A 57522-nucleotide genomic window follows, 5' to 3' on the forward strand; every position below is an offset into this window, starting at 1 on the left:
GCCAGAACGCCGGCACGCGCGTCCGCTCGAACGCCAGCATCTGCGCCAGTACCGTCGGATCCTCGACCATCAGCGATCGTCCGTCGGTCAGCACCATCACCAGCCCGCGCACCGCGGTCAGCGTTCCCAGCGTCACGATGAAGGCGTTGATGCCGATCAGGTTGACGATCGCGCCGTTGACCAGCCCGATGCCCGCGCCCGTCGCCAGCGCCGCCACCAGCGCCAACGGAAAACCGATTACCGGCGACAGCCCGATCAGCACCGCCGCCGCCAGCGCCGCGACCGACGCCACCGACAGGTCGAACGCGCCGGTGATCAGGACGATCGTCATCGCCACGCCCATGATCCCGACCAGCGACGCCTGGTACGCGATGTTCGTCAGGTTGCCGGTCGAAAAATAGGGCGGCAAGCCGTTCGCCGCCGCCGCCAGCGCCAGCACCGCCATCAGCAGCGCCAGCGCATAATAGACCCCCGCCTCGCGCAGCCCGAAGCTCCGCCGCCAGCCGATGGCATCGCTCATGTCGCCAATCCTTATGATGCCGATCCTTGTGGTGCCGATCCGCCCGCGAGCAAGATCAGCGTGTCCTCGTCGAGCCCCGCCGCGTCGCGGCTGGCGATGATGCGTTTGTCGCGCAGCACCAGCACGCGATCCGCCAAGACCAGCAGCTCGGCAAAGTCGGAACTGGCGACGACGATCGCCATCCCCTCGTCCGCCAGCCCGCGGATCAACCGCAGGATCTCGCTCCTGGCGCCGATGTCGATGCCCGCGGTCGGCTCGTCGAGCAGCAAGACGCGCGTGTGTGGCCTCAGCCAGCGCGCGATCGTCACCTTCTGCGCATTGCCGCCCGACAGTTCCGCGACCGCCGTCTCCGGGCCTTGCGCCTTGATGGCGAGCGTCTCGATCGCCCGCGCCGCGGCGGCACGCTCCGCCTCGTCGTCGACCAGCCAGCCGCCACCGACCGGCAGCGCGACGTTGCGGCGGATGTCGAATGCCGGCACCAGGCCCTGGCCCACGCGATCCTCCGCAACCAACGCGATACCGGCCGCGATCCTTTCCTCGACGCTGCGCCCGACCGGCTCGCCATCGACGCCGACGAGGCCCGTCGCGTGGCGATCGGCGGCGAAGATGGCGTGGAGCAACTCGCTTCGGCCCGATCCCAGCAAGCCCGCCAGCCCGACGATCTCGCCGCGCGCGACGCTCAGGTTCACCGGTTCGGCCAGCGCCGGCGTCGCCAGTCCTTCGACCGTCAGCCGCGGCTCGCCCATGCCCGCGCGCTCCCGCCGCGCCAGCGCCACGAACTGCCGCCCCGCCATCGCCCCGGCGATATCGGCCTCGGTCAGTGCGTCGGTCTCGGCATCGAGCACGATCCCGCCGTCGCGCAGCACCGCTACCCAGTCGCTCAGGCGCACGATCTCGTCGAGGAAGTGCGAGATGAACAGCACCGCCCGCCCCTCGTCGGCCAGCTGGCGGATGACGCGGTATACCGCCGCGCGCTCATGCCCCGCCAGCGACGCAGTCGGCTCGTCCATGATGACCAGCTTCGCATCGACCGCCAGCGCCGCCGCGATCGCGACCGCCTGGCGATCGCCGATGCCGAGGTCGCCCACCCGTGCATCGGGGTCGATCCGCGCGTCGAGCCGCGCCAGCAGCGCCGCTACGGCCTCGCGATCCCCCGCCTGGGTCCGCGCGATGCCGCCGCGATCGATCAGGATGTTCTCGGCGACGCTCAGCGTCGGCACCAGCGGGATATGCTGGTGGATCGTCGCGATCCCCGCCCGCCGCGCATCGACCGGCCGGCGAAACGCGGTCGCCTGCCCCAGCCATTCCAGCGACCCGCCGGTCGGCCGCGCCGCGCCCGACAGGATGCGGATCAGCGTCGATTTGCCCGCGCCGTTCGCGCCCACCAGCGCCGTCACCCGTCCCGCGGGCACGTCCAGATCGACCCCGCGCAGCGCGACGGTGCCGTTGGGATAGCGCATCGCGACCCCCCGCGCCGACAGCAGCGGCATCACCACTGCCCCACGCACTGCGCCGCGCTGCCCGCGGTGATCGCCGGCAGCGGATAGGTCAGGAATCGCTTGCCCGTCGGCCGGTGCAACGCCGCGAACGCCAGCGCACCCAGCGCCTCCGGCTTGAAGCAGACCGTGCCATCGACCGCCCCGGCCTTGATCTGCGCGATCGCCAGCTTCGATCCGCCCAGCCCGATCAGCCGCGCCGTCGATCCCGCCGCCTGTACCGCCCGCGCGCAGCCGATCACCATGTCGTCGGCCTCGCTGAAGAACAGGTCGACGTCGGGATGCGCGACCAGGATGTTCTGGCATGCCGCCTCGCCGCCTTCCGACGTCCAGTTGCCCGGCTGCGCCGCAACGATACGATAGGATGCGCCCGCCGCGTCGAGCCCGCGGTGAAACCCCCGCGCCCGTTGCTCGACCTCGGGAAAGCCGGCGGCGCCCTCGATCAACGCCACCCGCGCCACGCCCCCCTTGGGCAATAGCCGCGCCGCCAGCCTGCCCGCCGCACGCCCTGCCGCCACCTCGTCTTGCGTGGCGAGGCCGACCAGCCCCGGATAGACGTCACGTGCCGCTCGGGTCCGCGGATCGCCGACCTGCGCCGCCACCGCCGCGATCGGAATCCCCGCCTCGTTCGCGCGCGCCACCCACGCCTGCGCGACGACGGCGTCGAGCGGCATCACCGCAATCCCCTTCACGCCGCCGACGATCAGGTCCTGGACGTCGTTGGCCTGCTTCTGCACGCTGCCCCGCGCGTCGAGCACGATCGCCCGCGCCCCCGCCTTCGCCGCCGCATCGGCAAACCCCTTCGCCACCGCCGCGGCAAAAGGATAGCTCAGCCCGGCGCTTGCCAGGCCATAGCGCGGCGCATCCGCTGCCACCGTCACGGGCGCGGCCGCCTCACCCGCGCGCACCCGCAGCGCCAGCCCGCCGACCGACGCCGCGCCGACGACCAGCACCAGCCCCGCCCCGACCCTTCGCATCAGCAGGCGAGTGGCGCGCCGCATCGTTCAGCCGTCGCGCCGCGCGACCAGGTAGAGATGCTCGCACGCCAGCACCGTCTCGTCGCGCTGGTTGCGGATATCGACCGCCTCGACCACCACGCCATGGCTCGCGCGCTTGGGATGGTCGCGTTTCTCGGCGATCCGCGTGATCGTGCGGATCGTGTCGCCGATATGCACCGGCCGCACGAAGCGCAGCCGGTCATAGCCCGTCGACATCGCATGCGGGTTGATCGTCGACGCGGTCAGCCCGATCCCGACCGAAAACACCAGCGTCCCATGCGCGATCCGCTGGCCGATATCCTGCGTCGCGCACCAGTCCGCGTCCATGTGATGCGGGAAGAAATCGCCGGTGTGCCCGGCATGGACCACGAAGTCGGTTTCGGTGATCGTCCGCCCGAAACTCTCGCGGCTGCTGCCGATCGCGTAGTCCTCGAAATATTGCTCGACGATCATCGTGCGTCCTCATCCAGTTCGGCGTCGATCCGCCCGTTGCCTTCGCCCAGCGCCGGGCCGGGACGCGGCGAGCGCAGCCGACGGCCGTCGATGCGGATCGGCGACACGGTGGTCCGCATCACCCGCTCGCCGCTGCCGATCGTCTGGATCGCCTCGGCCGCGACGAAGCCGGGCCGCTCGACCAGCGCCGGCCAGTCGAGCACCTCGCCAGCCCACAGCCCCGCCGCCTCCAGCAGCGCCAGCCATTCCGACGTGGTGCCGGTGACGAGGTGCCGGGCGATCTCCGCCTTGATCGCGTCGCGCTCCCCCAGCCAGGCGTTCGCCGGCCATTCAGCCAGCCGCTCGTTGCCGATCACCTCGCCCAGCCGATCGACCGGCATCATCGCCAGCGCGATATGCCCGTCGGCGGTATCGTAGATGCCATAGGGTGCCGCCAGATAGACGTTGGCGTTGCGCACCGCCCCCCGTTCCGGCGCACCGCCGCCGTTGAGGAACACCGTGAACGGCTCCAGCTGAAGGTCGATCGCGGCATCGAGCAGGCTGACGTCGACGCGCCCGCCACACCCCGTCACCCCGCGTCGGACCAGCAACGCCAGCACGCCCTGCGTCAGCTGCGTGCCCGCCGCCATGTCGACGATCGGCAGCGCCGCCGGCGTCGGCGCCTGGTCGCGATCGCCCGACAGCCGCGCGATCCCGGTCAACGCCTGGAGCAGCAGGTCCTGCCCCGGCCGGTCGCGCCATGGCCCCTCAGTGCCATAGCCCGACACCCCGGCGTAGACGATCCGCGGATTCAGCGCCGCCACCGCCTCGTAACCCAGTCCCAGCCGCTCCATGATTCCAGGGCGGAAATTGTGGATCAGCACGTCGGCGCGCGCGATCAACGCCTCGATTCGGGGGCGCACGCCCGCATCCTTCAGGTCGGCGGCATAGCTTTCCTTGTTGCGGTTGATCGTGTGAAACAGCGCCGAGGCATCGCCGAACCGCTGCCCTGCCAGCGCCAGGTCGCGCCCGCTGTCGCCGCCGTTCGGCCGCTCCACCTTGATCACGCGCGCACCGAGATCGGCCAATCTGAGCGCGCACGAGGGGCCGGCGAGGAACTGGCTGAAATCAAGGACGGTCAGCCCGTCGAGCGGCAAGGGCTCATGCCCCGCCGCCGGCGCGTCGATGCGCAAGCCTTCATCCATTCGACGCATCCACCCCGGTCGCTTTCTTTATTTGTGCATGCACGCTATGTTCACTAGCAAATCATGTCAATGAGGGGATGATGACGGCGCTCAAGGGAATGACGTGGAATCATCCGCGCGGGCTCGATCCGTTGCTGGCGGCGTCGGCGGCGTGGGCGGCCGAGACCGGCACGACGATCGCATGGGACGCGCGCTCGCTGCAGGATTTCGAGACCTATCCGCTCGAAGACCTCGCCGCCGCTTATGACCTGATCGTCATCGACCATCCGCACGTCGGCGGCATCGTCGATGCGGGCTGCCTCGTCCCCTTTACCGAAAGCGCGACGCTGGCGGAGATCGCGGCGGGCAGCGTCGGCGCCTCGTTTCCCAGCTATCGTTACGCCGGCCGGCAATGGGCGCTGCCGATCGACGCCGCCGCGCAGGTTCAGGCCTGGGTGCCGGGCCGGATCGACGGCCCGGTCGCCGACTGGCACGCGATCCTGTCGCTGGCCCGAGAAGGCCGGCTCGCCTGCCCGCTCCGCCCGCCGCATGCGCTGATGACGCTGTTCACGCTGTGCGGCCAGCTCGAGCGCTCGCCCGACAGCGATGGCGACATACTGTTCGATGGAGAAATCGGGCCACGCGCCTGGTCGATGCTCGCCAAGCTCGCCGACGCCGTCGGTCCCGATGCCCGCCACCACGATCCGATCGCGATCCTCGACGCGATGAGCGAACGCGACTCCGCCATCGCGGTCGCGCCCTATATCTACGGCTACGTCAGCTACGCGCGCGACGGCTTCCGCCCGGCCCGTATCGCTTTCACCGATCTCGCGCCGGTCGGGGTTGCGGGCTCAGCCGGCTCGGCACTCGGCGGCACCGGCATCGCCGTCTCCGCGCGCAGCGATGACATCGAGGCCGCTCGGGCCTTCGCCTGCTGGGTCGCCTCCGGTCCCGTCCAAGCGACGCTCTACGCCGCAAACGGGGGCCAGCCCGGCCATGACGCCGCCTGGCGCGATGCGACCGTCAACGCCGCGACCGGCGACTTCTTCGCCGCCACCCGCCAAACGCTCGACGCCGCGTGGCTGCGGCCGAGACACGCCGGCTACATGCGTTTCCAGCATGAGGCGTCGGCGCTGATCGATGCAGCGCTCGGCGGGATCGACGACGGCGCATCGGTTATTGCGCGCCTCAACGACCTGCACCGACGCCACCGCCGCTGACTTTCGTATTTTTTCGTATATCAATCAGAACGACGTAATTGCAAAGTGGCGCATAGCTGTTAGGCTGGCGCGCAACCCGACGATCCGGCCCGACCGGACGCACAGTCGAACAGAGGATGTCTATGCACCAGTCCCATGGGGCGGATCTCTCCCGCCGCGACGTCATCCACTGCGCGGCCTGCGCCGGCGCCGCGACCAGCTTCGCCGCCGCCCCGGCGCTCGCCGCCGCGTTGCCTGCCGCGAAGGCCGGCAAGGCCCCGGTCGCGATGCAGGAATTCCCCTATGGCGCGGTCACGCTGACCGGCGGCCGGTTGAAGCGGCATTTCGACCATATCCACGCGCATTACCTCGCGCTCGACAATGATCGCGTGCTCAAGGTCTTCCGCGAAAACGCCGGCCTGCCGGCGCCCGGCCCCGACATGGGTGGCTGGTACGACCGCGACGGCTTCGTCCCCGGGCTGACGCTCGGCCAGTATATCTCCGGCCTTGCTCGCCTCGCCGCCGCCACCAACGACAAGGCGGCGCATGCCAAGGTCGCCGCGCTCGTCGACGGCTTCGGCAAGGCGTTCGTGAAGGCGTCCAACCCCTATGCCGGTCCCAAGGCGCAACAGCAGTGGGCCGCCTATGTCATGGACAAATACGTCGTCGGCCTGATCGACGCCTATCGCCTGAGCGGCGTCGAGCAGGCGAAGACGCTGCTGCCGATCGTCATCGAGAAATGCCGCCCGTACATCTCGCCGATCTCGCGCGACCGCGTCGGCAAGGTCGATCCGCCCTATGACGAAACCTACGTCATGCCGGAAAACCTGTTCCACGTCGCCGAGATCACCGGCGACGACCGCTATCGCCAGATGGCCGTTCATTACCTGCTCGACAAGGAATGGTTCGATCCGCTTGCCGCCGGCCAGGACGTGCTTCCCGGCAAGCACGCCTACAGCCACACCATCGCGCTGTCGTCGGGCGGGCAGGCCTATCTCCACCTCGGCGATGCCAAATATCGCAAGGCACTGGAAAACGCCTGGACCTTCATGGAGCCGCAGCGCTTCGCCAGCGGCGGCTGGGGGCCGGAGGAGCAGTTCGTGCCGCTCCACCAGGGCCGCCTCGCCGCCAGCCTCGCCAGTTCGAAGGCGCATTTCGAAACGCCGTGCGGCGCCTTCGCCGACCTGAAGCTGGCGCGCTATCTCATCAGCTTTACCGGCGACGCGCGCTATGGCGACGGGCTGGAGCGCACGCTCTACAACACCATCCTCGCCACCCGCTTTCCCGACAGCGACGGCGGCTATCCCTATTATTCGGATTACGGCGCGGCGGGCGAGAAGCGCTATTATCACCAGAAATGGCCGTGCTGCTCGGGCACGCTGGTGCAGACCGTCGCCGACTACGTCCTCAACGCCTATTTCCACGACGACCGCTCGCTGCTGGTGAACCTCTACACTCCGTCCGAGGTGCGCTGGCAGCGGCCGGGCGGTCAGGTGCTGATGTCGCAGGAAACCGACTATCCCGCCGCCGATGCGGTACGGTTGACGGTGCGCGAGGCGGGCGACGGCCGCTTCGCGATGAAGCTACGCATTCCCGCCTGGACGAAGGGCGCCTCGCTGAAGGTCAACGGCCAGCCGCAGGCGGTGACGCCCGGCACGATCGCGACGGTCGATCGGAGGTGGAAGGCGGGCGACACCATCGACCTCGTCGTCCCGCAGCCGCTGCGCACGCTGCCGATCGACGATCGCAATCCGAACACCCAGGCGGTGATGCGTGGCGCGATCATGTACGTCGGTATCAATCCGTGGGACGGCATCGAGAAGCAGGCGATCGCGCTGCCCCGCGCGCTCGAGCCGATGCCCGGCGCCGACGAGGCGTACCGGACCACCGTCGGCGGCCGCAACCTGGTCTTCATCCCCTATCACACCGTCGATACCGAACGCTCGACGACCTATTTCAAGACCGCGTGATGACCGAACAGCGCATCACCGCCACCTACGAGATCGAAACCGCCTTCCCGCTCGACCAGGCGGCGGCGACGATGGCCGGTGAGCAGTCGACCGGCACCTTTGTCCGCGTTCCCGGCGAAACCGACGAACTGCGCGAAGCGCATGCCGCGCGGGTGGAAGCGATCGAGGAATTCGGCGACGTCGCAGCGCCCTCGCTGCCCGGTTCCGGCCTGCCCAAGGACGGTGGCGACGGCCGCCGCCGCCGCGCCCGCGTCGTGCTGTCGTGGCCGCTGTCGAACATGGGGCCGTCGCTCCCCAACCTCCTCGCGACGATCGCGGGCAACCTGTCGGAACTGAAGGCCTTCTCCGGCCTCAAGCTTACCGACATCGTCCTGCCGCCGGCCTTCCTCGATCGCTACCAGGGGCCGCAATTCGGCGTCGAGGGTACGCGGCGGCTGACCGGCGTCTACGATCGCCCGATCGTCGGCACGATCATCAAGCCTAGCGTCGGCCTGTCGCCCGACGCCACCGCCGAACAGGTCCGCGTGCTCGTCGAGGCGGGGGTCGACTTTATCAAGGACGACGAGCTTCAGGCCGATGGCCCGCACTGCCCGTTCGACGCGCGGATCGCCGCCGTCATGCGCGTCATCAACGACCATGCCGACCGCACCGGCCGCAAGGTCATGTACGCCGCCAACCTGACCGGCGACGTCGACGAGATGCTGGCCCGCCACGATCATGTCGTCGCCAACGGCGGCACCTGCATCATGGCGAGCATGAATTCGATCGGCCTGCCCGCGATGAAGCAGCTGCGCGCGCATTCGCGGCTGCCGATCCACGGCCACCGCAACGGCTGGGGGATGCTCGGCCGCTCGCCCGCGCTCGGCATGAGCTTCATCGCCTATCAGAAGCTGTGGCGCCTCGCCGGCATCGACCACACCCATGTCAACGGCATCGACAACAAATTTTGCGAACCCAACGACAGCGTCATCGCCTCCGCGCGCGAATGCCTGACGCCGATGTTCGACCCGCCCCACCAGGGCTGCGAGATCATCCCCGTCTTCTCGTCGGGCCAGTCGGTCCGCCAAGCCGCGCCGACCTATGCCGCGCTCGGCTCGGTCGACTGCATGTTCGCCGCGGGTGGCGGGATCATGGCGCATCCGGGCGGCCCCGCGGCGGGCGTACGCGCGCTGCGCCAGGCATGGGACGCCGCGATCGCCGGCGCCGCCGTCGAGGAAGCCGCAAAGGACTCGCCCGAACTGAAGGCGGCGCTGGGCGCGTTCGGCGGGTGACGCCGCTCTACGCCTATTACGGCGACGATTTCACCGGCAGCACCGACGTCCTCGAGCAATTGGCGGAGGGCGGCGTCCCCGCCGTCCTGTTCCTGCGTGCGCCCGACGAGCGCTTGCGCGCCCGCTTCCCCGATGCGCGCGCGATCGGCCTCGCCGGCGACGCGCGCAGCCGCACGCCCGCGTGGATGGATGCTGAGCTTCCCGCGCTCCTGACAGCGCTGAACCCGGCCGGCATCGTCCACTACAAGACCTGCTCGACGTTCGATTCCAGCCCGGTGGTGGGCTCGATCGGCCGAGCGCTCGACATCGGTCTCGCGCAGCTCGGCGGCCCCGCCGCCATCGTCGTCGGCGCGCCGCACCTGCGCCGCTACGTCGCCTTCGCCACGCTGTTCGCCGCCGGCGGCTCCGCCGTCCATCGCATCGACCGCCATCCGACGATGGCGCACCACCCGGTCACGCCGATGCACGAGGCGGACCTGATCCGCCACCTCGCCGCCCAGACCGACGCGACGATCGGCCACGTCTCGCTCGAGGCACTCCACGCCGGTCGCGCCGACGAAGCCTTCGATGCCGCATCCGCCAACGACGCGGTCCTGTTCGACGGGATGACGACGGAGGACCTGGCCATCACCGGCCAGATTCTGGTGGGGCGCGCCATCCGGTTCGCCGTCGGCAGCTCCGGCGTCACCCGCGCGCTCGTCCTGGCCTGGCGCGCTGCCGGCCTGATCGGCGCGACGCCGACAAAGGTCCGCGCCGAGCCCGTCGACCGCCTCCTCGTCGTCAGCGGCAGCTGCTCGCCCGTCACCGCGCGTCAGCTCGCCCGCGCCAGAGCCGGCGGCTATACCGCCATTGCCGCCAACGTCCCCGCCATCCTGCGCGGCGAGCAGGCGGAGACCGACTCCCTGATCGCCCGGGCGACGGCGGCCCTCGCCGACACCGGTCGCGCCGTGATCCAGTCCGCCGAAGGCCCGCTGTCCGACGCCCCGGCGGCGGGCGAAGCACTCGGCATCGCGCTCGGCCGCGTCGCCGCCGCCACGGTCGCGCGTACCGGAATCCGCCGCCTGCTGTTCGCCGGCGGCGATACCTCCAGCCACGGCGTCGCCCAGCTTGGGATCGATGCGCTGACCTGGGCTGCACCGATCGAAGCCGGCGCCCCGCTCGTCCGCGCCCATGCTGCCGACGCCGCGGTCGACGGGCTCGAACTCGTCCTCAAGGGCGGGCAGATGGGGTCCGAGGATTTCGTCGAGGTCGTCCGCCGCGGCGGCTGACGCTCACGCCTCGATCGGTTTGTGATCGAACCCGCGCGTGCAATCGATCAGCGCGAACAGCACCGCCGCCACCAGCACCATCGCCGCCACCCCGCGCAGCGGCAGGTCGTAATCGCCCGTGCGCGCGATGGCATAGCCGATAACGACGGTGCAGATGAAGCCGCCGAGGTTGCCGGCGGTGTTCATCAGTCCGCTCGCCGTGCCCCCGAACCGCCCGCCGATCGACATGCACATCGCCCACGCCGCGGGCAGCATCAGGTCCATGATCCCGAACGCCGCGCCGGCCAGCACCACGATTAGGACCCGGTCGTCGACGAAGCTCATCGCCACCAGCAACGTCGCGGTGATCGTCAGGCACGTCGCCGCGATCGCGCTATACGCCACGCGGAGACCCACCCGCGCCGCCAGCCGGTCGCACAGCACGCCACCCGCCAGATTGCCGACGATGCCCAGCAGGAACGGGATCGAGCCGTACAGCCCCATCTCCGCGACGCTGAATCCCGCGCCCTTCACCATCCAGGTCGGGAACCAGTTGAAGAAGAACCAGCTGCCGAACGCATAGAAGAAATAGGCGACCGCGATCAGCCACAGCTGCGGCAACGCCATCAGCCGCCGCCATGGGGTGCCGAGATGGCCATGCCCCTCGTCGCCGCCGATCGTCGCGACTTCTTCGGCGGTGATCCCCGGCTGGTCCGCCGGCCGGTCGTGATACCAGCGCCGCCACGCGATCGCCCAGCAAAAGCCGATCAGCCCCAGCACCACGAACACCGCGCGCCAGCCGAACGTCGCCTCCAGCGGCACCAGCAGCAGCGGAGCCATCGCCCCGCCGAACCGGCTCGCCGCCCAGATCGTCCCCTGCCCCCGCGCTCGCTCGCGCGCCGGCAGCCAGCGATAGAGCACGCCCGTCATGTTGGGATACGCCCCCGCCGCGCCCAGCCCGAACAGGAACCGCGCCGTCGCCAGCTGCCAGAAATTGCGGCACAGCGCGGTGATCGCGGTGAAGAACGACCACCAGACGGTGATCCGCGTCAGCTCCTTGCGATAGCCATGCGCGTCGCCCAGCGCGCCCGACGGGATCTCGAACACCGCATAGGCGATGACATAGGCACCGAGCACCCAGCCCCATTGATCGGGCGTGATATCCAGCTCGCGCTGGATCGCCGGCCCCGTGACCGCGATCGCCATCCGGTCGAGGAAGGTCAGGACCGACAGCGTCGCGAGCAGCGCCAGGACGCTATGGCGCTTCTTCACTTGGCCAGGCCCTGCAACGCCTTGAGCGCCTGCTCCATGCCGAGCTCGGGGCTCGACAGCACCGGCACCTTTACCGCGCCCTCGGGCAGCGCCGTGACGACGCGCGCCATCGACGCCTGCGCCAGCACGATGACGTCGACATCGCGCATCGCATCGGTCAGCGCAGCGCCGACGATCCGGTCGTGCGTGGCGCCGTCGCCCGCCATCACCGCATCGAACGCGCCCTCGCACAGATGCTCGACCAACTCGATTGCGCGCCCCTGTTCGGCGGCGACCCGGCGGACCAGCTCGGCGGTCGGCGCCAGTGTCGTGTTGAGCGTTGCGACGACGCCGATCCGCGTGCCCGTCGCCACCGCCTTCCCCGCCATGCCGCGATCGACGCGCAGCACCGGCTGGTCGTAGAGCAGCGCCGCCATGTCGACCGCCGGCCCGATCGACGAACAGGTCACCAGCGTCGCGTCGCACCCCGCGTCGAAGGTCGATCCGACCAGCTGGATCACGCGGCGCATCGTCGCCTTCTCCAGGTGCCCGGCGGCGATCGTGTTCTTGATCGTGCTTTCGTCGACGAAGTGGAGGATGCGCACATCGGGCATCACCCGCGCGGCGATCTCGTTGAAGATCGGCGCCAGCATCGGCGAATTATGGACGAGGCCCAATGTGGCCATGATCGGCTCTCCCAGGAAAATCAGGCGATAGTGAAGCGATAGGTGCCGCCACCCACCGTGAAGCGGACGACGTCGCCGGCGCGCTCCACGTCGCTGACGTCGGGATGGGCGTCGATCGCCGTCCCGCCCTCGCGCCAGTCGCGTAGCGGTAGGACGACCTCGGCGATGGTGTTCGCCGGCACCGTCAGCGCCAGCAGCGACAGTCCGTCGGCATCGCCGTCGATCGCGGTGGCGATCCGGCCGACGACCGAATCATAGTCGGCCTCGACCCGCCCGATCTGCGGCAGCCAATGCGGCGCGATCCGCATCCGCTCGAAGCCGGGACTTGCCGGCGCGATCCCCGCCAGCCGGCGATAGAAGAACCCCACCACCGCGCCAAAGGCATAGTGGTTGTAGCTGTTCATCGACAGGTCGCCGGTGTCGCCATTCCACCGCTCCCACACCGTGGTTGCGCCGACGCTCGGCATATAGCCCCACGACGGATAGCGCGTCTGGAGCAGCAGGTCGGCGACGACGTCCCAGCGCCCCGCGTCCGCCAGCACGTCGAGCAGATAGGGCGTGCCCAGGAACCCCGTCGACAGCGTGTCGCCCCGCGCGCGGATGTCGTCGGCCAGCAGCTTCGCCGCCGCCGCGCGTCGATCTTCCGGCACCAGGCCCATCCACAGCGACAGCACCTGGCTGGTCTGGCTGCCGTTGCCGCAGCGCCCGTCCGCGTCGACCAGCTCGGCCGCATAGGCGTTGTCGATCGCATGGCGCAGCCCGGCATAGCGTGCCGCCGCCTCGTCGCGCCCGGTGACGTGCGCCATTTCCGCCATCAGCGCCGCGCTCCACGCCCAATAGGCGGTCGCGCACAATACCCGCGGCGTCGTCTCGTCGTCGGGCTTCACCGCATCGACCGACAGCCAGTCGCCCAGGTCCAGCCCGCGCTCGTGGCGCCAGACATGGTCGGGATTGCGCGCGGCGACATGGTCCATCCACGCCTCCATCGCCGCCCAGTTCTCATCGATCACCGCGGTGTCGCCATAGCGTTGCCACAGCTGCCACGGCAGGATGATCCCCGCCTCACTCCACCCCGCGGTTGTCACGTCGGGGAAGGACAGCGGCTGGGGCACGACGATCGGATAGGCGCCGTCGTCGCGTTGCGCGCTCCGCGCCTCGATCAGGAAGCGGCGGATGAACGGCGCGACGTCCATGTTGAACGCGGCGGCGTCGAGGAACACCTGGATGTCGCCCATCCACCCCATCCGCTCGTCGCGCTGCGGGCAGTCGGTTGGCACCGAGAAGAAGTTCGACCGCTGGCTCCACATCGCATTGTCGAAGATTCGCTGGAGCAGCGGCGCATCGGCGAAGCGAATCGACCCGGTGGTGCCGCAGGCCGAATGGACGACAACGCCCTCGACATCCTCGACACCCGGCGTTCCCGGATAGCCCTCGACCTCGACATAGCGGAAGCCGTGATAGGTGAAGCGCGGCTCGAACGTCTCCGCCGCGCCCGTCCCCGCCAGCGTGACGCGATCGGTCGCGCGTGCCAGTCGCAGGTTCGCCATGTCGGCCCGGCCGTCGCCATCGAGCAGTTCGGCGAAGCGCGCGGTGATCGTCGTGCCCGCAGCCCCGTGCGCCCGGATCACCGCCCAGCCCGCGAAATTCTGCCCGAAGTCGAAGACATGGACGCCGGGCGAAGGCTCGGTCACCGCCACCGCCCGCATCCGTCCCATCCGCTCGATCGCTGGCGACGGTTGCGCGATCAGCCGGCACGTCGGCGCCTCGCCCAGCCTGGCGACGTCCCAGCCCGATGCGTCGAAGCCGGGCGCTTCCCATCCCGGCTGCTCCAGCCGCGCATCCAGCATCTCGCCGTCGTAGATTTCCGACTGAAGGATCGCCGACCGCGCGATCCGCCAGTCGCCGTCCGTCGCTACCCACTCGTGCGAGCCGTCGGCATAGTCGAGCCGCAGCTGCGCCCGGAACCGCCGCGGCGCCGGGCCGAAGCCATAACGCTCGATCCGCCAGCCGGACGCGCTCGCATACCAGCCGTCGCCGACCATCGCGCCGAGCACATTCTCGCCCTCGGCGATCAGCGCAGTGACGTCATGGCTTTGGTAGAAGACATGGTCGCGCGCGACGCTCATCTCGGGCGCGAGGATCGTGGCCGACACCGGTACGCCGTTGATCGTCGCATCATAGGCGCCGAGGGCGGTCGCATAGAGTCGCGCCGCCGAAACCGGCGCGCGCGGCGTGAAGCACGTTCGCAGCAGCATCGCCGGTTCGGCCGGGCGCGGATCGTTGGCGACGTTGGCGCCGCTTGGCTGTGCCGCGGCCCACGCCGACGTGTCCGCTCCAGGCTCGGTCCAGCCATCGGCCGGCGCCGGGCAGACCCGCCAGGCCGGCCCGCTGACGATCCGCTCGACGCTGCCATCACGCCGGTGCAGCCGGATCAGCGCGGCGAAGGCGCCGCCGTCGACCGGGAAGAACCCCGTCGTCTCCGCCTCGACCAGCGCGCAGACGCTGTTCGTCCCCGCCGTCACCGTGCCGTCGAACGCGGTCAGCGTGCCCCAGAAGGGCAGCGCGGTCTCGAACCCGAACGGCCGGTCGAGCGTCGCCGGCACGCCGTTGACCCAGACGCCGCGCAGGTGATCCTTGCCCGACAGCAGGATCTCGGCCCGCTCGACATCGTCCGGCGCCATGAAGTCGAGCCGGAAGCCATGCGGGCGGCCGTCGAGCGGTTCGGCCGACCACATCCACTGCAGCCCCGCGGCACGGTCCGCCGCGGCTTCCGCGTCCTCCGCCTCGGTCCACGCGCCAAGCCAGCCGTCGCCGCCCAGCCCCGCCTCGAACCATGTCGGCTCGGCACGACCCACTTCGCCCCGCTCGTCGGTGACGTCGACCGTCCACCACAGCCGCTGCATCGGCGCGACCGGCGGCCCGGCATAGACGACGTCGAGCGTCCTTCCGCCCTCGACCACGCCGCTGTCCCACACCAGCTCGCCACGATCGAGCGCCGCCGGGTCGAACGCCGCGCGCACCCGATACGCTGTCTGCCGCGTACCCCGCCGGTCGCTCTCGATCCGCCACGACAGCCGCGGCTGCGCCACCTCGATGCCGATCGGCCGGGTCAGCTGCTCGGCGCGCAGATCGACGATGCGAATGCTCATCGCGCCACCGCATCGACGACGAGCGCCCAGTCGTTGCCCGGTGCCGTCGCCCCCGGCGGATCGAAGCGATGCGTGCCCCGGTTCGCGAACGTCCCTGCCGCCACGCTCCGCCCGTCGCGCGGCGAATACCAGTGCGCCATCACCCGTCCCCCCGGCAGCACGCCCAACCGCATCGTGAACGGCCGCCCGCTATAGCTGTACGCGAAGGCATAGCGATCGCCCCGGCTCGCCAGCACGCGGTCGTAGCGCGCGCCCGGGTCGACGATCAGCGTCGGGTCGGGCCGACGCTCGAGCATCGGCCGCGCTTCGAAAAAGGCGCGCAGGTAGCGCATCTGCTCCGCGCCCGGCGCCGTCAGCGCCACGTCCCAGCGCCGGTCTGCCTCGAAGCTTGGCTTCCACCGCCCCGGCACCATCATCTGCATGACGTTGTTCTCGCCATAGGTGTGGCCGAACGCCCCCGCCATCACCGCCCACCAGCCATAGCGGCGCGCATCGTCGGCGCCCCAGCGCGGCGCCCCCGCCTCGTGCAGGCCATGGGGGATATTCTCGTACGACGGCTCGCCGTCGATCACCGGCTTTACCGGGGTGCGCGCCCAATCCTCGGCGACATAGCGCCAGTTATCCTCGGCCCGCGCGCTCGGCCCTTCCTGCGCATAGGAGCGATGCCCCGACTGGAGCATGTTGAAATCGAGCCACGGCGCCTCGTGATACTGCCACGCGCTGTCGGTGCGACCAATCGGGTGGAACGTCATCAGATGGCCTGGATCGTAGCGCTTGATCGTGCTTCCCAGCGCCTCCCACACCGCGGTCTTGTTCTCCGAGGGCGTGTCGCCGCCGTTGAGCCAGACGAGGTTCGGTCGGCTGCGATACCGCTCGCCAAGGAACCGGCCATAGGCGCGCGCACTCTCCACCGTCAGCTGGCCGCCCGACGCCAGCGATCCCCAGGCCGGTACCAAGGCCAGGTACATGCCGTTCGCCTCGGCCCGCGCCGCCACCCAGTCGAGGTGATCCCAATAGTCGTACTGGCCGGCCCTGGCCGGATCGCTGCCCGGCGTGACATGCGGCTTGCCCGGATCGCCGCCGTCGAGCGCGGGGACGCCGTCGACCGTCGTCATCTCGGGCGTGTGCAGCACCATCACCTGGACGACGTTGAAACCCTGCCGCCGCCGCTCGGCCAGATAGCGATCGGTTTCGTCGCGGCTCAGCCGGCTGAGCAGCAGCCAGCCGGTATCGCCGAGCCAGAAGAACGGCTTGCCGCCCGCGGTCAGATAGTGGCCGTTCGCCGACACGCGCAGCGGCGGTGTCGCGGTCGCGGCGATCGTGGGCGAAGCAAATGAAACCAATCCGGCAACGATCGTCACCCGGCGTAGCGCCTTGCCCGCCAAACCGCTGAAAATGCCCGTCACGATCCGCTCCCGCCGCCCGTCCTGCCGACATTGCGGCCGGGCAGGACGAGCTAGCGACGCCGCGCCTTGATTGTCAATTTCTTTTGGGGAATGCGCGAAACGCAGATTATCGAAAATACCGCTTTCGTTTATCGCCGCTTCGCTGGTATGAAGAGCCAAGGGGAGGACAGCGACGCCATTCGGCCGCCAATGCATCACGCCGCGCAGCGTTGCCCGTCATCCCAAGAAACAAAGTGAGGGATGGGAGAGGGAGCATGATGAAGGGTTCGACATCGCGATCCGCCGCGACGGCGCTGCTGCGCGGGCTGTTGCTGACCGGGGGTAGCGCCGGAGCGCTGCTGATCGGCGGCGCGGCGCAGGCGCAGCAGACGACACCGCCGCCCGCCGAGCCCGTCGTCGCCACCACCCCTGCCGAGACCGCTGCAAGCGAGGATAACGCCCCCGGCGACATCGTCGTCACCGGCAGCCGCATCCGCAGCAGCGCCGTCACCTCGCCCTCCCCGCTTCAGGCGATCACGTCGCAGGACATCGCCAGCACCGGCCGCGTCGAGATCCAGGACGTGCTCCAGCTCAACCCGGCGTTCGGCCTGCCGGGCCAGTCGCGCAACATCTCCAACTTCGGCACCGCCAGCGCCGGTCTCGCCACCGTCAACCTGCGCAACCTCGGCGCCAACCGCACGCTCGTCCTGATCGACGGCCGCCGCGTCGTGGCGGGCGTGCCGGGCACCGCGCAGGTCGACCTGACGATGATCCCGTCGCCGTTCATCGAGCGGGTCGACGTGTTGACCGGCGGCGCCTCCGCCGTCTACGGGTCCGACGCGATCGCCGGCGTCGTCAACTTCATCTACAAGAAGAATTTCGAAGGTCTGGAGGCCAATGTCCAGGCCGGCGTGTCGGAACAGGGCGACGACAGCCAGTACACGCTCAACCTGACGCTCGGCCACAATTTCGGCGACGGCCGCGGCAATATCATGCTCTATGGCGGCTATACCAATCAGGGGCTCGTCCGCTCGGTCGACCGTGCGCGCAGCGTCACCGACCAGACCAGCATCGGCGCGCTCCAGCGCAGCAACAACCGCACCGACGCGAACCTGACCGCCGCGCAGAACCTGTTCCTGGCGCAGCCCAATCGCTCGACGGTCGTGCCGGCCGGCACCTTCGCCGCCGGCACCGGCACCTATATCATCGATCCGACCACCGGCGCCGTCCGCCCCTTCGTCGGCGCGACCGACGGCTTCGACCGCACGCCGTACCAGGCGATCGCCGTTCCGCTCGAACGCTATATGTTCGCCGGCCGCGGCAACTATGAGGTCGGCAGCAACATCAACGTCTTCATGGAGGGCACCTACGCCAGCGTGAGGTCGCAGACGTTCATGGAGCCGCTGCCGCTGGTCCCGACCGGCAACCTCGGCCTCTTCCGCCAGGGCAACGGCCGCTACAATATCGAAGGCCTGGCGGTGAACCCGAACAACCCGGCGCAGACGACGCGCGTCGTCAATCCGCTGGTGCCGACCGCGCTCTACAACCTCGCGACCGACACCAACGGCGACGGCTTCCGCGACGTGTCGCTGACCAAGCGCCTTGTCGAATTCGGCGGCGGCCAGCGCTTCGCGCCGGTCGAGCGCACCAACCTGCGCCTGGTCGCCGGCGCCGAGGGCAAGATCGGTTCACGCTGGAACTGGGAAGCCTATTACAGCTGGGGCGAGACCAAGGCGTCGCAGTCACTGACCGGCCTCGTCAACCAGGATCGCTTCGTCCAGGCGCTCGACGTCGTCCGCGACGTGTACGACGTCAACCGCAACGGCAGCACGACGGACGCGGTCTGCGCCAGTGCCGAGGCGCGCGCACAGGGCTGCGTCCCCATCGACGTCTACGGCCTCGGCAAGATCTCGCCCGAAGCGATCGCCTATGTCCAGGCGACGTCGCTGCGCAATGCCCGCCAGACGATGCAGGTCGCCGCCGCCAACATCTCGGGCGCGGTATTCGACCTGCCTGCGGGCCCGCTCCAGGTCGCGATCGGCGCCGAATATCGCAAGGAAAGCAGCCGCGAGGACTTCGACCCGCTCTCGAACGTCGCGCGCAACGGCTATGTCCAGCTGACCAACACGTCGGGCAGCTTCGACGTCAAGGAAGCCTATGGCGAGCTGTCGGTGCCGATCCTGCGCGACACGCCCTTCTTCCACTCGCTCGAACTGCGCGCGGCGGGCCGCGTGTCGGACTATTCGACCGTCGGCACCTTCTACGCCTGGAACCTGGGTGCGGAATGGGCGCCGGTTGCCGACATCCGCCTGCGCGGCGTCTATGCCCGCGCGGTCCGCGCGCCCAACATCGGTGAGCTTTACGCCGCGCCGACGGTCGGCATCGGCACCGTCAACGATCCATGCGCCGGGGTCACCGCCATAAGCACCGGCACGACGAGCGACGTCTGCCGCGCAGCACCGGGCGTCCTCGCCAACATCCAGGCGAACGGCGGCATCTTCACGCTCAACCAGACCGACCGCCAGGGCGTCGGCACGCTATCGTCGAGCAACCCCAACATCCGCGAGGAAAAGGCGCGCACCTATACGCTGGGCGTCGTCGTCAATCCGGTATCGATCCCGGCGCTGCGCAACCTCGCGCTGACCATCGACTATTACAACATCCGCCTCGACGACGCGATCGCGCGCACCAACACTGACTATATCCTCCAGCGCTGCTATTCGCAGAACGACCCGCTGTTCTGCGGCCTCGTCTCGCGCCGTACGGTCGCATCGGGACCGTACAGCGCCGGCTCGATCCAGCAGATCAACGCCGCATTGGTGAACAGCGGCGGCGCGGCGATCCGCGGGATCGACACCACCGCCTCCTACCGCCAGGGCCTTGCGGGTATCGGCCTGGGTGACGCCAATGCGTTGTTCCAGGTCAGCTACAGCCACATCATCCGCCAGACCAGCATCCCGCTGACCGGTGCGGCGGTCGACCGCATCGACGGCGAGATCAACTCGCCACGCGATCGTGCCCAGGTGTCGGTCGGCTATGACAGCGACAGCTTCGGCTTTACCGTCAACGGCCAGTATATCGGCGCCTCGTACCTCGACGACCAGTATCGCGCCCGCTTCCTGCTCGCCGACGGCTCGCTGCCCGACAAGAAGTATTTCCGGGTGAAGCCGTACTTCTACACCGACCTGCAGATGCGCTTCAAAGTCGCCGAGCGCTTCGAATTCTACGGCGGCGCCAACAACCTGTTCGACGTCCAGCCGCCGCGGATCATCACCGGCCTGATCGGCAGCGTCACCGGCACCGAAACTGCCGCCGGCACCTACGATCCGATCGGCCGTCGCTACTACGCCGGCGCACGCATCCGCTTCTGAGCTTTCCCCGCTGCCCCCGGTCACCACGACCGGGGGCATTTTTTCGCGGCCTCAGCCGGCCGCCGCCAGGATGGGCACGAAGCTATCGGCACTCAGGCTCGCACTGCCGACCAGCAGCCCACCGATACCGTCGATCCCCAGCAGGGCCGCCGCATTCGCCGCGCTCACCGATCCGCCATAGAGGATCGGCACGTCGCTGCCCTCCACACCATAAAGATCGACCAGACAGCGTCGGAGCGCCGCGATCACCGCCGCGATGTCGCCCTCCTGCGGCAGCCGCCCGCTACCGATCGCCCACACCGGCTCATAGGCGAGCGCCAGTCCCTCCACGACCCGGCCGGGGAGCGCCGCGCGAGCCTGAGCGACGACCACCGCGGCCGTCAGGCCCTCGTCACGTTCGGCGGACGTTTCGCCGACGCACAGCACCGGCTCCAGCCCGGCACCGATCGCCGCCGTCACCTTGGCGCCGACCGCGGCATCGTCGTCACCCGCGGCACGGCATTCCGAATGGCCGACCACCACCATCTGTGCGCCGGCATCCGCCAGCATCGATGCCGACAGGCGCCCGGTGAAGGCGCCGCCCACGGCCTGGTGACAGTCCTGCGCGCCGATCACCACCGCCTCGACGCTGCCGCGCGCTGCCGCGATCAGCGTCGCCGGCACGCACAGTGCGACGCGGGCAGAGCATCCGCGCCGCACATGGCGGTCGATCGCCACGACCTCGGCCAGTCGCTGGCGGTCGCCATGCATCTTCCAATTGCCGATGACGAGCATCCCACCTCCCTGGCCCGAAGCCGACAGGTTTCGACTTTCTTCGTATTCTTCGCTTTAGGCAATTTGCCGATGTCGGCAAGGTGTCAGGCGACGATCACCTCGATCCCGCGATCGATGAAGCGTTGCCGGTCCTCGTCGGTGATGCCGTCGTCGGTGATGAGCGTGTGGACCAGCTCGATGTTGCCGAGCGACGAGAAGGACGTGCGGCCGATCTTGGTTGAATCCGCGACCAGAAAGATTTGCGACGCGCACTCGATCATCGCCCGCTTCACCGTGATGTCGGCGATCGCGGGAAAGGTCAGCCCCGCATCGAACGACACCGCCGCCGTCGCCAAAAACAGCTTCTGCGCGAACAGCCCCTTGAAGTAATCCGCGGATCGCTCGCCCGACAGCGACAGCGTCGGTGCCTTGAACTGGCCGCCGGGCATATGGACCGAGATCGTCGGCATCGCCCCCAGGATCAGCGCGATGTTGAGCGCATTGGTGATGACGGTCAGATGCTCGCGGTCGCCCAGGTTCATCGCCAGCTCGGTCGTCGTCGATCCGCTGTCGAGGATGATCGTCTCGCCATCGTTGATCAGCGCGGCGGCAGCGCGCCCAATCCGCCGCTTAGCATCCATGTTGACGAGGTGCTGAAGCGCCATCGCCTTCACCTGCTCAGGCACCGATTTCAGATAGGCGCCGCCATGCTCGCGGACGACATGGCCGTCCTGCTCCAGCCGCTCCAGATCCTGGCGCACGGTGACTTCCGACACCCCGAACGCCTCGGCGAGGTCGCGAACGCGAGCGCTGCCCTCTTCCTGCAGCCACGCCAGCATGCGCTTGCGCCGCGGCTCCGCCAGCAGCGCCGGGGCGCCACCGGCGCTGCGCTTGCGCCCACCACGCGCCGACCCCGACTTCTCGCTCTTCGCCACTGTCATTCCCGCGTCATCCGCCTCGTTCCACATCGACTGCAACAATCAGTACATGCCCGGCTGCCTAGGGCCGTTCTCGCGCCGATTGGAAGCCACGATGCTCGTTTTACTTGCGAAGGGAAAGTGGGGCCTCGCCGATCGCTCGCGGGAGGCGTGCAACGCTATCCGACATGCGGCGTTATTGACCTTGTTAACCATGTTGCCGCGTCGGCGGTGCGTGACCCCTGATCACATGGTTGGTCCAGGTTGGGCGAATTCAACCTGAACCTTATCGGGTTAACATCATTTTAACCCCGTCTGGGTCGAAATGGTGCGGCCCTTCCCAAAAGGGGTATGTATATGCGTATTGCAAAGCTTGCGATGATCTCGGCCGTGGCCGTTCTAGCTCCGACCGCCGCCAATGCGGCAATCTTTCCCAGCCTCGGCGGCAATACGACCAACCAGCTGACGCTGAGCGCGACCGGGCTGAGCGACGGCACGAACCAGATTGCGACCCTGTCGGGCGGCCGCACCTATATGGCGGACCAGCCCTTCGCCGACATCCCCAAGGGCGGCATCACCGGTGGTACGTTCTTGGCCGCCGGCCCGACTGCTGGCCAGCCCGCAACGCTGACCTTCAGCCGGCCGACCTCCTACCTCAGCTTCCTGTGGGGTTCGCCCGACACGTATAACCAGCTGACGGTGAACACGAACGTTGCCAGCTACATCTACACCGCGGCGACGCTCAATTTCGCGCGCACCAACGGCGATCAGTCGTTCTCGCAGTACGTCCAGTTCGCGACGACCGCGGGTGAGCTGATCAGCAGCGTCAACTTCACGAACGTGCCGGCTGCCGACGCGTTCGAAACCGCCAACTTCAGCGTGACCGCGGTGCCGGAACCGGCGACGTGGGGCATGATGCTGGTCGGCTTCGGCATGATTGCGGCCACCAGCCGCCGTCGTCGGACCGCAACGAAGCGCGTCACGGCCTGATCTATCCGAACTAGCGTGGGGGGCCGTCGGGAAACTGGCGGCCCCTTCCGTGTGATCGGCAAAGGCCGGGCGCAATCGGCCGGTCGGTAGAGGCACGGGCCAGTCCGGTTGGGAACGGGTCGCCGTATCGTGCAAATCACGCCAGGGCATATGGAAAGGTCGCGTCATGCAGTCGACGAACCGGAGCTTCCATGACCGCCAGCATCGCCTATTTCATCATGGTTCATCACAAGCCCTATCAGTTCGAGTGGCTGATCAACGCGATCCATCATCCCGACGATCTGTTCCTGGTCCATGTCGACATGAAGTCGCGGCTGGGCCTGAAGGCGGATCGTCGCGGCCTGATGCGCGACGTGCGACGGATCTGCGCACGTTATCCCAACGTACGGATCATGCGTTCCCGCTTCACCAACTGGGGCGGCTGGTCGCTGTCGAATATCCTGCTCGACGCGATCGATCAGGCGCTGGCGAGCACCGTGCCCTGGAGCCATTTCGTCAACCTCAGCGGGCAATGCTACCCCCTGAAACCGCTCGACGTGTTGCGGTGCAGCATAACCGGCAGCGGCGATGCGCTGCATATCGAGCAGCGGCCGATCGCCTCGTTGCCGGCCGACGACTGGCATCACGACTGGTCTCCGATGATCGAAACGCCGCTGCGGACGATCAAGCGACGCGGCCGGCGGGAGCCGCCGCCGGGTCTGGATATAAGCCACAAGGGGTCGCAATGGGTGGTGCTGCCGCGGGCATTCTGCGCATGGATCCGCACCGCCCCGGCGCTGCCGGCGATCCGCAGATTCCTCAGCCGGCTGATGCTCAGCGACGAGCTGATCATGCAGGCATTGGCCCGAAACGGACCGTGGATGGCCAATATCGCACCGGATTATCGCCGCGCGATCATATGGCCGGGGCCCAAGCTGCTGACGAACCAGGACCTGCCGTACCTCAGCGAGGGCGATGCGTGGTTCGGGCGCAAGTTCGACGCCGCCGTCGATGTGTCGGTGCTGCGCAACCTCGCGGCGGCGAATCACTTTTCGCCGGGGCCGCTGCCGCCGACCTAAGCCTCGAAACTCGCTCGTTTCATTTTGACACAATTAACATATTTTAAACCAGCAAGGGGAACCGTTCAGCTCTCACGGTGTATTGGTGTTGCTTTGCAGCATTTTACGGTGACGTGGTGGTTAATGATGCTATAAGTGCATCAGACACAACGACAGCGGTTTGCCCGGAGAGGCTGAGCCCTGGCACCGATGATCGGCGAACGTCGACGCGGTGCCGGACCATCAACCCAGTCAAAGGGTCCAGTATATGCGTCAGTCCACAATTTCTCCTTCCGCTCGAAGTCCGCAGCGTCGCCGTGCCCAGCGGGTCGCCCCATCGCTGTGGGTGCGGCGGGCTCCGAAGACGGTCGATCTCGCCGCCGGCCGGGCGCTCGACGTCATCGTCGCCCTGACCCTGCTGGTCGTCGTCGCACCGGTGATGGTGGCGCTGGCACTGGTGATCTGGTGCCAGGATCGCGGCTCGCCCTTCTTCGTCCACCATCGCATCGGGCGCGGGGGTCAGACCTTTCCCTGCTACAAGTTCCGCACGATGGTCACCGACTCGAACGAGCGGTTGCGCGCGTTACTGGAGCGTGACCCCGAGGCGGCGGAGGAATGGCGCCGCGATCACAAGCTGCGTCGCGACCCGCGCATCACGACCATCGGCCGCTTCCTGCGCAAGTCGAGCCTCGACGAGCTGCCGCAGCTGCTGAACGTCGTGCTTGGTCACATGAGCCTCGTCGGGCCTCGCCCGATCATCGAGAGCGAAGTGATCCGCTACGGCCGCTTCTTCAGCGATTATTGCAGCGTTCGTCCCGGCATCACCGGCCTGTGGCAGATCAGCGGGCGCAACGACACCAGCTATCGTCGTCGCGTCGTGCTCGACATGGTCTATTCGCGGACCAAGTCGATCCCGACCGACATCTTCGTGCTGACGCGGACCGTGCCGGCGGTTCTCTCCGCCCGGGGTAGCTCCTGAACGCAGCCGCCGTGCCGGTGCGGCAAGTGGCGCCGGGCGATCGGGTAGTGCTGGTCGATCCGTCGCTGTTCACGGCGCCTTATGACGCCTGCCTGTCCGACGGCCTCGCCGACGCAGGGATCGATCCACTGTGGGTGACGCGGCACCTTCGCCCGGGCGAGGCCGACGACCTGCGGGGTCGATCGGTCCGCCAGCTGTTCTACCCGTTGAGCGACGGCGCCAACCGCGCGCGTGGCCAGCGCTGGCGTCGGCTGAAGGGCGCGGAGCATCTGGTCGGGCTGATCCGGCTGGTCGCCCTGGTCCGGAGGGTCCGTCCGCTGGCCGTCCATGTTCAGTGGGGCCTGATCCCGCGCGTCGACCGGCTCGCCATCGCGCGGATGCGCAGCACCTGCCCGGTCGTCGTCACCGTCCATGACGTCGAGCCCTTCAACGGCAAGGACGTATCGCCTGCCCAGCGCTCGGGCTTCACCGCGATGCTGGCCGCCGCCGACCGCCTGATCGTCCACACCGCGCGCGGTCGCCAGGCGCTGATCGCTTCGGGACTCGATGCGGATCGCATCGCGGTAATTCCGCACGGCCCATTGCCGGTGCCGGCCTCGAGCGCCGCCGTGGTGGCTCGTGCCGACCGGCGCTGGACAATCGTCCAGTTCGGCAAGATCCAGGCATACAAGGGCGTCGACCTGCTCGTCGACGCGCTCGGCATGCTGCCGGCCGACGTCAGGGCACGGCTGCGCGTGATCGTCGCCGGCGAGCCGCAGATCGACGTCGCGCCGCTCCGCCAGCGTGCGACGGCGCTCGGCCTCGACGACGTGATCGACTGGCGGCTCGCCTATCTCGACGACGCGGCGATCGGCGACCTGCTGCACGAGGCCGACGCCTTCGTCTTCCCCTATCGCACGATCGAGGCGAGCGGCGCGTTCCTGATGGTCGCCGGCATGGGCAAATGGATCGTCGCCAGCGACCTTGGCGCCTTTTCGGAGGCGATCGGCCATGGTGGCGACGCCGGCGCGCTGGTGCCCCCCGGCGACGTCGATGCCCTCGCCGCAGCGCTCGCCGGATCGGTCGACCGGCACCCGACGCGCGGCCTCGGCGCCGCGATCACCGACTGGCCGACGATCGGGCGGATGACGCTCGACGCCTATCGTCAGGCACGGCACCAGTGGTGCGCGAAGCGCTGACGCGATGAGCAACCTCCTGATCCTCCACGACAGCCCCGATTTCGGCGGGCACGAGGTGATGCTGCTCAGCCTGCTGCCGGGCCTGGTCGAGGCGCAGGCGTTCGCGCGCATCTGCTTCGTGTATCCGGCGCAGAACGTCCGGCTGGCGACGGCGCTCGAACAGCAGTTCCCAACGATCGTCCGCCGCCCCTGGCCGTTCACCAAGCGGCGTGGCGAGCCCTATCTGCGACATTTCCGCCGAGGCTATCGCGCCGCCGTCCGCCGCCTGATCGCCGAGGAACGCGCCGACACGGTGTTGCTCATCCAGGGCCGGATCGAAAACGGTGCGACGGCGATGCTGGGCGTGCCGCGGTCGGTGCGGCTGGTCAGCTACATCCCCATGGCGCATCGCCTGTCGGACATGGGACGATCGGGACTGGTCGGCGACCGCATCCGCCGCCCGCTCTATCGCCGCCCCGACGCCTTCATCGTCCCCGCCCCCGCGGTCGCCCGCCAGCTCGAGGCGGCGGGCGCCAGTGGACGCATCCACGTCGCGCCCAACACCGTCGCCCGGCCACCCGCGACCGACCGCCAGACCGCCCGCCGCGCGCTCGGCCTCGCGCCTGACGCGCGCATCGCGCTGTTCCTCGGGCGCCTAGACCCGGCACAGAAGGGGCTCGACCGGCTCGCGACCGCCACGGCGCGTATGGCGCCAGACCGCGGCTGGCAGCTGCTGGTCGTCGGCGATGGCCCGGGAAAGCCCGTGATCGAGGGCGTCGCCGCAACGATCGTCCCCTGGACCGACCGCGCCGACCTTTACCTGGCGGCGGCCAACGTCCTCCTGATGCCGTCGCGGTGGGAGGGCCTGCCCCTCGTCGCGCTTGAGGCGATGACGAGCGGGCTGCCGATCCTCGCCTCGCGCATCGACACCTTCGCCGACATGCTGCCGCCCGATCATCTGTTCGATTGGGAGAACGGCGATCTCGCCGCCGCGCTCGATCGCCTCGATGCGCCGGACGCGCGTGCGCGCTTCGCGGCGCACGCCGCCGGATACCTCGCGCCGCTCGACATCGCTTCGGCCCGCCGCGCGTTCGTCGCGGGCGTTACCGGAGCGGACGAATCATGACGCGCAGGGCGGTCGTCATCATTCCGACGCTCAACGAAGCGGATCAGATCGGTGGCCTGCTGGCACAGTTCGCCCGCAACGATCCGGCCCGCGTCGTCCAGATCCTGGTCGCCGACGGCGGCAGCACCGATGCGACCCGCGACATCGTCGCCGATGCCGCGGCAACCGACGCCCGGATCGCGCTGATCGACAACCCCGCGCGCCGCCAAGCCCCCGGGATCAACCGCGCCGTCGCCGCCGCCATGCCCGACGCCGACACGATCATCCGCGTCGACGCCCATGCGGGCTATCCCGACGACTATGCCGAGCGCATCCTCGCCTGCTTCGCCGAGACCGGCGCCGACATGGTCGCGACCCGGCTGGCGACCATCGGCACCACCTGCCGCCAGCGCGCCATCGCCGCCGCGTCGAACAGCCGCGCGGGGACCGGCGGCGCCGCGCATCGCGTCGGCGGCGAGCCGGGATGGATCGATCACGGCCATCACGCCGGCATGGACCGTCGCCTGTTCGAGATGGCGGGCGGCTATGACGACGGCTTCGACGCCAACGAGGATGCCGAACTCGACTATCGCATCCGCCGTGTTGGCGGCCGGATCTGGATGGCCGCCGACATCGTCGTCGATTACCATCCCCGCCGCACCTTCCGCGCGCTAGCGGTCCAATATTTCCGCTACGGCACCGGCCGCGCGCGCACCTTCCTGAAGCATCGCGAGCGGCTTCGCCCGCGTCAGCTGGCGGCGCCCGCGATCGTCGTCGGCCTCGCCGCCAGCATGATCGGCGGCCTGGCCTCGCCGTGGCTGTTGCTGCCCGCGGCGCTCTATGCCGGGGCGGTGGCGTTCGTCGCGATCGGCCTGGCGGTCAAGCTGCGCAGCGGCTGCGCGCTCGGCGCGGCGCCGGCTATCGCCGTCATGCACGTCGCCTGGGGCATCGGCTTTCTCCGCATGCTGGCGTCTTCCGCCGCGCGCGAATGACCGATGGACCGTTTTGATCGCGAAATGAGTTATGTACGAACTTGGCAATGGTTGAGGCGAGGTGTGCAATGCGACGGTTGACGTTGGCGATGGGTGTCGCGTCGGTGCTGCTTGCGTCGTGCAGCGGCGGTCCTGCGACGCAGGCGCCGGTGGTGTCGGCAAGTCCCCCCGCCTATCGCCTCGCACCCGACGACAAGGTGCGGGTCAACGTCTACAACGAAGAAGGGCTGACCGGCACCTATGTGGTCGGCAGCGACGGCGCCGTATCCTATCCCCTGCTGGGATCGGTGCAGGCCGCCGGCCTGACCCTGCCCCAGCTGCAGGAACTTCTGACCAACCGGCTGCGCGCCGGCTACGTCAAGGATCCCAAGGTCAGCGTCGATATCACCGAATATCGGCCCTTCTATATTCTGGGCGAGGTCAACAAGGCCGGGCAGTATCCCTATCGCGTCGGCCTGACCGTCGACGCCGCGGTCGCGACCGCGGGCGGCTTCACCTATCGCGCCAACCACCGCGTCGTCGCCATCCAGCACCGCAACCAGCCGCAGGAGGTTCGTTACAAGCTCGAACCCGGCGTTCAGGTGTTGCCGGGCGACACCGTCCGCATCCTGGAACGCTTCTTCTGATGCCTGCCGCCGGCTCTCAGCGTCGCGGCGCGGCCCGATGGACGATGCTCGCGGCCGGGCTGGCGGCGACCCCGGCGGCGGCGCAGAACCTGCCGCCCGACGAGAGCATCCGCTTCTCGCGCTACACCGCCGTGCGCGAGCGGCAGATTCCCGGCTACGAACAGGCCGGCATCCCGGTCGGCGGCTTTACCCTCACGCCATCGCTAGACGCCAACGTCAATGCGACCGACAATGTCTTCGCGTTGGAGGACGATCGCGTCTCCGACGCCTTCCTTCGCCTGCAACCCTCGGCACGGCTGTCGTCGAACTGGGCGGGCCGCTCGCTCGATATCAGCGCAGACGCGGCGATCGATCGCTATGCCCGGCAAAGCACCGAAAACGTCAACGCGCTCAATCTGTCGGCCAACGCCGTCCAGCAGTTCGCGGGGACGCTGAAGCTGCGCCTGCTGGGCCGGTTCCGCGCCAATCGGGAATCGCGCGAATCGCAGAATGCCTTCGCGCTGACGGTGCGCCCCGTCGCCTTTCGCGAGACGACCGGCGCGGTCGGCCTCAGCCGCCGCTTCGGGCCGATCCAGCTCGCCGGCGAGGCGGGATATCAGCGGCTGAACTTCGACAACGCCCAGTTGCGCAGCGGCGGCATCCTCGACCAGAATTATCGCGACGGCGGCATCACCTCGTTCCGCGGCCGCGCCGACCTCGTCCAGAGCACCGCGCTCGCCTATTTCGTCCAGGCGACCAACACCGACTCGTCCTATTCGCAGCTCAGCAGCGCCGGCGTCCGCCGCGGCGCCAATACGACCGAGGTGCTGGCGGGTGCGCGCTTCGAGCTCCCCATCCTGGCCCGCGGCGAGATCGGCGTCGGCTACATCACCTCGGGCTATCGCGACCAGCAGTTCCGGCGTTTCTCGGGGCTGGCGGTCAACAGCCGCGTCACCTTCTTCCCGACGCAGCTGACGACGGTGACGGTCAATGCGCTACGCAGCGTCAACGACGCCGGCACGCCCAACTCGAGCACCTATGTCTCGCTGATCGGCGGCGTCCAGGTGGATCACGAGCTCCTCCGCTCGGTCATCATCGGCGCGAATCTTCAGTATCAGCGCGACAGCTTCAACGGCGTCGATCGCCAGGACCGGCGCTTTTCCGTCGGGGCCAGTGCGGAATACCGCCTCAACCGGCTGCTGTCGGTGCGTGCCTCGTTCGACCGGCTCGACCTGACGTCGAACGGCGCGGCACGCTACAAGTCTTTCACGCGCAACCGCGCCCTTGTCGGGCTCGGCGTTAGGATCTGACCTTGAACGAGCATCTTCCCGCCATCGTCAGGCCGCCAGCCGGCCAGGAACTCGCTCGCCAGGGCAATGCGCGGACGCCGCGGCCGCTGCCGCCGGTCGACAACGTCCGGCGCGCGCTGGCGGCACTGCGCCGCCGCTGGATCGCCTTCGCCGCGGTCTTCGCGATCGTCATGCTGCTCGCCAGCATCTACGTCCTGCGCCAGATCCCGCAGTACAGCGCGACGTCGACGCTGCTCGTCAACGCTCGCGTGCTCAACGTCCAGGCCAAGGACAACGACGTCGTCCCCCAGGGTTCCGCCGAGGACAAGGCGGTCAGTTCCGAGATCGAGGTGATCCAGTCGACCGACGTCGCACGCCGCGTCATCGCCGCGATGGAAGCGCGGCGGGCCGATTACGGCAAGATCGTCACCCAGTATGACACGCCCCCGCCGGCCCGCGCCGTACTCGACGCGACGCGCGGACGGCTGAAGATCGACCGACCGGGCGGCACCAACGTCTTGGCGCTGACCTTCACCGCCGCCGACCCGGTGATCGCCGCCGATACCGCGAATGAATTCGCGCGCCAGTATCTGGCGGTGAAGGTCGACAATCGCCTCGACGCCGCCCGCGTCGCCAATGGCGCGCTGACGCAGGAACTCGACCGGCTGCGCAGCCGCGTCGTCGATGCCGAGGCGGCCGTCGCCAGCTTCCGGCGCGCGAACAACCTGCTCAGCGCGAATGGCGAAACGCTGACCGAGCAGGAACAGTCGGTCTACAAGCAACAGGAAGCCGCCGCGCAGACCCAGCTGGCCGAAGAGCGCGCGCGTCTGTCGACCGCCCGCTCGCAGCTGAGCCGTGGATCGTCGGGCGACGACGTCGGCGAAGCGCTCAGCTCGCCCGTCGTCAATCAGCTGCGCAGCCAGCGCGCGCTTGCCAGCGCCAAGCTGGCGCAGCTCGAGGCACGCTACCAGCCGGCGCATCCCGACGTCGTCCGCGCCAAGCAGGAACTGGCCGACATCGACCGCGAGATCCAGTCCGAGATCAGCCGCGTCATGTCGAACCTGGAAGCGCGGGTTCAGGTCGCATCGAAGCGTGCCGGCGCGGCGAGCGGCATCGCCAGCGCCTCGCGCGGCGAACTGGCCGCCAACACCGCCGAGTCGGTCCAGCTGAACGAGCTGGAACGCCGCGCCGATGCGCTGCGCACCAACTATAATACGATGCTCCAGCGGCAGACCGCGGTGGCCAGCCAGGCGGTGGTCGCCGATGTCGACGCCCGCCAGCTGTCGACCGCGCTGATCCCCGAACAGCCGAGCGCGCCCAACCGCAAGCTCAGCCTAATCCTGGCGCTCGCCGTCGCCACGGTGCTGGGCGCGGCCACCGTCGCGCTGCTCCAGCTGCTGGACCAGACGATCACCTCGTCGCGCCAGGTCGAGGATGCGCTCGGCGTGCGTCACATCGTCAACATCCCGACGGTGCAGTCGATTGCCAAGGGTCCGGCACGCGATCAGGAGCCAATCGACTTCATCCTCGACGAACCCATGTCGATCCTGGCGGAAGCGATGCGCGGCCTGCTGTTGACGATCGAGCGCACCGGCGGACGCGACGGCATGATCGTCGTCGGCATCACCTCGGCGAAGGCGGAGGAGGGCAAGTCCACCACCGCCGCGTGCCTGGCGCGGATCGCGGCGATCAGCGGGCGGCGGACGCTGCTGATCGACGGCGATATCCGCCGGCCAAGCGTCGCCAAGATGTTCGGGCTCACCCCGACGGTCGGACTGACCGAGGTGCTCGCCGAACAGGCCCCGCTACGTGACGCCATGCTGCGCGACGAGCGGAGCGGCGCCTATATCCTGCCCTCGCTCGTCCAGCCCTACGAGCATCGCCACATCAATTCCGAGCAGAACCTGCGCACGCTGATGGATCGGCTGGAGTCGGTATTCGACCTCGTCGTCATCGATACGGCGCCATCGCTCGGGGCTGTCGAGTCGCGGCTGCTGATGAACTTCGTCGATCAGGCCTATCTGGCGGTTCGCTGGAAGCACACCGGCGTCCCGCTCGTCCGCTCCGCGCTGAAGCGCCTGTCGGCGATCGGTATCCGCGTCTCGGGCGTCATCATGACCCGGGTGAACCTGCGGTCGGTCGCCGCCTATGCGTACGACGACGTCGATCACGGCTATGCCGCCTACGATTATGCGCCGAAACGATGATCCGTTTAGAACAGATGGAAGATCGCTACCCAGCTAAGCACGCCCAGCGCAATGACGCCGCCCCACGCGGCCAGGGAGATGCTTCGGTAATAACGCGCTGGCAGCGTCCGGGGCGTGGCCTGGTCGGGGAACGCGGCGCCCCGCATCGGCTGGTCGTTGGGCATGCCCTGCCAATAGCCGGGCTGGCTTACCAAATTGTTCGTCTCGGCCGTTCCGATGGGCGGTGGGGCATCGTTCGCCGGTTTCATGATTTCTGCGTCTCCCGGCAGCAATGTTGCCGCACCCTGGCGCGCGATGCAAGCTGACCCCTCACTGGTGACCCTTCAGGCCGGACATCGCAGGCCGCAGTCCTTCAACGCGTCGGTACACGGCGCGCGGGGGCTATTCGCGACGCTGGTCTTCTGTTTCCACGTCGCCAACTCGGGGCTGCCCAATTTCTGGGCCGACGACGCCTGGCCTGCGGCCTGGCTGTTCCAGTCGTTGAAGTTCGGCGTCGAGCTGTTCTTCGGGATCAGCGGCTTCGTCATCATCGGCGCGCTGGCGCGGGCGCCGTCGATCCGCGCCTTCCTGTGGGATCGCGCGACCCGCATCTATCCGTTGTTGTGGCTGACGCTGATCGCGATCACCCTGGTGGCGCTGGCGACCGGGCGGTGGATGCCGCCCTTCGGCGACTGGCTGCTCAACTTCCTCGCGCCGCCGCCGCTGGTCGCGCTGCCCCAGGTCAATCCCGCGGCCTGGTCGCTCGGCTACGAAATCAGCTTCTACGCGCTCTGTGCCGCCGGCTGGGCGGCGCGGACCCGCGGCTGGCGCTGGATGCCCGCGGCGGTGGTGGCGGGTGCGATCGCGATCATCTTCTTCCCCCGCGCGATCCTGATGCCGGTCGGTCTCGTCCTGGCGGCCGGCTGGCTCGCGCGCTCGAGGCTGCAACGCCTCGCCGACGTCTCGCCGGTGCTGTGGCTGGTGTTGTTCCTGGCGCTCTGGCGCTGGCTCGACCGATCGGCGCCCGACCATGACATCGCGATGCTGACCCCCGCCCATATGCCCCTGTCCGCGTGGCTGGCGTATCTCCCGGTCATGCTGCTGGCGGGGATGTGCGGCACGCTGGCGCTGGGCGGGATCGTCGCCGAACGCGGTTCCTTCGCGCAGGTATTGCGCACCCCGCTGTTCCGCTGGCTCGGCACGATCAGCTACAGCTTCTACCTCTGGCACCCCGTCGTCATGGCGACCGTCAAGGCGCTGCTGATCCGATCGGGGCTGGTCGACACGCTGGGCGCCGCCTCGCAGCTCGCCTTCGCCCTGATCGCCTTTCCCCCGGCGCTCGGCATCGCCCATGTCAGCCAGCGACTGGTCGAGGTCCGCCTGACCCGCTGGCTTCGCCGCCACGGCCCGCGCGAGGATCGCGGCGCCGCCCCGATCACCGCCCTCGAACGTGCCCGGCCATGACCGCCGCCGCCGATCTGCGCGACGCCGACGAGCGCGCCAGCACGCTGTTCGTCCACGCGAACCTGATCTTCTGCCTGCTGCTCCAGCGCTTCTGCGTTATCGTCGGCGGGGGCGTCATCTATTGGGTGCTGCCGATCTTCTTTCTCTCGCTGGGCTGGCTGCTGCTGACCGGCCGGGCGACGCTGCGCGCCTTTTCGACCTGGACCTTCGCGATCTTCGTGGCAGCCGCGCTGCTCAGTACGCTGATTGCGCTCAACACCTCGGACACGCGGATCAACGGGCTCAGCCTGCCGTCGCTGGCATCGGTGCTGGTCGTCTATCTTGGCCTCGTGGTGGCGCCGACCAGCCGGTTCCACGGCGCTCGCGTGTTCGACATCTTCATCCTCTACGCCCGATGGCTCGCGGTCTTCGGCATCGTCCAATATCTCGTCCAGTTCGCCGGCATCCGCATCTTCGCGTTCAGCGAGACCTTCCCCGTCCTTCGCCCGGTCCTCGCCGAACCATTCTTCAACTTCCATCCGGTGGTCGCTTATGGCTCGCCGATCCTGCGCTCGAACGGTTTCTTCCTGCTCGAGCCCAGCATCTTCTCGCAGATCCTGATGCTCGCGGCGGCGGTCGACGTGCTGATCCGCCGCCAGTGGCTGTTCCTGCCGCTCTATGGCGTCGCCTATGTCGTGACCTATTCGGGCACCGGGCTCCTCGCCCTTGCGGTCGCCAGCATCCTGGCGATCGTCATCAGCCCGCGCACCTCGCCGCAGCTGGTCTTGCTGGGCATCGCCGGCGCGATCGTCGCGGGCTTTGCCGCGCTGATCTTCCCCGATGCCGTCGCCGGGCTGGTGGGGCGAAGCAACGAGGTCAATTACGAGGGCAGCAGCGGCTACGCGCGCTACATCGGCCAGCTCAAGCTGCTCAACGAATTCGCCGGGGAAACCCGCACCTTCGTGGGCTTCGGGCCCGGCGCGCTGGAACGTGCGACGATCGCGGTCACCGGCAGCATCAATCCGGCGCTGAAGATATTCTTCGAGTACGGGATCATGGGTCTGGCGTCGTTCGCCGTCTTCTTCATCGGGACGCTGTGGCGCCGCGACATCGCGATCGTCTCGCTGTTCATGCTGGCCAACTATCAGCTGGGCGGGGGCTATCTGCTGTTCATGCCGATGATCGTGCTCGCGGCACTGCTGTGCATCTGGTCCGATCGCGCCCCGACCTTCCGTCCCGCCGCCGTCCAGGAGTTCTGACCATGGCCGCCAAAGCCATCGCCGCCCTCGTCGCCGTCATGGCGGCAACCGCCCCCGCCGTCGCTTATGCGCGCGAGGCGCAGATGTTCGTCTATCGCGGCGCCGGATGCACCGGGCGCGATCGCATCGCCTCGTTCGAAAAGCTGATCGGCCGCCCCGTCGACGGCGTCGCCGAGTTCACCGAGATCACCGATTGGTCGCACATGATAAGCTCGGTGAACTGGGCGCAGGGCTGCTGGGCGCAGCGTCGCGGCCTGGGATTATCGCAATCGGTGCCGATGTTGATGCAGGGCGGGTCGGGCACGACGCTGCAACAGGGCGCGAAAGGCGCCTATGACCAGCATTTCGTCGATCTCGGCAAGCTGCTGGTCGCGAAGGGCAAGGCGGATGCGTACTTACGCATCGGCTGGGAATTCAACGGCGGCTGGTATCCCTGGGCCGCGGCGCAGAACCCGGTGGCGTGGAAGGCCTATTTCCGGCGCATCGTCGCCGCCTTTCGCCGCGTGCCCGGCCAGCGCTTCCGCATCGTCTGGAACCCGGCACAGGGCGAGCAGCAGATCGCGCCCGACAAGCTGTGGCCGGGCGACGACGTCGTCGATGTCGTCGGGCTCGATCTCTACAACCAGTCGTGGCGCCCGCAGGATTATCTGCTGCCGACGGTCCGGTGGAACAATCTGAAGACGATGCCCTACGGCCTCGATTGGGCGGCGTCGTTCGCGGCGGCGCATCGCAAGCCGCTCGCGCTGCCCGAATGGGGCACCGGCACGCGGCCCGACGGCCACGGCTGGGGCGACGACGCGCTGTTCATCAACAACATGGCCGCCTGGATCAGAAGCCACAACGTCCTCTACCACGCCTATTGGGACTATAACGCGGGCGACTATAACGCCGAGCTGTCGACCGGCCGCCAGCCGAAGGCCGCGGTCGCGTTCCGCAACGCCTTCGCCCACCGACAGGGCGTGGCGCGCCGATGATCCTGCTGCGCACCACCCGCGTCGATACCGCGACGCTGACCCTCGCCCGGCAGCTTGAGCAGGCGAGCGGCGAACGGATCGCCATGCTCGTCGACGAGCGCCAGGGCGTCGTCGATACGCACGGGCGCGACAAGGTGTCGCTGACGCACCAGGCGTGCAGCGCGACCGGCCTCTACGCGCCGAGCGACTTCGCCTGGCGGTGCGGCGACTATGGCTTCTATGTCGCCCGCGCCCAATTCCCCGACGAGCATTCCTATTGGATGATCGAGTACGACGTCCGCATCACCGGCGACGCGGGCCGCTTCTTCGCCGCCTGGCGGGCGCGGCCCGAGGTCGATCTGGTCGCCGCGCATATCGGCCCGGCGGGCGGCGACTGGTGGTGGCGCGCGACGGTGACGTCGTCGGATGCCGAGCCGCGCCGCTGCTTCTTCCCCGTCGTCCGCCTGTCCGCCCGCGCGGTCGATGCGCTGGCAGCGAAGCGCCGCCAACATTCCCGCCGCCCGCTGCGCCGCGCACTGTGGCCCAACGACGAAAGCTTCGTCGCCACCGCGGCGCAGGCCGCGGGGCTGACCGCCGCCGACCTGAACGACGCGGGTTTGCGCGTCTACGACGACGAAACCTACAGCTACACCAACGTGCTCGATGGCGCAGCGCTGGCCGATGACGCGCCAGACGCGACGCCGCGACTGTATCACCCCGTGCTGGAGGGCGACGACCTCGCTCGCAAGCTGGCGCGGACCCAGAAAGATCATGGCAAACCGACCCCGCTGGCGGAGCGCGCGTATCGCAAGCTCATCGCCCGGGTGAATGGAGCGACGACGTGGTAAATCCCTCCCCCGACACCGATCCGCTGGCGCGCGTCCTCGCCTTCTACCTGCCGCAGTTCCATCCGATCCCGGAGAACGACGAATGGTGGGGCAAGGGCTTCACCGAATGGACCAACGTCGCCAAGGCGAAGCCGCTCTACGCCGGCCATGTCCAGCCGCAGCTGCCGTCGGACCTCGGCTTCTACGACCTGCGCGTGCCCGAGGTGCGCGAGCGCCAGGCCGAGCTCGCGAGAGAGGCCGGGGTCGAGGGCTTCTGCTACTGGCATTACTGGTTCGGCAACGGCCGCCGCATCATCGAGCGGCCGTTCGAGGAAGTGCTCGCCTCGGGCAAGCCGGACTTCCCCTTCTGCCTCGCCTGGGCGAACCAGTCGTGGACCGGCATCTGGCACGGCTCGCCCGGCACCACGCTGATGAAGCAGGAATATCCCGGGCCGGCGGACGAGGAGGCGCACTATCGCTGGGCCTCGCGTGCCTTCCACGACCCGCGCTACGTCCGCGTCGACGGCAAACCGCTGTTCTGCATCTTCGCGCCGCACGACCTGCCGTCGTCGAAAGACTTCATCGATCACTGGCAGCGCCTCGCCAAGGCGGATGGGCTGCCCGGCATCTATTTCGTCGCCATCTCGAACATCTGGATGTGGGGCGCCGACCGCTATCGCGGCCAGATCCTCGATCCGTTCGACGCGGTCACGCTGCTGACCCCACACGACTATCTCGAGACGCATGGCCGAATGACGCGCGGTCGCTGGAGCCGGCGCCTTCGCGAGCTCAACTTCGGCAAGCGCCTCAACCGCTTCCGGCCGAAGAGCTGGGCGCGCCCGACCCGCATCGACTATCGCGACGTCGTCGCGCGCGCGTTCGACGACATGCCGCGCGAGGAGCGATATCTGCCTTCGGTCCTGCCCAATTGGGACAATACGCCGCGGTCGAACACGCGCGGCGTCGTCTACGAGCATGCGACGCCCGAGCTGTTCCAGCAATATATGGAACGCGCGGTCGACCTCGTCGCCGATCGTCCGCCGCAGCAGCGCATCGTCTTCATCAAGGCGTGGAACGAGTGGGCGGAGGGCAATTTCGTCGAGCCGAGCGCACGCTGGGGGCATCGCTATCTCGACGCCATCCGGAACGCGGTGTTCCGCCGCCGCGCGCCGCGGTGACGACGCCGCCGCCCGGCCCCGCCGACAGCGACTTCGTGGAGGCCCGCATCGACGAGCCGCCCCACAGCGGCGCGTCGATCGGCGCGGTTCCCGACGACGCCAACCTGGGTCGCCGCGCGGTCCACGGCGCCGGGGCGACGCTGGCGGCGCAGCTCGTGAAGTTCGTGCTGCGCTTCGGCTCGGCGGTGGCGCTCGGCCGCCTGCTCGATCCGGCCGAGTTCGGCATCGTCGCGATGGTGACGCCGATCCTGGCGTTCGTCGCCACGCTCAACGACCTCGGCTTCGCGTCGGCGATCGTCCAGCGCCGCGACATCACGTCGGATCAGGTATCGGCGCTGTTCTGGATCAACCTGCTGGTCAGCGCCGCGCTCGCCGCGCTGCTGATGCTGCTCTCGCCACTGATCGGCTGGCTCTATGCCGAACCGCGCACGATCGGCATCACCCTGGCGCTGGCGGGTTCGATCGTGATCGGGACGATCGGCGTCATCCCCAACGCATTGCTGTCGCGACGGATGAGCTTCATCGCCTCGTCGGTGATCGACGTCGGCTCGCTTGGCGTCACGGTCGCGGTGTCGATCGGGCTGGCGCTGGCCGGCTGGGGCTATTGGTCGCTCGTCATCGGCCAGATCGCGAGCACCTTCGCCGGAATGGTCGCGGTCTTCGTTGCATCGGGCTGGCGGCCACACTGGGTCCGGCGCCTGCCGCAGGTCGGATCGCTGCTGCGGTTCGGCGCCAATCTGACGGGCGTGAACCTCGCCACCTATTTCAGCATGATGGCCGACAACATCATCGTCGGCGCCGTCGCCGGCAAGACCGCGCTCGGCCTGTACGAACGCAGCTATACGCTCGCGCTGCAACCGCTCAACCAGCTGATGGCGCCGCTCGGCCGGGTCGCCGTGCCGCTGCTGTCGCGATTCGGCGACGACGCGGAGCGACTGCGGTCGAGTTATCTGCTCATGCTGCGCACCGGGCTGATGCTCGCTGCGCCGGTGATGATCGTCTGCGCGCTGCTTAGCACCGACATCGTCCTGTTCCTGCTCGGCCCGAAATGGCGCGAGGCGGCGCCGGTGTTCGGGTGGATCTGCGCCGGGGGCATCGTGGCGCCGATCTTCTCCAGCCTCGGCTGGCTGTTCACCGCGCAGGACCGCACCGACGAACAGCTGCGGCTGTCGGTCTATACCGCGATCATCAGCATCGCCTCGTTCGCGATCGGCGTCCGCTGGGGCGCGGCGGGCGTCGCCGCGGTGTCGGCGCTGTCGTTCAGCTTCATCCAGACGCCGCTGATGGTCAGCGGCCTGGCGCGGCGCGGCCCCGTAAATCTCGGCGATTTCGCGCGGACGCTGTGGCCCTGCGCCATTGCCGCCGCCGCCACCGTCGCCGCGGTGATCGCCGCAGGCCGCCTGCCGCATCCGATCAACCTGTTCGCCGCCGGCGCGGTCGCCTATCTCGTCTTCTGGGGCGTACTGCTGCTCCTGCCCGGCGGCCAGGCGCTGCGCCACCAGCTGCTCAACCTGCGCACGCTGCTGAAGCGGACGCCGGCGTGACCACTTCTTCCGTCATTCGCGCTCTTGCGCGCCAGCCAAGGACAGCCGATGTCTGACCCCCAACACAGCGTCGACGTGCTCATCCCCGCCTATAACGCCGCGGCGACGATCGAGAGCGCCGTCGCCAGCATCCAGCGCCAGACGCTGGCCGCCATCCAGATCCACGTCGTCGACGACGGGTCGACCGACGAGACGCCCGCGATCCTGGCACGGATGGCGGCCGCCGACCCGCGGATCCGCGTCCATTCCAAGGCGAACGGCGGGATCGTCCACGCGCTGAACCACGGGCTGGACTTTTGCGAGGCCGAGTTCCTCGCCCGGCACGACGCCGACGATCTCGCCTATCCCGAACGGCTTCAGACCCAGGTCGAGTATCTGCGCGCCCATCCCGACGTCATCGCGGTCGGCGCCAAGGCGCGGCACATCGACCAGGCCGGCGAGCCGGTCGGCACCGTCGCCGACCTCGGTTCGCCCGACCAAAGCGACCCCGACCATATCCCGTCGCGCGAACCCTATATCATCCACCCGCTGCTGACCGTCCGCCGTGAGGCGCTGCGTCGGGCGGGCGGCTATCGCTACGTCGTCCACAGCGAGGACACCGACCTGTACTGGCGGCTGTCGGCGGAAGGGCGATTGGAAAACCTGCCCGTCATCCTCGCCGATTATCGCCTCCACGACGGCAGCATCTCCGGCGCGTCGGCGGCGAACGGCCGGATCATGGCGGTCAGCTCTCAGCTGGCTGGGCTGTCCGCGCGTCGGCGCCGCGACGGGCGCACCGACATCGAGTTCAGCCGCGATCGGCTGGCGCGGTTGAAGGCGGCCGACGGTATGGCGGCGGTCGTCGCTGCCGGCGCCGAGGGGCTGGACGAGGACGAGCGCACCTATCTGCGCCGCGCCGCCGCCGCCAAGCTGCTCGAACTGACGACCTACCGCCCCTATGACCTGACGCTGGAGGACGCCGCGTTCGTCCGGCAGGCGCTCGCCGATGGCCTGTCGGGCGTCCCCGACGAACGCCGCCGCGTCCTGGAGCGCCACGTCAAGGGCGCCGCCGCCCGCCTCGCCGCCAGCGGCAAGTGGAAGATCGCCGCCGCCTTGCTGACGCCGCGACTGGTGCCGGGCTTCCTGGCACGAACCGCGATGCGGATCGGCGTGCCCAAGGGGCTGCACCGCTTCGTCCAGCGCCGCGGCACGCGTGCGGCGCACGGCAGCAGCTAGCGCCTGTTTTTGGCCCCCCGCGCACCGTTATAGGCCGCCACCAGTCGCCGACGGACGGGCGTATCGTAATAACGATCGAGTAGCCAGGCGACGACGCCCAGGATCGGCAACAGCACCCAGCCCGCCCAGGGCACGAGCATCGCATCGGCGCCGAAGACGCGCTTCAGCCCGGCTTCCCACAGCAGCGCGGCGGGCTGGTGGATGACGTAGAGCGCGTATGACGTCGTGCCGAGTATCCCACAGATGACGGCGCCGCGCGGCCCGACGTCGACGCTCGCCGCAGCGACCGTCAGCGCGGGGAAGAGCAGGAAGACCAGGAGCAGCTCGAGCGTGAGATAGCTGCCCCCGACGACGACGAATGCCGCAATCGACAGCGCGCCGACGATGCCGGCCGCCACCCATGCCCAGTGCCGCGCCACCTTGCCGTCATGAAGGCGATAGAGCAGCACGCCGATGCCGAACGAGAAGCACACCCGCGCCAGCGCGGTCGGCATCTGCCAATATTCCCACCCCAGGTCGATCGTGCCGTTGCGCGCGACCTCAGCGATCAGCACCGCACCTGCCACCGCGATGATGCCGGCGAGCAGCGCCGCGCCCAGCCGACGCACCAGCGCGGCATAGCCGGCGTTGGCGACCAGCTCGTAGGTCAGCGACCAACGCGGCCCGACGATCGCCGGCAACCCCCAATTGGGCAGCATCAGCGCCGCCGAGAACAGCGCCTCGCCGATCATCGTCCAGTCGACCGGATGGGGTTTTTGCACCTCGTGGCCGACCAGCGCGATGAGGCCGAGCGCCAGCCCGACGAGGTACAGCGGATACAGCCGGATCACGCGCAGCACCATGAAGTGACGCCATGACATCCCCTCGATCAGGCGGCGCTCGTAGGAAAAGGCGATCACGAAGCCGCTGAGCATGAAGAACAGGTCGACCGCGAGGTAGGTCGACGGCCACGCCTCGATCCCCATCAGCCACGCCGCATGGCGCTGTGCCACCGCGAAGGCGGCGAGGCCGCGGATCGCGTCGAGCAGGTGGAACACCCGGCGCCGGCCGGTCGCGGATCGGTCTTCGTTCGCCAACGCCGTCATGCCTGCACGTGTCCCCGTTTCCGCTCGTCTACGCTTGCCCACCGCCAACTCGGCGAGGGTTGCAGCCTGAGGGTCAGCCTTAGCCTCTTTAAACCGCCCTTAACGAGAGGTCTCTATCTTCACTTCTGATTACAGGGGTTTAGTAAATGCGGTCGATGTCTAGCGTTGCGTTTTTCATGTTGCTGGCCGCGTGCGGCGGCAGCGACGGTGGCGGTGCGACCGATGCGGTGGATGTCGTGTCGGAGGCGAAGCGGCGCACCCCGGCGCCGACACCAACCCCAACGCCCACCCCTCAGCCAACGCCCTCCCCGACCCCGACGCCGGCCGCGACCCAGCAGGCGGGATGGATGCCGTACGGTCTCTACGTCGGCAATCCGAACGGTAACGATGGCAACGCCATGGCCTGGTTCCAGTCGCAGTGGGACGCGTCGGTCAAGCAGTTGCAGCGGCAGCCGCAATTCTTCGGCACCTTCACCGACTACAGCCAGGACTGGAGCCAGTGGAAGAGCAACGCCGGCTGGTTCGCCTGGTCGTTCAACCAGTCGCAGCGCGTGGCGGGCATGAAACCGGTCATCGGCATCAAGCTGTCGACCAACGCCTATTGGAACCGCCAGGCCGATGCGTTCCGCGAGATCATCGCCGGCCAGCACGACCAGACCTATCGCGACGTCGTCACCGCCTGGCGGGACGCCGGCTATAGCGAGCTGCGCTTACGCATCTCCTACGAGTTCAACGGCAATTTCATGCCCGACAATTTCGGCAATACGCCGGAGATGCTCGATCTGTGGAAGCGCGCGTTCGCGCACGTCGCCGACGTCATGCATGCGGTGCCCAACGTGAAGGTGTTGGTCGTGTGGAACCCGACCAACATCAATTGGGCAGGCAATTCGATCGCGGGCGCCTATCCGGGCGACCAATATGTCGATGTGATCGCATCCGACGTCTACAGCACGATGTACCCACTCAGCCTGCGCGACTGGTCGACCAACCGCGACGCGGCGAACCTGACCGAGTGGATGGCCAACTCCGCCAACCGTATCCATTATTGGGATCATCCGGGCGCCACCCAGTGGACGACCGACGGCGCCGGCTGGGGCATGGTCCAGGCGCTCGACTTCGCGCTTGCGCATCGCAAGCCGTTCGGCATCAGCGAGACCGGCGTCGGCGGTGACAACATCAAGACCGGGCTGTCGGACGATCCCGAATTCCCCGCCTATCTGCGCAACCGGCTCGCCGGCTTCGTCGACAAGGGCGGGACGATCGATCACGTCATCATCTGGGATTACAACGCCAGCGACGGCGCTTGGCGCTTCACCGGCGTGGCCGACAAGACCAAGACGGCCGCGGCCTGGACCGCCTTCCTGGCACCCCGCTGATCCGGCATCGGCGGCGAGCCCGGCGGGCTCGCCGTACCGAGCGGTGGCGAACACCGCTATTCGCTGGACGTGACGGGCCGCTTCGCGCAGTCCGGCTCCATGCTTCTCGCGATCGATGCCCGGCTTCACTATGCGCTTGATCGCCCGGCGGAACTGCTGCTCGCGATCGAGGTCGCGCAGACCCCCGACCAGCGGCTGGTCCAGGATCTGCTGACGACATGGGGCACCGGCCCGCTGGTCCCGATCGAGGCGGAGGACGGCATCGGCCAGCGCACCTGGACCAGTGCCGACGACCGTTTCGAGGTGCAATATACCGCGACGGTCGAGGTGTCGCGCGCGGCGCCCGACCTGCTGGCGCTCGACACCGATCCGCTGCCGCTGCTGCCGCCGACCGTGGTGCGCTATCTATGGCCGAGCCGCTATTGCGAGAGCGACCGGTTCGAAAGCTGGGTCAATCGCCGCTTCGGCGGGCTTCAGGGCGGTGCGCTGGTCGCGGCGCTCGACGCGTATGTCGGCGAGACGATGCGCTACGTCCCGGGCGCGAGCAACGGCACGACGACCGCCGCCGACAGCTTCATCCAGCGCGAGGGCGTGTGCCGCGACTATGCGCATCTGCTGATCGCGCTGGTCCGCGCGGCAGGAATCCCGGCGCGGATCGTCGGTGCCTATGGCCTGGGCGTCGATCCGCCCGATTTCCACGCGGTGGTCGAGGTATGGTTGAGCGGCGGCTGGCACCTGATCGATGCGACGCGCCTGGCGCCGGTCGAGGGCATCGTTCGCGTCGGCGTGGGCCGCGATGCGACCGACGTCGCCTTCCTGTCGATCTTCGGTAGCGCGCAGTTCGTCGGCCAGTCGGTGTCGGTCCGGCGACTCGACGGCTGAGCCGTCAGTCGTCGAGCGCCTTGCGATAGGCGGCATCCTCGGCATCGCGTCGCTCGGCCAGTTCGGCCAACTCCCTGTCGGTTCGCTTCGCCAGCGCGGCCTGAGATCTGGCGAGCTCGGCCGCCTGTCGATCGAGCCGCCGCTTCTCGTTGGCGAACGCTGACGTGGCCTCCTTCAACGCGGCCTCCGCGGCATCGAGCCGGCGCCGCGACGGCTGCGGCCTTTTCGCGGGGGCGGCCGGGGCCTTCCGCTTCGGCTTGTCGGCCGGCAGCGCCGCCATCTGCTCCTCCGCCGTGCCACGCAGCGTGCGGATGACCTTGCCGGGATGGTCGAGCGCCTCCTTCGTCAACGACGGGTCGGTCACCTCCTCGGCGACGCCACGCGGGAAGAGATTGGCGTCGCTGCCCCACGCCTCGAGCGCGGCCTTCTGGCTTGGTGCGGCGACATAGGCGTCGTGAAAGCCGATCGGCGTTCGATAGACCTTCAGCGTGCGGGCCATGCCGGGCTCAGCCGTCCAGCGCGAGCAACGCGAAGGTCGCCAGCCAATGCTCGCCCATATAGTCGTCGCCGAGATGCGGCAGGCTGGCGTCGAGATGCTCGGTCGCCGCCGCCTCCGCCCGCGCCGCGACCGGATGCGCCGGCCCGAGCGCCGCAGCGATCGCCCGCCAGCACCATGCACGGCTGAGGTTGAGACCGTCGAGGTGCGCGATCTTGCCGTCGGACCGATCCGAGACGATCGCCGGGGTAAAGAGCGTCGCCGGCTCCCCCATCGCCACGCGCGGCAGGAAGGCGTCGAACCAGTCACGAAACGCATCGGCGTCGAGCACCCGGCTCATCACCAGCGCCTCGCACAGCGCTGGCGACAGGAACTCGTCGCCGCCCGGCTCCCACGCCTGGCAATCGCGATCCCCGGCGTACCAACGCTGCGTCGCCTCGGCGATCGGCCGGCGCAGGTCTGGGTCGTGACGCGCTGCCCAATCCCACGCCAGCGTCAGCGCGAAGCCGGTATTGAAGTGCGTGCCCACCCGCAGCGGATAGGTGAGCCGCGGCAGAAAATCGCGAAACCGTGCCGCGAACAGCCGGGCGAGCGGGTCAAGCGCCGCCGCCCAGCCCGTATCGTGGCGGCTCGCCTCGTCATGCAGCGCAAGCGCCCAGGCCCAGCCATACGGCCGTTCGAACCCGGCATTGCCGGGCCGCTCCAGATACGCGATCTCGCCAGCGATCTTGTCCGCCACCAGCATCGTGTCGGCGCGGGCGCGGATCGCGGATGCCTCGGGCATGTCGGGATAGAGGCGCAACAGGCAGAGCAGCTGCCACCAGCCATGGACGCAGCTGTGCCAGTCGAGGCTGCCGTGAAAGATCGGATGCAGCTCGGCCGGCGTCCTCGCGTCTTCCGGGCCGTGGAGTAGGTGGAGGATCAGGTTGGGATATTCGCGCCCGATATGGCCGAGCGTCATGGCAGCGAAGCGTTGCGCGGTCGCAGGGTCGAGCCGTTTCATGCGATCATCGCGTAGAGCAGCGCGATGTTGAACGCGAGCAGCGGCAGCGCGGTCGGCACCTGCGCGCGGATGACGGCATATTTGTCCTTCAGGTCCAGCAGCACTGCGGGCAGCAGGTTGAAGTTGGCCGCCATCGGGGTCATCAGCGTGCCGCAGAAACCGGCGAGCATGCCGATCGCGGCGACCATCGCGGCATCTGCGCCCGCCCCCTTGATGAGCAGCGGCACCCCCACCGCCGATGCCATCACCGGAAAGGCGGCAAAGGCGTTGCCCATCACGATCGTGAACAGCGCCATGCCCAGCGCATAGGCAAGCACGGCGCCGAGAATACTGCCCGCAGGAATGACCTGGCCGATCAGCGAACCCACGACCTGCCCCACCCCGGCGAGCGCGAAGACCGCGCCGAGGCTGGCGAGCATCTGCGGCATCACCGCGACCCAGCCGATGTCGTCGATCAGCCCGCGCCCCGCCGCGAACGGCTCGACCGGCCGGGCGCGGAGCATGGCGGCGCACAGCAGCAGCGCAATGACGACGCCCAGCGTCAGCGCGACCAGCGTCGCCTGCTTCGGGTCGACCACGTCGGGCATCCGCTTGAAGATCAGCGTCCCCGCCAGCGCCACCGCCGGAATGACCAGCGCGGGGATGAAGACTCGCGCGCCGTGGCGATCCTCCGCCGGCGCCGCCGCCTCGCCGCGCCGCATCCTGCCCGACGCGGCGATGCCGACGAGCGCGAGGACGAGCACGCCGTTGGCGACGTCGCCGAGCCGGTCGCCCGCCGCGAACGACAGCGCGATGAGGGCATAGAACAGCGTGTTGGCCCAGCGCCGCTCGCGCGCCGACAGGATCGCGAAGATCGCGAAGGTGACCGCGGCGGCGGCATAGACGACGTTGAGGCCGATCATCGCGGCGTCGCCCCGCGTGCCAGGCGGCGGTCGAGCAGCATCAGCCGCATGCCGTGGATGACGAAGGCGGCGATCGCGGTCGGGATCGCCCAGATCGACAGCTGATAGGGTTCGAGGATGATGCCATAGCCCTCGAGCACGCCCTTCATCAGCAGGATCGATCCTACCGCCAGGAAGATGTCCTCGCCGAAGAACAGCCCGACGGTATCGGTCGCGGCGGCCATCGCCTTCACCCGCTCGGCATCGTCGGGGCCGGCGCCCTGCCGCTCGGCCGCCGCCTCCGCCATCGGTGCGACGAGCGGGCGGACGGTCTGCGCCGGGCCCGCGACCGAGATCAGGCCCAGCGCGGCGGTGACCTGGCGGAACAGCAGATAGCCCGCGAGCAGCCGCCCCGTAGTTGCGCCGCGCAACCCGGCGACCAGCGACCGCGCCCGCGCCTGCAGCCCGCGCCGTTCGAGCAGGCCAATGACCGGCAGCACGATGTAGATCGCGGTGACGTAGCGCGTCTCATTAAAGGCATGGCCGAAGGTGGCGAGCACCTTGAGCGGATCAAGCCCGGCGGCGAGCCCCGTCACCAGCGCCGACGCGACGATGACCAGCAGCGGGTTGAACCGCAGCAGGAAACCGCCCGCGATGACGACGATCCCGGCGAGCACTAGCATCGCGCGAGAGCCCGATGGCGCCGCGACTGTTGAGAAGGTTGAGACACCGATGGGGGTATGTCGTTGGCGGTGGGATGCATGGCGGCATCCTATTCACAATTAGGACTCGTAAGACAGTGCTTTGCCGCCTTCCCACCCCGGCGAAGGCCGGGGCCCAGTTGCGGTTGTCGATGTAACGGGGTGCAGCCCTCGCCAACATGTGTCCCGCCACTGGCCCCCGGCCTCCGCCGGGGTGGGATATGGAACTGAGGTCTGCCTCAATCCTCCCCCGCCAGGGGGAGGTGGCTTGCGCAGCAAGACGGAGGGGGCGGTCGGCGACGAACCATCGAGAGCGCCGTGCCTCCTCCCCCTCCGTCACGCCTTCGGCGCGCCACCTCCCCCTGGCGGGGGAGGATCAGACGGCCCCGAAACCGCCGCCGCCGGGGGTTTCGATCACCAGCACGTCGCCCGCCGCCATCTCCATCCGCGCGGTCGAGGCGAGCGGTTCGATCCGCCCGTCGCCACGCTCCACCCGGTTCGCGCCAGCCTTGCCCTCGCCGCCCCCGGCCAATCCGAACGGCGGCACCACCCGGCGGTTGCTGAGGATGCCGGCGCGCAGCGGTGCCAGGAAGCGCAGGCGGCGGGTCGTGCCGTCGCCGCCGCGCCACTTCCCCGTCCCGCCCGAACCGCGACGGATCGCGAATTGCTCGACCAGAACGGGATAACGCGTCTCCAGCACCTCGGGATCGGTCAGGCGGCTGTTGGTCATGTGGGTCTGGATCGCATCGGCGCCGGCATGACCCGGCCCGGCACCGGCACCGCCCGCGATCGTCTCGTAATATTGATAGCTGTCGTCGCCGAAAGTCAGGTTGTTCATCGTCCCCTGACTCGCCGCCATCGCGCCGAGCGCGCCGAGCAGCGCGTCGGTCACGACCTGGCTGACCTCGACATTGCCCGCCACCACGGCGGCGGGGAAGCGCGGGTTGAGCATCGAGCCTTCGGGTACGACGATCGTGACGGGGCGCAGGAAGCCCTCGTTGAGCGGCACCGCCTCGTCGACCAGCAGGCGCAGGACGTACAGGACGGCGGCACGGGTCACCGCAAGCGGTGCGTTGAAGTTGGTCGGGCGCTGGTCGCTGGTGCCGGTGAAGTCGATGACCGCGGTGCCCGCCTCGCGATCGACGGTGACGCGCACCTCGACCGCGGCGCCGTCGTCGAGCGCGTAGCGGAAGTGGCCGTCGTCGAGGCCGGCGATCATCCGCCGCGCCATCGCCTCTGCATGCGCCTGGACATGCGCCATGTAGCGGGTGACGACCGGGGCGCCCTGTTGCGCGGCGAGCTGGCGAAGGCCATCGGCCCCGCGCGCGCAGGCGGCGACCTGGGCGGCGAGGTCGGCGATGTTCTGGTCGATGTTGCGCGCCGGGTACGGACCGCTCGCCAGCAGCCCGCGGATCGCGGCCTCGCGCATCGCGCCGTCCTCGACGATCAGCACGTCGTCGAACACCACACCCTCGTCGGCCAGCGTGCGGCTGTCGGGGGGCATCGATCCCGGCGTGGTGCCGCCGACATCGGCGTGGTGGCCGCGCGCGGCGACGTAATAGGCCGGCGTCTCGCTACCGGCGAACACCGGCATGATGACGGTGATGTCGGGCAGGTGGGTGCCGCCGCGATAGGGATCGTTGAGCGCATACACTTCGCCGTCGCGCATCGTGCCGGCACGCGCGGCGATGACGGTGCGGATGCTCTCCCCCATCGAGCCCAAGTGGACGGGGATGTGCGGCGCATTGGCGACGAGCGCGCCGTCGGCGTCGAAGATCGCGCAGGAGAAATCGAGCCGCTCGCGGATGTTGACCGAGGCGGCGCTACGCTGGAGCGCGGCGCCCATTTCCTCGGCGATACCCATGAACAGACCGGCGAAGATCTCGAGCCGGACCGGGTCCGCCGCCTCGTCGGTCACGGCATTGTCCAGTGCCTCGCCACGTTCGAGCAGCAGCGTGCCGTCGGCGAGGACGCGGGCGTGCCAGCCGGGCTCGACTACGACGGTCGAGACGGGGTCGATGACGAGCGCCGGGCCGCTGAGGGTGGCGTTCTCGGCCAACGCCTCGCGACGATGGACAGGCGCTGCTCGGGTCGCGCCGACAAGGTACATGTCGACGGTCGCGATCGGATCGGCGGTCTGCGACGGCAGCTCGGGCGCGGGCAGGCCGGCGGCGGCATCGGTGGCGATCGCCTCGACGCGCAGCTGCTCGACCACCAGCGCATCGTCGCCGGTGAAGCCGAAGCGCTGGCGATGCGCCTCGGCAAAGGCCGCCGCCATGGCGTCGGGCGTGCCCCAGGCGACGGGAATCGTCTGGTCGTTGCGGGCATAGCGCAGCTGGGCGAGCGCGTTGGTGCGGATGTCGTCCCGCGCCACGCCCTGCGCGGCGAGGCCGGCCAAGGCCTCGGATTCGAGCGATGCTAGCGCCCCCGCCAGGCCCGGATCGGCGAGCGGCAGCGCGACGGTCGCCTCGCGCACGACGCTGCGGTCGGCGAGGCCGATACCCACCGCCGACAGCACGCCGGCGAGCGGATGGATCAGCACCTGGCGCATGCCGAGCGCGTCGGCGACGAGGCAGGCGTGCTGCCCCCCGGCGCCGCCGAAGCAGGCAAGTGCATAGGCGGCGGGATCCTCGCCGCGTGCCACCGAAACCGCGCGGATGGCGCGCGCCATGTTGGCGACGGCGATCGCGACGAGCCCCTCGGCGGCGGCTTGCGGCGCGAGACGATCGCCGGTGGCGGCCTCCACCTCGTCGAGCAGCCGGGCGAGCGCGCGATGCGACGCCTCGGCATCGGGCGGCAGGTCGCGGTCCGGGCCGAACAGCGCGGGGAAGAGATCGGGCTGGATCTTGCCGAGCACGACGTTGCAGTCGGTGACGGTCAACGGCCCGCCGCGGCGGTAGCAGGCCGGCCCCGGATCGGCCCCCGCCGACGCCGGCCCGACGAGCAGCCGCCCGCCGTCGAAATGGCAGATCGAGCCGCCGCCCGCCGCGACGGTATCGATCCGCATCATCGGCACCGCGACGCGCACCCCCGCCAGCACCGCGTCGGAGCGGCGGTCATAGGCGCCGGCATAGAGCGACACGTCGGTTGAGGTGCCGCCCATGTCGAAGCCGATGACCCGGTCGAACCCGGCCGCCGCCGCCGTGCACGCCATGCCGACGATGCCGCCGGCGGGGCCGGAGAGCAGCGCGTCCTTGCCGCCGAAATGCTCGCCCGCGACCAGGCCGCCGCTCGACTGCATGAACAGCAGGCCGTCCCCAAGCGAGGATCGCAGCCCCTCGACGTAGCAGCGCAGCACCGGCGACAGATAGGCATCAGCCAGCGTCGTGTCGCCGCGCGCGACCAGCCGGATCAGCGGCGCGGTGCGGTGGCTGACCGAAATCTGAGTAAAACCGGCGGCGGCGGCGAGGTCGGCGAGCGCCGCCTCGTGCGCCTGATGCTTCCAGCCGTGGACCAGCACGATGGCGATGGCGCGCAGGCCCCCGGCATAAGCGGCGGCGAAGGCGGCCGCGGCGGCGGCGCGGTCGAGGGGCAGGAGGACGCGGCCGTCCTCGGCGACGCGCTCGTCGATCTCGACGACGTCGGCAAACAGCGGCGCGGGACGGCGGATATCGCGTGCGAAGATATCGGGGCGATCCTGATAGCCGATCGTCAGCGCGTCGCCGAAGCCGCGCGTGATGGCGAGTAGGACCGGCTCTCCCTGGCGTTCGAGCAGCGCGTTGGTCGCGATCGTGGTGCCGATGCGGATCGCGCAATCGGGCAGCGCGGCGTCGCCGACGCCGGTCAGCTGGCGGATCGCCGCCTCGGCGGCGTCGTACCGGCGACCGGGGTCCTCCGATAACAGCTTCGCGGTGACGAGCGCGCCGTCGGGTCGCCGCGCCACCACGTCGGTGAAGGTGCCGCCACGGTCGATCCAGAAATGCCAGTCTGCCATGCGGCCGGCTGTGTCACCGATTGCCGCCCGTCGCTAGGTGGACTTGGGATCGGCAGGCTCATAGGATCGCCGAAGAATGCAGATCGACGATGCATGGCTGAGGGCGGTGCGGATCGAGCGGCCCGACGATATCCGCCGTGCCGCCGAAAGCCTGCGCGACGCTGCCCGCCGTCTGGCAGGGCTGGGAATCGCGATCACCCACAATATCGCCAGTCCCGCGCCGATCCGCGACGCGGCGGGCGCCAGCCTGGCCGGCGAGGTGTTCGACGGGATGCGCGAGGCCAATTGGTGGACGGTGCCCCAGCTCGCCTTCACCTCGCCGATCGCGATGGCCAGCCGGTTCGAAGGCGACGTGTTCTGGGCCAACGCCAGGGGGTTTCGCACCCGATCGCCCAACCAGCTGCTCGCCGCGATCGACCTGACGCAGTTCGAGAAGCGCGCGCTGACCAGGGCGGCGATCGCGGTCCCGGTGCACCTGCCGTTCGGGCAGATTGGGCTGGCGATGTTCGTCTCGCCCGATCCCGCGGTCGACGAGCTGGGCGACATCTATGCCCGCCACGGCGAGGCGCTGGCGCTGCTCGCGCGGACGTTCCTGACCAGCTATGCCAAGGCGACCGAGCGGCGCGCCGCGACGGTCGGCGCGATTACGCTGAGCAAGCGCGAGGTCGAATGCCTGCGCTGGGCCGCGGCGGGCAAGACCAACGACGAGATCGCGATCATCCTGGGGCTGAAGCGGACGACGATCCGCTTCCACACCCGCAACGCGGCGGCGAAGCTCGACGCGGTCAACCGCGACCAGGCGCTGTTCCGCGCCGCGCAGCTGGGGTTTCTGGGAACGCTGCGGTGAGCCCGATCCTCCCCCGCCGGAGAGGATGATCCGCCCCTCCAATCGGCCAGCTTCCCCGCAGCCCGCGCTGCGCTATCGTCGACCCAACGTCATAACGAAAGAGGATTGCCCGTGCCCGAAGCCTATATCGTCTCCGCTCGCCGAACCGCCGGCGGCCGTCGCAACGGGCGGCTGGCAGGGGTTCATCCCGCCGATCTGGGTGCGGCGGTGATCGATGCGATCGTCGCCGAGACGGGCGTCGACGGCGCCGCGATCGACGACGTCATCATCGGCTGCGTCAGCCAGATCGGCGAGCAGACCTTCGCGCTAGGACGCAATGTCGTCCTCGCCTCGACGCTGCCCGACAGCGTGCCGGCGGTGACGATCGACCGCCAGTGCGGATCGTCGCAACAGGCGCTTCACTTCGCGGCGCAGGCGGTGATGTCGGGCACGCAGGACCTGGTCATCGCGGGCGGCGTCGAGAGCATGTCGCGCGTGCCGATGGGATCGCCGATGATGCTCGCCGCCAAGGCCGGGATCGGCGAGGGGCCGTTCGCGAAGAGCATCCAGCAGCGTTACGGCGTCGAGAGTTTCAGCCAGTTCGTCGGCGCGCAGATGATCGCGGACAAATACGGCTTCTCGCGCGAGCAGATGGACGCGTTCGCGCTCGACAGCCATCGCAAGGCGGCGACGGCGGCGGAAGGCGGCGCGTTCGCCGACGAGATCGTGCCGTTGACCGTCACAGGCCCGGACGGCGAGACGATCGTGCACGACCGCGACGAGGGCGTGCGCGCCGATGCCTCGATGGAGAGCATCGGATCGGTCAAGCCGCTGACCGAGACGGGTACGCTGAGCGCCGCCACCGCCAGCCAGATCTGCGACGGCGCGAGCGGCGTGCTGGTCGCCTCCGAGGCCGCGGTGAAGGCGCACGGGCTGACCCCGCTGGCGCGCGTCCACAACCTGACGGTGACCGCCGGCGATCCCGTCATCATGCTGGAGGAGCCGATCCCGGCGACGCAGCGTGCGCTGAGCCGGGCGGGGATGAGCATCGACGACATCGATCTGTTCGAGGTCAACGAGGCATTCGCGTCGGTGCCGATGGCGTGGCTGAAGGCGACGGGGGCCGATCCCGCGAAGCTGAACGTCAACGGCGGCGCGATCGCGCTCGGCCATCCGCTCGGCGGCACGGGGACGAAGCTGATGGCGACGTTGGTCCATGCGCTCAAGCGGCGCGGGCTGCGCTATGGCCTGCAGACAATGTGCGAGGGCGGCGGCATCGCCAATGTGACGATCGTCGAGCGGCTTTGATCGCGGCCGATCCTCCCCCGCAAGGGGGGAGGATCGGCGAAGGCGGCGCTGCGTTTGGCCTTCAGCCGAAGCAGCCAGAGCACCGTGCCATGTCGTTCAGGTCGTTCGTCCTATCCTTGCTGGCGCTCGCCGGGTGTGGGCCGGTTCAGCAGGCGAACGAGACGCGTGCGGTCGCGCCGTCACCCTCGCCGACCAGCGTTCCCACGGCGACTGCCGTCATGACGCCGGCTGCCGCCGCCGCCATCCGGTCGTGCCGCGCCGAGATCGGCGCGGCGGCGGCGGCGCGGAAGGTCGAGGTCTGTCGCAACGTCTCGCCGGCGACGCATCCGCCGTGCAACGCCGCCAACAGCTGTGCCATGATCGACGACGAGATCGCGCGCAGCTGCGCCCCGTTCGATGGGCAGGGCGAGCCGATGACTGGCTGCATGACCGATCCCAAGGGAGCGGTCGCCGCCGCCGACGTCGTCCGGCGCTATTACGCGGCGATCGATGCGCGCGATTATGCGACCGCGTGGCAGCAATGGGGCGACGATGGCCGGCCGGGTCAGACGCTCGCGGCCTTTCGGGCGGGCTTTGCGAAAACGCAGTCGACCGGCGTGACGATCGGCTCGCTGCCACCGGCCGAAGGCGCGGCGGGTTCGACATACCAGACGGTGCCGGTAACCGTCTCGGCGACGCAGGTCGACGGCACGCAGCAGCGGTTCGTCGGCAGCTATGTCGTCCGCCGGGTCAACGATGTCGACGGGGCCAGCGCGGCGCAGAAGCGGTGGCACCTCGATTCGGCGACGTTGAAGCCCGCCAGGTAAGTCCTCCCCGCGAGCAGGGAGGCGTTCAGTTGCCGATCGTCTTCATCAGCGCCAGCGTCCCGGGATCCTTCGTCCGATACGTCAGCGCCTTCTCCGCCTCGCGCCGTGCCCCGGCCCGGTCCCCCGAGGCCAGCAGCGCGGCGGCATAGTCGCGGCGGACGGGATAGTACCAGCCGGGCGGATCGGTCAGCACCGAGAAGCTCTCGCCCTCCTGCAAATCGGCCGCTTGGCCAAACGCGAGCGCCGCCTCCTGCGGGCGCCGGTCGATCATCGCTGCGCGGCCGGCCAGCACGTCGCGGGCGATAAAGCTCAGCTGCTGCGCCTGGCGCGAACCGTCGTCGTCGTTGACCGGGCCGGTCGGCGTCTCGATCGCCGCCGCCTCGGCGCGGACCGCCGCGGCGTTGCCCTGCTTCGCCAGCGCTTCGCCGCGGGCATAGTGCCAGGCGTTGGCGAGCGTCTGAAGCTTCGGCTTGGGCAGCGCGAGCACCTCCGCCGGATCGGCGAAGCGGGCCATCGCGAAATAGCCGCTCGCCGCGATCACCTGGCTGAACGGGCCCGAGGCGGTCCGCGTCGCCGAGCGTTCGACCAGCGGCTTGCCGAGCGCCAGCGCGGTCTTCGCATCCCCCGCCTCGAGCGCCCCGCCGAGGCCGTAGGTCACGTTGTGGACGTGATAGGGCAGCCCCCAGACGCCATCGGGCGGCGGCAGGCCGAGCGCGCGGGCGTTGTCGATGCCGATCTGCACCGCCCGCGCATTGGCGTCGGCGGCGTCCTGATAGCGGCCGACCCAGTAATAAGTGTGGCTGGGCATATGGACGAGGTGGCTGGCGCGCGGCGCGAGGCGTTCGAGCTTGTCGGCGTAGCGCTCCGCCAGCGCCGGCTGGCCTGCAATCTCGGTCGCGTGGATGTAGAAGTGGATCGCCGGCGTATCGTCGGGATGACGCTTCAGCACGCCCTCCAGCAGCGGCATCGCCAGTTCGGCATTGAGCCTGAAGTCGTCGGGCGTCTTCGCCTCGGTCATCAGCCATGCGTCGGCGGTCATCACCGCGATCTCGTCATCAGTCGGATAGCGCATCGCCAGCGCCGCCATCGCCTTGGCATAGGCAAGGTCGCCCGACTTGCCCCCGCCGCCGTCCTTGTAGCGGAGCTGGAGCGCGTGGATCAGCGCGCGCTCGCGATCGGTGCCGCTGGTCTTGGCAAGGCCCGCCGCCTTGTCCGCCAGCGCGCCGAGCGGTGCCAGTTCGTCGGGCGTCTTGCCGTAGTTGATCGTCGGCCCCGATGCCCAGGCCTGGCCCCACAGGCACATGGCGCAAGCAGGATCGAGCCGCACCGCCTCCGCCATCGCGGCGATCGACGCCTTGTGCGCGAAGGCGTGGGCGAGTTGCATGCCGTTGTCGAAATAGGCCTGCGCGCCCTTCACCCTGGTGGTGATCGGAAAGCCGCCGCTGCCATAGCCGGGCATCAGCTGCGGCGTCTTGGGCGCGGTCATGTCGGCATGGTTCATGCCGTCGTGCGTCGCTTCGGCCTTGACGGTGGGCGGCGTATCCTGCGCGGCGAGCGGTGCGCTCAGCAGCAGCAACAAAGACAGTGATCGCATCGAACCTCTCCCCCGTATCGGCATAGCACGGAAGGTGAAGCGGCGTCAGCCGTCAGGTCAGCGATTTGGGGAGAAATGGATGCCCGACAAGGACTCGAACCTTGATTGACGGAGTCAGAGTCCGCTCTCTTACCATTAGAGGATCGGGCAATCGAGGCGCGTCGTTAGCCGCGCGAATCGGGGGCTGTCAACCGGGACAACGTCGTCTTGTCGCATCGCCCGCGAACCGCTACCTTGGGGTCAAGTACCGGGCGCCCATCGGCTCACAGGGTCGCAGGCGCGGCGGCAGAACAGAAGAAAGTACCAACGGCATGGGGGATCGATCCGCCCGATTGCCGTACCGGCAGGACGATCCTGCCCGTCCGGCCCAACACCGGCCGCAGCGCGGCCGCTGGTCCGACGCGCGAGCCTATGCCGCGCTCGACCTTGGCACCAACAATTGCCGTCTGCTGATCGCCCGGCCGCAGGGTAGCGGCTTTGCGGTCATCGACGCCTTCTCGCGCATCGTCCGGCTGGGCGAAGGGTTGGCGGCGACGGGGCGGCTGAGCGATGCGGCGATCGACCGGACGCTCGCGGCGCTGCGCGTCTGTGCCGACAAGCTGCAACGCCGCAACGTGACGCTCGCGCGCTCGGTCGCGACCGAGGCGTGCCGCCGCGCGACGAACGGGCCCGAATTCATCGCCCGCGCGCATGCCGAGACGGGCATCCACCTCGACATCATCAGCGCCGAGGAAGAGGCGCGGCTTGCGGTCCTCGGCTGCCACGCGCTGATCGAGCCGGGCGACGACCCCGCGCTGATCTTCGACATCGGCGGTGGTTCGACCGAGCTGGTGCTGATCGACACCGCGGCGGGCGCACCGCGGGTGCTCGACTGGCACTCGTCGCCCTGGGGCGTCGTGTCGCTGACCGAGATCGCGGGCGGCGGCGACGCGCCGGGCGACCGGGCGGCCGCCTATGCCCGGATGCGCGCCACCGTCGCCGAGAGCATGGCCGGTTTTGCCGCGCGCCTGCCGCGCCAGATCGGCCGGCCGCGGCTGCTCGGCACGAGCGGGACGGTGACGACGCTGGGCAGCGTCCACCTCGGCCTCAGCCATTACGATCGCTCGCGCGTCGACGGCCTGATCGTACCGGCAAGCGCGATGCGATCAATTAGCGCCGAGCTGTCGACGATGACCATCGCCGAGCGTGCGACCTTCCCGTGCATCGGCAACGAGCGCGCCGACCTGGTGGTGGCGGGCTGCGCGATATTGGAGACGATCATGGACCTGTGGCCGGCCGAACGGCTGGGTATCGCCGACCGCGGCATTCGCGAGGGCATCCTGCGCCGCCTGATGGGGAGCCCGCGGCCATGAGCCGGGGCGGATCGGGCCTTCGCACTCGTGTTAAGACCGCGCGCGGGCGCACCGCACAGTCGACGCGCTGGCTCGAGCGGCAGCTCAACGACCCTTATGTGAAGCGCGCCAAGGCTGAAGGCTATCGCAGCCGCGCCGCGTACAAGCTGACCGAGCTGGACGAGCGGTTTGGCTTCCTGAAGGGATCGAAGCGGGTCGTCGACCTCGGCATCGCGCCCGGCGGCTGGAGCCAAGTGGTACGGCGGCTGGTGCCCAAGGCGGCGGTGGCGGGGATCGACCTGTTGCCGGTCGATCCGCTCGACGGCGTCGCGATCCTGCAGATGGACTTCATGGACGATGCCGCGCCGGGCCGGCTGATCGAGGCGCTGGGCGGCGCGCCCGACCTGGTGCTGTCGGACATGGCGGCGAACACGGTCGGCCATCCGCAGACCGACGCACTGCGGACGATGGCGCTGGTAGAAACCGCGCTGGCGTTCGCGGTCGACGTGCTGGCGCCGGGCGGCGCGTTCGTGGCCAAGGTGTTCGCCGGCGGCGCCGATTCCGCACTGGTCGCGGAGATGAAGCGCAACTTCGCCACCGTGAAACACGCCAAGCCGCCGGCGAGCCGCAAGGCCAGTTCGGAATGGTATGTCGTGGCGCAAGGGTTCAAGGGGCGGGCCGAGGCGGAGTGATGCTCCGGCCTCCCCCTGG

At 69.1% G+C, this 57522-nt stretch carries 49 protein-coding genes and 1 tRNA gene (1 of these 50 only partly in view); 29 read left to right on the forward strand and 21 right to left on the reverse strand.

What is annotated here, in order from left to right; translation table 11 throughout:
- The 5 genes in view from GGQ80_RS00505 to GGQ80_RS00525 are tightly spaced (at most 11 nt apart) and all read right to left on the reverse strand, a layout consistent with a single transcriptional unit that may run on beyond the window.
- On the reverse strand, window positions 1–520 hold the start of the coding sequence (locus GGQ80_RS00505) for an ABC transporter permease (protein ID WP_183981745.1). Its footprint begins 620 nt before the window's first position; only the first 520 of its 1140 coding nucleotides appear in the window; its start codon is at window positions 518–520; the stop codon falls past the left edge of the window.
- 11 nt (window positions 521–531) lie between these two features.
- The gene (locus GGQ80_RS00510; RefSeq protein ID WP_183981746.1) at window positions 532–2010 is read right to left on the reverse strand and encodes a sugar ABC transporter ATP-binding protein; all 1479 of its coding nucleotides are present in this window, start codon (window positions 2008–2010) and stop codon (window positions 532–534) included.
- Window positions 2010–3017, reverse strand: coding sequence for a sugar ABC transporter substrate-binding protein (locus tag GGQ80_RS00515; RefSeq protein ID WP_246346764.1), 1008 nt, complete (start codon window positions 3015–3017; stop codon window positions 2010–2012). The genes GGQ80_RS00510 and GGQ80_RS00515 overlap by 1 nt, the downstream gene beginning before the upstream one ends.
- Before the next feature lie 3 nt (window positions 3018–3020).
- A complete protein-coding gene (locus GGQ80_RS00520) occupies window positions 3021–3467 on the reverse strand; it encodes a MaoC family dehydratase (protein ID WP_183981747.1) in 447 nt (148 codons plus the stop codon).
- A complete protein-coding gene (locus GGQ80_RS00525) occupies window positions 3464–4651 on the reverse strand; it encodes a CaiB/BaiF CoA transferase family protein (protein ID WP_183981748.1) in 1188 nt (395 codons plus the stop codon). Before GGQ80_RS00525 ends, GGQ80_RS00520 begins: the two co-directional genes overlap by 4 nt.
- 80 nt (window positions 4652–4731) lie before the next feature.
- Here GGQ80_RS00525 and GGQ80_RS00530 point away from each other — a divergent pair, with 80 nt between their 5' ends.
- The 4 genes from GGQ80_RS00530 (at window position 4732) to GGQ80_RS00545 (ending at window position 10338) form a co-directional block, all read left to right on the forward strand.
- Complete coding sequence (locus GGQ80_RS00530; RefSeq protein ID WP_221364110.1) at window positions 4732–5850, forward strand: extracellular solute-binding protein; 1119 nt, start codon at window positions 4732–4734, stop codon at window positions 5848–5850.
- 122 nt (window positions 5851–5972) lie between these two features.
- Complete coding sequence (locus GGQ80_RS00535; RefSeq protein WP_183981750.1) at window positions 5973–7799, forward strand: beta-L-arabinofuranosidase domain-containing protein; 1827 nt, start codon at window positions 5973–5975, stop codon at window positions 7797–7799.
- Window positions 7799–9070, forward strand: a complete 1272-nt coding sequence (locus GGQ80_RS00540; RefSeq protein ID WP_183981751.1) for a ribulose-bisphosphate carboxylase large subunit family protein — start codon at window positions 7799–7801, stop codon at window positions 9068–9070. Before GGQ80_RS00535 ends, GGQ80_RS00540 begins: the two co-directional genes overlap by 1 nt.
- Entirely contained in the window at window positions 9067–10338 is a 1272-nt protein-coding gene (locus GGQ80_RS00545; protein ID WP_221364111.1) for a four-carbon acid sugar kinase family protein, read from the forward strand. Before GGQ80_RS00540 ends, GGQ80_RS00545 begins: the two co-directional genes overlap by 4 nt.
- Window positions 10339–10341: 3 nt before the next feature.
- Here GGQ80_RS00545 and GGQ80_RS00550 read toward each other — a convergent pair whose 3' ends face one another.
- From GGQ80_RS00550 to GGQ80_RS00565, 4 genes are read right to left on the reverse strand one after another with little or no spacing between them, the layout of a single operon-like run.
- Window positions 10342–11589 carry an MFS transporter gene (locus tag GGQ80_RS00550; RefSeq protein ID WP_183981753.1) on the reverse strand — a complete coding sequence of 416 codons (1248 nt, stop codon included), beginning with the start codon at window positions 11587–11589 and terminating at the stop codon, window positions 10342–10344.
- The gene (locus GGQ80_RS00555) at window positions 11586–12254 is read right to left on the reverse strand and encodes an aspartate/glutamate racemase family protein (protein WP_183981754.1); all 669 of its coding nucleotides are present in this window, start codon (window positions 12252–12254) and stop codon (window positions 11586–11588) included. The genes GGQ80_RS00550 and GGQ80_RS00555 overlap by 4 nt, the downstream gene beginning before the upstream one ends.
- A gap of 20 nt (window positions 12255–12274) precedes the next feature.
- Window positions 12275–15403 (reverse strand): alpha-L-rhamnosidase, encoded by a 3129-nt coding sequence (locus tag GGQ80_RS00560; RefSeq protein ID WP_183981755.1) that lies wholly within the window; start codon window positions 15401–15403, stop codon window positions 12275–12277.
- Window positions 15400–16809, reverse strand: a complete 1410-nt coding sequence (locus GGQ80_RS00565) for a glycoside hydrolase family 140 protein (RefSeq protein ID WP_343050713.1) — start codon at window positions 16807–16809, stop codon at window positions 15400–15402. The genes GGQ80_RS00560 and GGQ80_RS00565 overlap by 4 nt, the downstream gene beginning before the upstream one ends.
- Window positions 16810–16875: 66 nt before the next feature.
- Here GGQ80_RS00565 and GGQ80_RS18365 point away from each other — a divergent pair, with 66 nt between their 5' ends.
- Both GGQ80_RS18365 and GGQ80_RS00570 read left to right on the forward strand, forming a co-directional pair.
- Window positions 16876–17046 (forward strand): hypothetical protein, encoded by a 171-nt coding sequence (locus GGQ80_RS18365; protein WP_246346765.1) that lies wholly within the window; start codon window positions 16876–16878, stop codon window positions 17044–17046.
- A gap of 17 nt (window positions 17047–17063) precedes the next feature.
- Window positions 17064–20159 (forward strand): TonB-dependent receptor plug domain-containing protein, encoded by a 3096-nt coding sequence (locus GGQ80_RS00570; protein ID WP_183981756.1) that lies wholly within the window; start codon window positions 17064–17066, stop codon window positions 20157–20159.
- 51 nt (window positions 20160–20210) lie between these two features.
- On the opposite strand, the gene tpiA is transcribed toward GGQ80_RS00570, so the two are convergent.
- The gene (tpiA, locus tag GGQ80_RS00575) at window positions 20211–20933 is read right to left on the reverse strand and encodes a triose-phosphate isomerase (RefSeq protein ID WP_183981757.1); all 723 of its coding nucleotides are present in this window, start codon (window positions 20931–20933) and stop codon (window positions 20211–20213) included.
- An 83-nt stretch (window positions 20934–21016) separates the two neighbouring features.
- On the reverse strand, window positions 21017–21853 hold the full coding sequence (locus GGQ80_RS00580; protein WP_221364112.1) for a DeoR/GlpR family DNA-binding transcription regulator: 837 nt from the start codon (window positions 21851–21853) through the stop codon (window positions 21017–21019).
- Window positions 21854–22219: 366 nt separating this feature from the next.
- On the opposite strand from GGQ80_RS00580, the gene GGQ80_RS18565 reads away from it, so the two are divergent.
- The 9 genes from GGQ80_RS18565 to GGQ80_RS00625 all read left to right on the forward strand — a co-directional run bounded on the left by GGQ80_RS18565 (window position 22220) and on the right by GGQ80_RS00625 (window position 32190).
- Window positions 22220–22819 (forward strand): Npun_F0296 family exosortase-dependent surface protein, encoded by a 600-nt coding sequence (locus GGQ80_RS18565; RefSeq protein WP_183981758.1) that lies wholly within the window; start codon window positions 22220–22222, stop codon window positions 22817–22819.
- Between the two features lie 191 nt (window positions 22820–23010).
- On the forward strand, window positions 23011–23877 hold the full coding sequence (locus GGQ80_RS00590; RefSeq protein ID WP_183981759.1) for a beta-1,6-N-acetylglucosaminyltransferase: 867 nt from the start codon (window positions 23011–23013) through the stop codon (window positions 23875–23877).
- A gap of 325 nt (window positions 23878–24202) precedes the next feature.
- On the forward strand, window positions 24203–24835 hold the full coding sequence (locus GGQ80_RS00595; RefSeq protein ID WP_343050715.1) for a sugar transferase: 633 nt from the start codon (window positions 24203–24205) through the stop codon (window positions 24833–24835).
- Window positions 24836–24846: 11 nt separating this feature from the next.
- A complete protein-coding gene (locus tag GGQ80_RS00600; RefSeq protein WP_183981761.1) occupies window positions 24847–26013 on the forward strand; it encodes a glycosyltransferase in 1167 nt (388 codons plus the stop codon).
- Between the two features lie 4 nt (window positions 26014–26017).
- Window positions 26018–27118 carry a glycosyltransferase family 4 protein gene (locus GGQ80_RS00605; RefSeq protein ID WP_183981762.1) on the forward strand — a complete coding sequence of 367 codons (1101 nt, stop codon included), beginning with the start codon at window positions 26018–26020 and terminating at the stop codon, window positions 27116–27118.
- The gene (locus tag GGQ80_RS00610; protein ID WP_183981763.1) at window positions 27115–28089 is read left to right on the forward strand and encodes a glycosyltransferase family 2 protein; all 975 of its coding nucleotides are present in this window, start codon (window positions 27115–27117) and stop codon (window positions 28087–28089) included. The genes GGQ80_RS00605 and GGQ80_RS00610 overlap by 4 nt, the downstream gene beginning before the upstream one ends.
- Before the next feature lie 89 nt (window positions 28090–28178).
- The gene (locus tag GGQ80_RS00615; protein WP_246346766.1) at window positions 28179–28715 is read left to right on the forward strand and encodes a polysaccharide biosynthesis/export family protein; all 537 of its coding nucleotides are present in this window, start codon (window positions 28179–28181) and stop codon (window positions 28713–28715) included.
- Complete coding sequence (locus tag GGQ80_RS00620; protein WP_183981765.1) at window positions 28715–30004, forward strand: outer membrane beta-barrel protein; 1290 nt, start codon at window positions 28715–28717, stop codon at window positions 30002–30004. Before GGQ80_RS00615 ends, GGQ80_RS00620 begins: the two co-directional genes overlap by 1 nt.
- A gap of 2 nt (window positions 30005–30006) precedes the next feature.
- Window positions 30007–32190, forward strand: a complete 2184-nt coding sequence (locus GGQ80_RS00625; RefSeq protein WP_183981766.1) for a GumC family protein — start codon at window positions 30007–30009, stop codon at window positions 32188–32190.
- Between the two features lie 5 nt (window positions 32191–32195).
- On the opposite strand, the gene GGQ80_RS00630 is transcribed toward GGQ80_RS00625, so the two are convergent.
- Complete coding sequence (locus GGQ80_RS00630) at window positions 32196–32438, reverse strand: hypothetical protein (RefSeq protein WP_183981767.1); 243 nt, start codon at window positions 32436–32438, stop codon at window positions 32196–32198.
- Window positions 32439–32484: 46 nt separating this feature from the next.
- On the opposite strand from GGQ80_RS00630, the gene GGQ80_RS00635 reads away from it, so the two are divergent.
- From GGQ80_RS00635 to GGQ80_RS00665, 7 genes are read left to right on the forward strand one after another with little or no spacing between them, the layout of a single operon-like run.
- Window positions 32485–33633 (forward strand): acyltransferase family protein, encoded by a 1149-nt coding sequence (locus tag GGQ80_RS00635; protein ID WP_221364113.1) that lies wholly within the window; start codon window positions 32485–32487, stop codon window positions 33631–33633.
- On the forward strand, window positions 33630–34871 hold the full coding sequence (locus GGQ80_RS00640; RefSeq protein WP_183981769.1) for a hypothetical protein: 1242 nt from the start codon (window positions 33630–33632) through the stop codon (window positions 34869–34871). Before GGQ80_RS00635 ends, GGQ80_RS00640 begins: the two co-directional genes overlap by 4 nt.
- A gap of 2 nt (window positions 34872–34873) precedes the next feature.
- Window positions 34874–35845, forward strand: a complete 972-nt coding sequence (locus GGQ80_RS00645; RefSeq protein ID WP_183981770.1) for a glycosyl hydrolase — start codon at window positions 34874–34876, stop codon at window positions 35843–35845.
- Window positions 35842–36672 (forward strand): hypothetical protein, encoded by an 831-nt coding sequence (locus GGQ80_RS00650; RefSeq protein WP_183981771.1) that lies wholly within the window; start codon window positions 35842–35844, stop codon window positions 36670–36672. The genes GGQ80_RS00645 and GGQ80_RS00650 overlap by 4 nt, the downstream gene beginning before the upstream one ends.
- Window positions 36666–37829, forward strand: coding sequence for a glycosyltransferase WbsX family protein (locus GGQ80_RS00655; RefSeq protein ID WP_221364114.1), 1164 nt, complete (start codon window positions 36666–36668; stop codon window positions 37827–37829). Before GGQ80_RS00650 ends, GGQ80_RS00655 begins: the two co-directional genes overlap by 7 nt.
- Complete coding sequence (locus tag GGQ80_RS00660; RefSeq protein ID WP_183981772.1) at window positions 37826–39373, forward strand: oligosaccharide flippase family protein; 1548 nt, start codon at window positions 37826–37828, stop codon at window positions 39371–39373. The genes GGQ80_RS00655 and GGQ80_RS00660 overlap by 4 nt, the downstream gene beginning before the upstream one ends.
- A gap of 48 nt (window positions 39374–39421) precedes the next feature.
- A complete protein-coding gene (locus tag GGQ80_RS00665) occupies window positions 39422–40588 on the forward strand; it encodes a glycosyltransferase family 2 protein (protein WP_183981773.1) in 1167 nt (388 codons plus the stop codon).
- On the opposite strand, the gene GGQ80_RS00670 is transcribed toward GGQ80_RS00665, so the two are convergent.
- Entirely contained in the window at window positions 40585–41673 is a 1089-nt protein-coding gene (locus tag GGQ80_RS00670; protein ID WP_183981774.1) for an acyltransferase family protein, read from the reverse strand. The genes GGQ80_RS00665 and GGQ80_RS00670 overlap by 4 nt on opposite strands.
- Window positions 41674–41849: 176 nt before the next feature.
- On the opposite strand from GGQ80_RS00670, the gene GGQ80_RS00675 reads away from it, so the two are divergent.
- Window positions 41850–43049 (forward strand): glycosyl hydrolase, encoded by a 1200-nt coding sequence (locus GGQ80_RS00675; RefSeq protein ID WP_183981775.1) that lies wholly within the window; start codon window positions 41850–41852, stop codon window positions 43047–43049.
- A gap of 99 nt (window positions 43050–43148) precedes the next feature.
- A complete protein-coding gene (locus tag GGQ80_RS00680) occupies window positions 43149–43931 on the forward strand; it encodes a transglutaminase-like domain-containing protein (protein ID WP_183981777.1) in 783 nt (260 codons plus the stop codon).
- 4 nt (window positions 43932–43935) lie between these two features.
- Here GGQ80_RS00680 and GGQ80_RS00685 read toward each other — a convergent pair whose 3' ends face one another.
- The 5 genes from GGQ80_RS00685 to GGQ80_RS00705 all read right to left on the reverse strand — a co-directional run bounded on the left by GGQ80_RS00685 (window position 43936) and on the right by GGQ80_RS00705 (window position 50946).
- Window positions 43936–44430, reverse strand: a complete 495-nt coding sequence (locus GGQ80_RS00685; RefSeq protein WP_183981779.1) for a hypothetical protein — start codon at window positions 44428–44430, stop codon at window positions 43936–43938.
- Window positions 44431–44437: 7 nt separating this feature from the next.
- Complete coding sequence (locus tag GGQ80_RS00690) at window positions 44438–45430, reverse strand: DUF2891 domain-containing protein (RefSeq protein WP_183981781.1); 993 nt, start codon at window positions 45428–45430, stop codon at window positions 44438–44440.
- Entirely contained in the window at window positions 45427–46332 is a 906-nt protein-coding gene (locus tag GGQ80_RS00695) for a DUF979 domain-containing protein (protein ID WP_183981783.1), read from the reverse strand. The genes GGQ80_RS00690 and GGQ80_RS00695 overlap by 4 nt, the downstream gene beginning before the upstream one ends.
- Window positions 46329–46994, reverse strand: coding sequence for a DUF969 domain-containing protein (locus GGQ80_RS00700; RefSeq protein ID WP_183981784.1), 666 nt, complete (start codon window positions 46992–46994; stop codon window positions 46329–46331). Before GGQ80_RS00700 ends, GGQ80_RS00695 begins: the two co-directional genes overlap by 4 nt.
- Window positions 46995–47388: 394 nt before the next feature.
- Window positions 47389–50946, reverse strand: a complete 3558-nt coding sequence (locus GGQ80_RS00705) for a hydantoinase B/oxoprolinase family protein (protein ID WP_183981786.1) — start codon at window positions 50944–50946, stop codon at window positions 47389–47391.
- A 76-nt stretch (window positions 50947–51022) separates the two neighbouring features.
- On the opposite strand from GGQ80_RS00705, the gene GGQ80_RS00710 reads away from it, so the two are divergent.
- Together GGQ80_RS00710 and GGQ80_RS00715 are read left to right on the forward strand one after the other, a co-directional pair.
- Window positions 51023–51793 (forward strand): helix-turn-helix transcriptional regulator, encoded by a 771-nt coding sequence (locus tag GGQ80_RS00710; RefSeq protein WP_183981788.1) that lies wholly within the window; start codon window positions 51023–51025, stop codon window positions 51791–51793.
- Window positions 51794–51904: 111 nt separating this feature from the next.
- Window positions 51905–53080 carry an acetyl-CoA C-acetyltransferase gene (locus GGQ80_RS00715; protein WP_183981790.1) on the forward strand — a complete coding sequence of 392 codons (1176 nt, stop codon included), beginning with the start codon at window positions 51905–51907 and terminating at the stop codon, window positions 53078–53080.
- A gap of 145 nt (window positions 53081–53225) precedes the next feature.
- On the opposite strand, the gene GGQ80_RS18685 is transcribed toward GGQ80_RS00715, so the two are convergent.
- On the reverse strand, window positions 53226–53507 hold the full coding sequence (locus tag GGQ80_RS18685) for a hypothetical protein (protein ID WP_343050719.1): 282 nt from the start codon (window positions 53505–53507) through the stop codon (window positions 53226–53228).
- On the opposite strand from GGQ80_RS18685, the gene GGQ80_RS18690 reads away from it, so the two are divergent.
- Window positions 53506–53886 (forward strand): hypothetical protein, encoded by a 381-nt coding sequence (locus tag GGQ80_RS18690; protein WP_343050721.1) that lies wholly within the window; start codon window positions 53506–53508, stop codon window positions 53884–53886. The two genes, GGQ80_RS18685 and GGQ80_RS18690, sit on opposite strands and share 2 nt — an antisense overlap.
- A 25-nt stretch (window positions 53887–53911) precedes the next feature.
- On the opposite strand, the gene GGQ80_RS00725 is transcribed toward GGQ80_RS18690, so the two are convergent.
- Together GGQ80_RS00725 and GGQ80_RS00730 are read right to left on the reverse strand one after the other, a co-directional pair.
- The gene (locus GGQ80_RS00725; protein WP_183981793.1) at window positions 53912–55480 is read right to left on the reverse strand and encodes a hypothetical protein; all 1569 of its coding nucleotides are present in this window, start codon (window positions 55478–55480) and stop codon (window positions 53912–53914) included.
- Between the two features lie 76 nt (window positions 55481–55556).
- Window positions 55557–55630, reverse strand: a tRNA-Gln gene (locus GGQ80_RS00730).
- A gap of 161 nt (window positions 55631–55791) precedes the next feature.
- Between GGQ80_RS00730 and GGQ80_RS00735 the strand changes: the two genes are divergently transcribed.
- Window positions 55792–56832, forward strand: coding sequence for a Ppx/GppA phosphatase family protein (locus tag GGQ80_RS00735; RefSeq protein ID WP_183981794.1), 1041 nt, complete (start codon window positions 55792–55794; stop codon window positions 56830–56832).
- Entirely contained in the window at window positions 56829–57503 is a 675-nt protein-coding gene (locus GGQ80_RS00740) for an RlmE family RNA methyltransferase (protein WP_183981796.1), read from the forward strand. The genes GGQ80_RS00735 and GGQ80_RS00740 overlap by 4 nt, the downstream gene beginning before the upstream one ends.
- Window positions 57504–57522 lie beyond the last annotated feature (19 nt).

Source organism: Sphingomonas jinjuensis (genome assembly GCF_014197105.1).
Classification (GTDB): Bacteria; Pseudomonadota; Alphaproteobacteria; order Sphingomonadales; family Sphingomonadaceae; genus Sphingomonas; species Sphingomonas jinjuensis.

Excerpts from the sequence above, each read along its gene's own strand:
- GGQ80_RS00510 (WP_183981746.1), bottom strand. The coding sequence starts at position 2,010 with ATGCCGCTGCTGTCGGCGCGGGGGGTCGCGATGCGCTATCCCAACGGC.
- GGQ80_RS00515 (WP_246346764.1), bottom strand. The coding sequence starts at position 3,017 with ATGCGGCGCGCCACTCGCCTGCTGATGCGAAGGGTCGGGGCGGGGCTG.
- GGQ80_RS00520 (WP_183981747.1), bottom strand. The coding sequence starts at position 3,467 with ATGATCGTCGAGCAATATTTCGAGGACTACGCGATCGGCAGCAGCCGC.
- GGQ80_RS00525 (WP_183981748.1), bottom strand. The coding sequence starts at position 4,651 with ATGGATGAAGGCTTGCGCATCGACGCGCCGGCGGCGGGGCATGAGCCC.
- GGQ80_RS00530 (WP_221364110.1), top strand. The coding sequence starts at position 4,732 with ATGACGGCGCTCAAGGGAATGACGTGGAATCATCCGCGCGGGCTCGAT.
- GGQ80_RS00535 (WP_183981750.1), top strand. The coding sequence starts at position 5,973 with ATGCACCAGTCCCATGGGGCGGATCTCTCCCGCCGCGACGTCATCCAC.
- GGQ80_RS00540 (WP_183981751.1), top strand. The coding sequence starts at position 7,799 with ATGACCGAACAGCGCATCACCGCCACCTACGAGATCGAAACCGCCTTC.
- GGQ80_RS00555 (WP_183981754.1), bottom strand. The coding sequence starts at position 12,254 with ATGGCCACATTGGGCCTCGTCCATAATTCGCCGATGCTGGCGCCGATC.
- GGQ80_RS00560 (WP_183981755.1), bottom strand. The coding sequence starts at position 15,403 with ATGAGCATTCGCATCGTCGATCTGCGCGCCGAGCAGCTGACCCGGCCG.
- GGQ80_RS00570 (WP_183981756.1), top strand. The coding sequence starts at position 17,064 with ATGATGAAGGGTTCGACATCGCGATCCGCCGCGACGGCGCTGCTGCGC.
- tpiA (WP_183981757.1), bottom strand. The coding sequence starts at position 20,933 with ATGCTCGTCATCGGCAATTGGAAGATGCATGGCGACCGCCAGCGACTG.
- GGQ80_RS00580 (WP_221364112.1), bottom strand. The coding sequence starts at position 21,853 with ATGACAGTGGCGAAGAGCGAGAAGTCGGGGTCGGCGCGTGGTGGGCGC.
- GGQ80_RS00590 (WP_183981759.1), top strand. The coding sequence starts at position 23,011 with ATGACCGCCAGCATCGCCTATTTCATCATGGTTCATCACAAGCCCTAT.
- GGQ80_RS00605 (WP_183981762.1), top strand. The coding sequence starts at position 26,018 with ATGAGCAACCTCCTGATCCTCCACGACAGCCCCGATTTCGGCGGGCAC.
- GGQ80_RS00610 (WP_183981763.1), top strand. The coding sequence starts at position 27,115 with ATGACGCGCAGGGCGGTCGTCATCATTCCGACGCTCAACGAAGCGGAT.
- GGQ80_RS00615 (WP_246346766.1), top strand. The coding sequence starts at position 28,179 with ATGGGTGTCGCGTCGGTGCTGCTTGCGTCGTGCAGCGGCGGTCCTGCG.
- GGQ80_RS00620 (WP_183981765.1), top strand. The coding sequence starts at position 28,715 with ATGCCTGCCGCCGGCTCTCAGCGTCGCGGCGCGGCCCGATGGACGATG.
- GGQ80_RS00630 (WP_183981767.1), bottom strand. The coding sequence starts at position 32,438 with ATGAAACCGGCGAACGATGCCCCACCGCCCATCGGAACGGCCGAGACG.
- GGQ80_RS00635 (WP_221364113.1), top strand. The coding sequence starts at position 32,485 with ATGCAAGCTGACCCCTCACTGGTGACCCTTCAGGCCGGACATCGCAGG.
- GGQ80_RS00640 (WP_183981769.1), top strand. The coding sequence starts at position 33,630 with ATGACCGCCGCCGCCGATCTGCGCGACGCCGACGAGCGCGCCAGCACG.
- GGQ80_RS00645 (WP_183981770.1), top strand. The coding sequence starts at position 34,874 with ATGGCCGCCAAAGCCATCGCCGCCCTCGTCGCCGTCATGGCGGCAACC.
- GGQ80_RS00650 (WP_183981771.1), top strand. The coding sequence starts at position 35,842 with ATGATCCTGCTGCGCACCACCCGCGTCGATACCGCGACGCTGACCCTC.
- GGQ80_RS00665 (WP_183981773.1), top strand. The coding sequence starts at position 39,422 with ATGTCTGACCCCCAACACAGCGTCGACGTGCTCATCCCCGCCTATAAC.
- GGQ80_RS00670 (WP_183981774.1), bottom strand. The coding sequence starts at position 41,673 with ATGACGGCGTTGGCGAACGAAGACCGATCCGCGACCGGCCGGCGCCGG.
- GGQ80_RS00675 (WP_183981775.1), top strand. The coding sequence starts at position 41,850 with ATGTTGCTGGCCGCGTGCGGCGGCAGCGACGGTGGCGGTGCGACCGAT.
- GGQ80_RS00680 (WP_183981777.1), top strand. The coding sequence starts at position 43,149 with ATGCTTCTCGCGATCGATGCCCGGCTTCACTATGCGCTTGATCGCCCG.
- GGQ80_RS00685 (WP_183981779.1), bottom strand. The coding sequence starts at position 44,430 with ATGGCCCGCACGCTGAAGGTCTATCGAACGCCGATCGGCTTTCACGAC.
- GGQ80_RS00690 (WP_183981781.1), bottom strand. The coding sequence starts at position 45,430 with ATGAAACGGCTCGACCCTGCGACCGCGCAACGCTTCGCTGCCATGACG.
- GGQ80_RS00695 (WP_183981783.1), bottom strand. The coding sequence starts at position 46,332 with ATGATCGGCCTCAACGTCGTCTATGCCGCCGCCGCGGTCACCTTCGCG.
- GGQ80_RS00700 (WP_183981784.1), bottom strand. The coding sequence starts at position 46,994 with ATGCTAGTGCTCGCCGGGATCGTCGTCATCGCGGGCGGTTTCCTGCTG.
- GGQ80_RS00705 (WP_183981786.1), bottom strand. The coding sequence starts at position 50,946 with ATGGCAGACTGGCATTTCTGGATCGACCGTGGCGGCACCTTCACCGAC.
- GGQ80_RS00710 (WP_183981788.1), top strand. The coding sequence starts at position 51,023 with ATGCAGATCGACGATGCATGGCTGAGGGCGGTGCGGATCGAGCGGCCC.
- GGQ80_RS18690 (WP_343050721.1), top strand. The coding sequence starts at position 53,506 with ATGACCGATCCCAAGGGAGCGGTCGCCGCCGCCGACGTCGTCCGGCGC.
- GGQ80_RS18685 (WP_343050719.1), bottom strand. The coding sequence starts at position 53,507 with ATGCAGCCAGTCATCGGCTCGCCCTGCCCATCGAACGGGGCGCAGCTG.
- GGQ80_RS00725 (WP_183981793.1), bottom strand. The coding sequence starts at position 55,480 with ATGCGATCACTGTCTTTGTTGCTGCTGCTGAGCGCACCGCTCGCCGCG.
- GGQ80_RS00735 (WP_183981794.1), top strand. The coding sequence starts at position 55,792 with ATGGGGGATCGATCCGCCCGATTGCCGTACCGGCAGGACGATCCTGCC.
- GGQ80_RS00740 (WP_183981796.1), top strand. The coding sequence starts at position 56,829 with ATGAGCCGGGGCGGATCGGGCCTTCGCACTCGTGTTAAGACCGCGCGC.